The following is a 54,251-nucleotide window of genomic DNA, read 5'->3' as shown; positions in this document are numbered from 1 at the left end:
CTTCCATGTGTCTATGAAAGCGTATATCCCATCTTCGACCTCTCTGTACAGCCTGGCGTCAAAAGAGCCCTTTATGTTGCCGTCGCCCGTCAGCGACTTGGGATAGCGGACCAGGTTGATGCCCACTCGCTGGCCATAGTTGATCGTGAACTTCCCGCTCTCGAAGTCGGATTCGAAGTGGTCCAGCGGCGGGGCGCCAGATGGCCTGTAGACGTAGCTGGTAAGGTTGCTCGGGATCTTGACGTAATCCTTGCCGTTGAAGCCAACGTTGCCCTCGTAGTCGAAGGTCGTGCTGCCACCGGTGGGATAGGTGATTTTCTTGAGCGCCCCGAACTGCGCCGTAAGCGGGCTCGGGTCGCGGTTGGGCCCGCCGGGATAGATATAGTCGGGGATCATGATGTTGCCGAACGAGCCCCCTTTGTAATAGCCGTAATGGTCTACGAAGGCCTCCGTCCTGTTGGGATAGGAGCCCGTCTCCGCTATGTAGTCGAAGGTATGGACCTGTTTCTTGGTGGTGTCGAGCACTTCTCCCTCCTTCCAGCCCGGCAGTTCTTCCAGGCTCTTCAGCTTGAGGTACTTTTCCAGATAGGTACCGGTTCCGAAATAGCCATACTTAAACCTGAAGTTCTTGATGATCTCTCCCGAATTATTGTCGGTAACCGTAATGCTGCCAAGGACCGGTGGGCCGGTCAGGATGTCCTTGCGGGAAGCGCCCCCCGAAAAATCTACCGTCTGCCTCTCGGAAATGATCGTCGTCAGCCTCACTGGGTCTATATATGAGGAGAATCCGAAGTAGGGTGCATAGAGCTGCGAGGAACCTCCGCTGGACACGTCTTCTACCAGTTTGTAGGTCTGGCTGTTGGTCCCCAGTTGCGGGTAGGAAGTGTCGGTCGTATAGAGGAGCCGGATGGCCTCGGTATTGGCCGCGTTGGTAATAGAGGTGAGGTACCAGGCCGACACATGGTATGGGATATTGTAACTGCCTGGGCCGCTGTAGGTAGACTTCGGGCTTGTATGTTCCACATCGCCGAAACCATATTTGGTACCGTCTTCCGTGGTGATGGTAAAACCGGCCGCAGAACCGCTGATCTTCAGTTTCGAGTAGGGAAACAGGGTAAACACGCCGTTCACCAGCGTGAATTTGCCCGAATAGCCCCCGAAGTTGAAGCTGAAGATATCGGCCTCGCCGTCGTAGCCGCCCTCCATAACGCCTTTCAGGAAGTTCTGCATATCGGTGGATTCATAACCACCCGCAGCGACGATATTGCTCTGCACAAAGCTACTTCCGAACCGTTGGTTTTCCGTATCAACAATATCGTCCACCCTTCCCCTGATCTGGCGGGTAATAACCCCGCCGGCCTGCAGGTTCCAGCCCATTCCGGTCCAGCCGTTGGGCTGGGCGGGCTTGAAGCCGTCGTAGCTGTAGCTCAGCACGATGGGCACGCTCAGGTCGTGCCCCGTAACGGTGAATATCGGGATGGAGAGGTTCGGCGCCCCGCTCGACTGGTTGACCGAGGCATCGCCATAGCGTCCAAGGGTCGCGGCCGTGGCCGACGGGCTGACCAGGTCGGTGCGCAGGTAGTTCATTGGGTTTTCGGAAGTTTTCTGGGCCTTGAGCACTGGCAAAACGCCTAGCACAACGAGGCATAGCAAAATTGCCCTTCTTGTTGCAGAGAGGTTTTTCATAATTAAGATGAAAAGGTTAACTAAATGTTTCGGCCAAGTTAGCACCCCTTTTTCGAATAAAAAAATTTTTTGCCCAACAGTGCCTTTCGCAGGACGAACGATAGCCAGCGATGGATGAACATGCGTTTTGGAAGGATATTATGATTCTAAAAAACAGACGATTTTGTCTGTTTTTGCCTTATTCGGAAGGCGGATTCTGCGTAAAATCAAATTTTTGTTCTCGCCATTACAATTTTAGTACAATTAGGCTTCTAAAGACTATTGATTTTGTCACTCATCCCTCCTATTTGTCCATAACAATCATTATCAGCGCCATAGGCCGATTTTATTGATTACTTTTGCAGCAATTTTTAATCCGATAACCCGTTACAAAAGACTTTGAGTACACTAATCGCAGCCGAAGGCCTTGGCCATGGCTATCACCAAGAATGGCTTTTTAAAAATCTTACCCTGGGCATCAATGCGGGTCAGCGCGTAGCGTTGGTTGGCATTAACGGTGCCGGCAAAAGTACGCTCCTTAAACTGTTGGCCGAACGCTTCGAACCCCTGGAAGGAAAAATCGTAAAGAACAAATCCGTGAAGATCGGTTTCCTCGATCAAGAACCCGTTTTTCCGGAAGGCTATTCGATTAGCGACTTCATTTTCTCTATGGATAACAAGCAACAGCAGCTCATCAGAGAATATGAAGAATTAATTGAGCAAGAACATCCTAATGAAGAAAAGCTCAATCACTTATATGGTGAATTAAGCGAGCATAATGCCTGGGAATACGAACATCAAATCAAGACTATTTTAAGCAGAATGGGCATCAACCACCTGCAACAAAAAATAAATACTTTGTCTGGCGGACAGAAAAAGCGCCTGGCCTTGGCCAAATTGCTCATCGAAGATCCAGAAATCTATGTTTTAGATGAGCCAACCAACCATTTGGACATCGACACCATCGAATGGTTGGAAAAATTACTGACTACCGGAAGCAAAACCATCTTGTTGGTTACGCACGATCGTTACTTTTTGGACAATGTTTGTAATACCATTGTAGAGCTCGACAGAGGAAAAATATTCAACTACAATGGCAATTATGCTTATTTTTTAGAAAAGAAAGCGGAAAGAGAAGCTGCTGACGAAAGTACTTTTCAAAAGAATAAAAACCTATTGAAGAAAGAGCTCGAATGGATGCGTCGGATGCCAGCCGCTCGTACCACCAAATCGCGTTCAAGGATTGATGCTTTTTACGACCTGGAAGAAAAAACCAAACAGCGTTCAGACAACAAACAGGTAACTCTGAACGTAAAAATGTCGAGACAGGGAAGCAAAATTCTAGAACTGGAACATATTGCCCAATCTTTTGGCGACAAGAAAATCATCAACGATTTTTCTTACACGTTTAAAAAGGGTGATCGAATTGGTTTGGCGGGCAAGAACGGAACGGGAAAATCTACCTTGCTCAATATCATTACCAATCACCTTCAGCCCGAAAAAGGAAAAGTAGATGTTGGCGAAACCACGGTTTACGGTTATTACAAACAAGGCGGTTTGGCTTTCAATGAAAAAGAACGTGTCATTGATATTGTAAAATCGGATGCAGAATACATCAAGATGGCCGATGGACAAACCATTTCGGCATCTGCCCTACCTACCCTATTTTTATTTCCGCCCAAAAAACAACATGGCTTGGTCGAAAAATTAAGTGGTGGCGAGAAAAAGCGTTTACATTTGATGAAGGTTTTGATGCAAAATCCGAACTTTCTGATTTTGGATGAGCCGACCAACGACCTTGATATTGATACGTTGAACGTACTCGAAGAGTTCCTAGAAAACTTTCCAGGCGTATTGATTTTGGTTTCGCACGACAGGTACCTGCTCGACAAAATGAGCGAACAATTGTTTATTATGGAAGGCGATGGCGAAGTAACCATTTACAACGGAAATTATTCTGAACATCGTTTGAGCTTAGAAACCGCCAAAGACGCTGCGCCTAAAAAAGCAAAACAAGAAAGCGCTCCCGCTCCTGTTGCAGTCGCGGTTAAAAAACTAAGCTTCAAAGAGCAAAAAGAACTGGAAGATGTTGAGCAGGCCATGGCAACGAAGGAAAGCAAGATTGCTGAATTAACCAAAACACTCGACGAAATAGACAGTGCCGATTATTTAAAAATCCAGGAAGTTTCTCAAACTATAGAAAAACTAAACGAAGAACTAAACCCCTTGATGGAACGCTGGATTGAGCTTTCTGAAAAAACAAACTAAGCATGAAAACATCAGATTTAATTGCCACCATTGGCGTGAGTATTTTATTGATTGCTTTCTTTTTGCAAAGTCTGAAACTAATTAAAGCAGAAAGCTGGAGCTATGGAATATTAAATCTATTGGGTGCAGGCATTGCAGGATATGCTTCTTGGCTGATTTCCTTTATGCCTTTTGTTATTTTAGAAAGCGTTTGGAGCGCTGTCGCGCTCTATGGACTTTTTAAATTATTTGTAAAAAAGAAAAGTTCCACGTGAAACAAAGAATTTTTCTGCTTGATTTTTGATTAATTTTGTACTGTTTCACGTGAAACACAAAAATAAATAGATGTTTAAAGAATACGATGTTATTGTTGTAGGGGCTGGCCATGCCGGTTGCGAAGCCGCTGCTGCCGCTGCAAACCTAGGCTCGTCGGTGTTGCTGATTACCATGAACATGGAGACCATCGCACAGATGAGTTGCAACCCTGCTATGGGCGGTGTAGCCAAAGGACAGATTGTTAGAGAAATTGATGCCATGGGTGGCTATTCGGGTATTATTGCCGATAAAACCACCCTACAGTTCCGCATGCTCAACAAGTCGAAAGGGCCTGCCATGTGGAGCCCAAGAACCCAAAACGATAGGAAACGCTTTGCCGAAGAATGGCGTTTAGCTTTAGAAAGAACACCAAATGTAGATTTTTGGCAAGAAATGGTGGGTAGCTTATTGATTAAAAACAATACCGTTGTTGGCGTGAAAACTGCGCTCGGCGTAGAGATTTATGGCAAGGCTGTGGTACTGACCAATGGTACCTTCTTGAATGGAATTATCCATGTTGGCGAAAAGAAATTTGGAGGAGGCCGTACGGGCGAAAAAGCCGCGACCGGTTTAACCGAACAATTAACCGAATTGGGTTTTGAAGCAGGCCGCATGAAAACCGGAACTCCCCCGCGCATTGATGGAAGATCGCTCGATTATACCCGCATGGAAGAACAATGGGGCGATGAAAATCCAGGTCGTTTTTCCTATACCAACGTAACCTTGCCTAAAGACCAACGTTGCTGCTGGATTACTTATACCAACGAAAATGTACACGAAACCCTGAAAGAAGGTTTCGAAAAATCGCCGATGTTTACCGGTCGCATTAAGGGTTTAGGTCCGCGTTATTGTCCATCTATTGAAGACAAAATCAACCGTTTTGCCGAACGCGAAAGACACCAGATTTTTGTAGAGCCAGAGGGATGGAATACCTGCGAAATCTATGTCAATGGTTTCTCAACTTCCCTACCCGAAGATGTACAATACAAAGCCCTAACCCAAATTCCTGGCTTCGAAAATGCCAAGATGTTTAGGCCGGGTTATGCCATCGAATACGATTATTTTCCGCCTACCCAGCTCTCTTTAACCCTCGAAACCAAGCTGATCAGCAATTTGTTCTTTGCTGGTCAAATTAATGGAACTACAGGCTATGAAGAGGCTGCTAGTCAAGGGTTTATCGCTGGAATCAACGCCCATCAGAAAGTAAATGACGCCCACGAGCTCATTATGAAGCGTTCTGAGTCTTATATCGGTGTTTTGATCGACGATTTGGTAACCAAAGGTACGGAAGAACCTTATCGGATGTTTACTTCGAGGGCCGAACACCGCTTGTTATTGAGACAGGACAATGCCGATATCAGGCTCTCTCCTATTGCCCATAAATTGGGTCTTATCAGCGATGAACGCCTGGCCATCGTTAACCAAAAGATAGCCAACTCTGATGCCATCGTTGCCTTTACCAAAGAACAAGGTGTGCAAATGAGCGAAGCCAATAGCCTGCTCGAAAGTTTGGGTACTGCCCCACTCAATCAAAATGTAAAACTGTTTAGCGTATTGAGCAGGCCCCAGGTTGGTATCGAAGACATCAGAAAAGTAAGTTCTTCGTTTGACCAACTTTTAAATACCTTTGATCAGGAAACGGTTGAACAGGCAGAAATCAAAATCAAGTACGAAAGCTACTTTGAAAAGGAAAACGAGATTGTCAACAAAATGCAGAAGATGGAAGACAAATCCATCAATCCGGATTTCGATTACAACCAACTGGTTTCGCTATCCAAAGAGGCGCGTGAAAAATTGTTGAAAATTAAACCTCGTACTTTGGGGCAAGCTTCTCGCATTTCTGGCGTTTCTCCTTCAGATATTTCGGTTTTAATGGTACATATTTCCAAATAATCGTAAATTGATTGATAATCAACCATTTAATAATAAAATTATAGACTTCATTAAAAGCGATATAAGCGATTTTTAAATATTTTTAATGTAATCGTTCCAAAATGAGGTAAAAATCAACAGAAGCCCTATAAATGCCGAAAAACGCGAAGTACTCAAAAAATCAGATTTTATACCTAGGGGTTTTCCTGACTTCCCTTATTTTGGGCTGTGCCACCATGAGAACTCCCGAAGGCGGACCCAGAGACAAGACTCCGCCTAAGGTTTTGAAAATGGAACCAAAAAATCTGACCACCAATTTCAACGCCAAGAAAATTGTCATAGAATTTGACGAATACATCAAACTCAACAACGAGTTTAAGGAATTTTCAATTTCGCCCGAGCAGGAAAAGCCGCCGGTACTCAAAGCCAAGCTTAAGCACCTGGAAATTACGCTTCAAGACAGTTTGGAAAAAAACACAACTTATACCTTGAATTTTGGCAAGGCGATTACCGATGTAAACGAAGGAAACATCCTGAAGAATTTTACTTACGTACTCTCTACCGGCCCTACCCTCGATTCGTTGAGTATTAGCGGCAAGGTAAGAAATTCGCTTACCGGTGCGCCCGAAATAGATGCTACCGTTTTTATTTTTCCTTTAGAACGCGATAGTTTATTTGGCAAAAAGAAGCCCTCTATTTTTACCACCACCGATAGCAGCGGCAACTATAAACTAAACAACCTTAAAAAAGGATCGTATAAAATCTATGCCTTAAAGGAAAAAAGTGGCGACAGGATCTATCAGCAACTTAACGACGAAATCGGTTTTATCAAAACTCCATTGGTATTGGATAAAAGCAATTTAGATAGTGTTAACCTGCAGATATTTAAGGAACTAGCCGTTAATTTTAGGGTGTTAGATAAAAAGCTAAACAACGATGGCAGCATTAGCATGGTTTTTAATCAGCAATTGAAAAAGCCTCAGCTTACCGTAACCGAGCCTGCTAATATAGACCTCAATAAGAAGGTACAGTTTAACAAAACCAATGATTCGGTTAAAGTTTGGCTTACCGATATGGGTTTCGATTCGGTAAAGATTGCCATTAAAGACGAAGGAAAATTATTGGAAACCGAAAGATTTACTCGTGGAAAAAGAGATACCTATACTCGTAATATACAGGCTACAGACAACTTGGAATCCAATTCGCTCAATCCTTATAAGCCTTTTCAGCTTCATTTTAATCTTCCTATAGAGAATATTGATATGAGTAAGGTAACTTTATTGGAGGATTCTATTCCACGCAAAGGATTTACCCTAACCAAAGACAGCACGAATATTTTAAGCTATAATGTGGCCTATAAATGGCAGAAGAAGGAAGAATACATATTGGTACTAGCCGAAGGTGCCATTACGGGTATTTTCAATACCAAAAACAAGGAAATAAGAAAGACCTTTAAGCTTGGCAGCTCGGATGATTATGGCACCCTAACCTTAAAAGTTGAGGTTCCGGATACTGCTAAAAACTATATCTTACAGCTGGTTAACGAGAAAAAAGACCAAGTTATTTATAGCGAAAGTATCAATAAAAACAAGTCTGTGATCTTTAGTAAGTATCGACAAGGGATTTATTATGCAAGGATTGTTTATGATACCAATAAAAATGGAATTTGGGATACCGGCGATGTAGCTAAAGGATTACAGCCAGAAAAAATTTGGTATGGTCCAAAAGAACTATCTATCAGAGCCAATTTTGATAGAAACGAAGTACTTACCATTCCGAAAGAATAAAGCGGTTTACCTGAACCAGTCGGAATACATAATATAATTATCTGGTAATTTCTTTAATAAAGCCTTTTGCTCATCGGTAAGAGGCTTTATTTTTTTGGCAGGCATACCGGCATACAAAAATCCGCTCTCGCAGATGGTATTTTCCAAAACGACTGCTCCTGCTGCAATAATGCAGAATTCTTCAACCACTGCATGATCCATTACAATAGCACCCATGCCAATCAGCACGTGGTCTTTAACCTCACAGCCATGTACAATGGCATTGTGGCCCACAGAAACCCTATTGCCAATGTGTGTACTTGCTTTTAAATAGGTAGCATGGATAACAGCTCCATCCTGTATGTTGGTATCATTGCCAATGGTAATGGTATTCACATCTCCCCTAATTACCGCATTGAACCAAACCGAGCAGTTATTGCCCATGGTTACATCGCCAACTATAGTGGCATTAGGTGCAATAAAACTGTTTTCGCCCCACTTCGGGTGGATATCTTTAACGGGTAAAATAACTGGCATTTTGTTGTTGGATTTGAGATGTGATAACTAATTGCTTTATTGCTAAATTGTTAGGAAAACCAAAAGCTATGAACTGAAAATTGTTAACTGCAAACTAAATAATCGTATCAACCAATTGATCGGCATGGTGTGGATAATCGGTTGTATAATGTAAACCGCGACTTTCTTTGCGGGCTTTGGCCGATTTGATGATCATATAAGCCACCTGTATCACATTACGCAATTCGCACAGCTTAACCGATACCTTATTAGCCTTATAAAACTCCTCTGTTTCTTCGAATAAAAGATACAAACGACGCATGGCTCGGTCTAATCTAAAATCTGACCGTACAATACCTACATAATCGCTCATGATTTTTTGGGTTTCGCGCAGGTTGTGGGTTACCAAAATATCCTCGTTCGATTGTGTAACACCATGTGCATCCCAATCAGGAATATTTTCTGGAATAACATTCTTTTTATAGCTTTCAATAGCCGATACAAAAATACGATGGGCAAAAACCGTAGCTTCTAGCAAAGAATTGGAGGCCAATCTGTTAGCCCCATGCAATCCGGTAGACGACACTTCTCCACAAGCATAAAGGTTATTGATGGATGATTTTCCATATTCATCAACCATAATACCGCCACACATGTAATGCGCTGCTGGCGTAACCGGAATAAAATCTTTGGTCATGTCGATACCAATAGACAGGCATTTGGCGTAAATGTTAGGAAAATGGGTCAAAATATCTGCCTTTTTCCTCATGGTAATATCGAGGTATACAAAATCATCGCCCGATTTTTTCATTTCGGCATCTATGGCACGCGCTACGATATCACGCGATGCTAATGAACCACGTTTATCATATTCGTACATAAATTCTTCGCCATTTCTTCTTCTCAACACGCCACCAAAACCTCGAACTGCTTCAGAAATCAGAAAGGAAGGATATTCGCCAGGATTATACAAGGCAGTAGGATGGAACTGTATAAATTCCATGTTTCTGATCTTGCCTTTGGCACGATAAACCATGGCCATGCCATCGCCTGTGGCAATAACTGGGTTGGTAGTAGTCGAATACACATGGCCTGCACCTCCCGACGCCATTACGGTAACACTTGCCAATATCTTTTCCACATCGTTAAGCTCTGTATTAAAGGCATATATGCCGTAACAGTTAATATCTTCACTGCTCTTATCCACATGTACACCCAGGTGATGTTGGGTAATCAACTCTAAACAGAAGTAATGTGTTAATATCTCGATGTTCTTATTCTCATGGATCTGCTTCAATAGAACACTCTCAATTTCATAACCGGTAATGTCTTTATAGTGCAAAACACGATGTTCTGAATGGCCGCCCTCCTTGGCCAGATCGAAGAAGCCAGAAGTGTTCTTATCAAAGTTAATTCCGTAATCTATAATCTCTTGGATGCGTTGCGGACCTTCTTTGACTACAATTTCCACAATCTTTTCATCACACAATCCATCGCCCGCAATGAGGGTATCTTCTATATGTTTTTCGAACGAATCAGACTCGTCAACTACCACGGCTACACCACCTTGTGCATACTTGGTATTCGATTCGTCTTCGTTTGATTTGGTTACGATCAGTACTTTTCCATACTGCGCCGCCTTTAGGGCGAAACTCAATCCGGCTATGCCCGATCCTATCACCAAAAAATCTACTTTCTTCATTAAATTAACTTTATTCAAGCAATTGTTAACAATTTCAACATTAATGTTGGTAGCCTGTCTAAATAAAACCAACAAAATTATTTGAATGTTTAAAGCTAAGCCAAAATCGCAATTTGACACAATCTTTTGCATAATTTTTGAGCAGCTTTATACAGTTTATTAACTTTTTACACACCTGTTAAGAATACACATTTTAATATTGATAAATTTATAGGTCTAAAAATACCGCACTGAAAATCAAGCCCTAATTAAAATAAAAAAGCAGGATAAATGTTGGTAAGTATGTGATAAGTTATTTCCGATAAGATTTTAGCAGAATTTCTTCACAATACCAACATGCTAATAAATAACAAGAATCTTTTTATAAAAAGTAATTATGATTGATTGATGCGTTGAAAGCTGCGTATCTTTGAACTTAAATGATAGAAGGACGGAATGATTAAATGAAGGAATTATAAATTTTGAAGGAATGGCTTTCATTGGCAAAACCATTCGATCATTCAAAATTCAATCATTCAAAATTAAAAAACACAATGATGGATATTACAGAAGAACTGAGCATCAAGGGCTTTGTAGAAGAAGAAATAGATCCAACGCTCGATCTTTTCGACGAGATTGAGAAACTGAAAAAGGAAAAGAACGCCATTATATTGGCACATTATTACCAAGAACCTGATATACAGGATATTGCCGACTATATTGGCGATAGCTTGGGCTTGTCGCAGGAAGCCGCCAAAACCGAAGCCGATGTGATTGTATTTGCAGGGGTTCATTTTATGGCCGAAACCGCCAAGATCCTATCGCCCAACAAAAAGGTTTTATTGCCCGATTTAAAGGCAGGTTGTTCTTTGGCCGACAGCTGTCCACCGCACCTGTTTAAAAAATTCAAGGAAAAATATCCTGATCATATCGTGATTACCTACGTAAACTGTACGGCAGAATTGAAGGCGTTGAGCGATATTGTTTGTACATCGACCAATGCGGTACAGATTGTGGAAAGCCTGCCTAAAGACCAGAAGATTATTTTTGGTCCGGATAAAAACCTGGGTGCCTGGGTAGCCAAAAAAACAGGTCGCGATCTGGTATTGTGGAACGGAGCCTGTATGGTACACGAAATTTTCTCGAGGGAAAAAATTACCAAACTGAAAGAACGCCATCCTAACGCGCAATTTATTGCCCATCCTGAGTGTGAAGAAGCCGTTTTGGCCATGGCCGATTATATCGGATCGACTACTGGATTGCTTAAATATGCCATTAACAGCGATGCCAAAGAGTTTATCGTAGCTACAGAAAGCGGTATTATCCATCAAATGGAAAAAGCCTGTCCGGATAAGACTTTTATTCCGGCGCCGCCCAACAATACCTGTGCCTGCAACGACTGTGCGTACATGAAAAGAAATACGCTCGAAAAACTGTATTTGTGTATTAAAAACGGCTTGCCGGAAGTAAATGTTCCGGCTGATATTATCGTGGAGGCCCGTAAACCGATTGAAAGGATGTTGGAAATTTCAGCTAAGCTGGGATTGTAAGGGTGTAGAACCGTTAAGAAAGAAAAAATTATGTTTGAAAATAAAGAACGTACCGATATCGCTGAACTTGGCGAATTTGGACTGATTAAACACCTGACTCAAAATTTTAAGATACAACATGAAAGCAGCATTAAAGGTGTTGGCGACGATGCCGCTGTGCTCGATTTTAGCGAACAGCAGGTGTTGGTTTCTACCGATTTGTTGTTGGAAGGAATCCATTTTGACCTGGCCTATGTGCCACTCATTCATTTGGGTTACAAAGCTGTACAGGTAAACCTGAGCGATATTTATGCCATGAATGGTGTAGCAACTCAGATTACGGTTTCTATCGGTATTTCTAGCAAATTTCCGTTAGAAGCGGTAGAAGATATTTACAAAGGCATTGAACTGGCCTGCAATAAATTCAACATCGATTTGATTGGTGGCGATACTTCTTCGAGCAAGCAAGGATTGGTGATCAGCATTACCAGTATCGGGCATGCTAAAAAAGAAGACATCTGCTATAGAAACGGTGCACAGGAAGGCGATTTGCTATGTGTATCGGGCGATTTAGGCGGTGCCTATGTTGGTTTGCAGATTTTGGAGCGGGAAAAACTTATCTTTTTGGAAAATCCGCAGATACAGCCAGATTTGGAAGGCAAGGATTACATCATTGAACGCCAATTGAAACCAGAAGGCAGAAGAGATGTGGTTGATTTGTTGGCACAGCTGAAAATAAAACCGACTTCAATGATTGATGTGTCTGATGGCTTGGCCTCGGAAATTCTGCATATCTGTACCCAATCTGATAAAGGCTGTACTATTTATGAAGACAAACTGCCTATTGATCCGGTAACTTACGAAACCGCTCGCGAATTGGGCTTAGATCCAACCGTTTGTGCCTTAAATGGTGGCGAAGACTACGAGTTGTTATTCACCATTAAACAAGCTGATTACGAAAAGCTTAAAAACGATGTAGACATCAGTATCATCGGACATATTACCGATAAAAATTCGGGTTGTAGGATGATTTCAAAATCGGATGTGGTACACGAACTGAAAGCCCAAGGCTGGAATGCTTTTAAGAAATAAAATTTATGTATAAAGCACTGGCTATTTTGTTTAGCTTATTTGCTTTTGGTTCAGTGAAAGAAACGTTTAGAATAGCAACATCTTCTGCTGCTGATATTGCTAGTAATAGATCAGGTCTTTTGCCAATGGCATTAACAATGACTATTCTGTTTATTGTTTTAGCAGTTATATTTTGGAAAAAAGCATTGGTAAAAAAATTGTAATGCGAGATTAACTTGGTATAGTGCACATTTAGAACTGTCTACAAAAATTGACAGAAACTATAAAACGTGCATAGGTTTTTCAAATTGCATTTGAGAGATGATTTTCATTTTAACCGGCCTTTTATGGCTTGGATGAAAGAAAATGTAGGCAAGACTTTGTAGAAATTTAAAAATCGTGAAAAAAGAAAAAAGTAAACCTACTGTTTCAGGTCGGTTGATAATAATCAGTATTATTTTTCTGGTGCCCATAGCAATCCTGTTTTATTGGGTAATTATAAGAAATGAAGATTTTGGGTTTATGAGAGCCCAGGTATCTGGCTATATTGTTTTTATTATTTTTTTATTGATTTACATAGCCTTGATCAGGTTAATTACTTGGATTTTATCTTTGATGGGCATAAAGTGGAAATAACTATTTGAAAATTAAAAAGGTAAATCTAAATCATTGAAAAAGTTAATCATCATTAGTTGCTTACTGTTAACTGTAAGTTTTGCTTGGGCTCAACAGCCCTTTGTGTTAGGTAAAGTTGAAAAAATCAAATCTACTTTACTCAAGGAGGAAAGAACCTTGAATATTTATTTGCCTGAGGGTTACCGCGAAAAATCGACAGAAAAATATCCTGTAATCTATCTTTTAGATGGTTCGGCTAACGAAGATTTTATTCATACAGTTGGTGTAGTTCAGTTTCTAGGCATGATCGAATTTATACCTAAAGCTATTGTAGTGGGTATTGCCAATGTAGACAGAAAAAGGGATTTTACTTTTCCTACCACGGTAAGCGAAGACAAAAAAGATTTTCCTACTACAGGTAGTTCGGCTAAGTTTATCGATTTTTTAGCGAAGGAGCTGCAACCTTTTATCGAAAAAAAATACCACGTGGGTAACAAAACCATTGTTGGCCAATCGCTGGGTGGCTTATTGGCTACCGAAATTTTCTTGAAAAAACCGGATTTATTCGACAATTACCTCATTGTGAGTCCGAGTTTGTGGTGGGATAACGAATCGTTGTTAAACCAGGCATCTGGCTTATTGGCTAAACAGGTTAATCGCAAACAGGTTTATTTGGCTGTAGGCAACGAGCATAAACAAATGGTAGCCGAGGCCGAAAAGTTTGGAAAATTGCTTCAGGAATCAAAAGTGATTCAATCAAAGTTTGAATACTTTGAAAAGGAAGATCATTTAACCATTCTGCATCATGCAGTTTACAATGGTTTACAAGTTTTATTTCCAAAAAAGACCAAATAGTTTAGTCTTCTTCTATAGGATCATTGCCTAAAAATTTGGAATTGATTTGTTTGCTCGATTTGGTTTTGGCACCCAATTTTTTGATTTTTTCGGCTTTTCCAATCAGGTTTCCACTGCCATATTGCAGTTTTTTAAAAGCATCTTCATGGGCTTTCTGGGTAAGGTCTAAATGTTTGCCTATTTTTTCCATGTCGGCCAAAAAGCCCACAAATTTATCGTAAAGTGCACCGGCTTCTTCGGCAATTTCGAAAACGTTTTTGTTCTGGCGATCTACTTTCCAAATGCTGGCAATGGTACGCAAAGTAGCCAAAAGCGTAGTGGGACTCACAATAACCACCTTCCTGTCCCAGGCATAATTGAACAACTCGGTATCGGCTTGTATGGTTACGCTAAATGATGATTCGATCGGCATAAAGAGCAATACAAAATCTGGAGAATTGATTTGATAGAGATTTTGGTAGTTTTTGCCGGCCAATCCATCGATGTGGTTTTTGATGGAAAGCAAGTGTTGCTTAAGGTTGCTCAATTTTTCTTCTTCGCTTTCGGCATTCATTAAACGCTCGTAGGCAACCAACGAAATTTTAGCGTCTACAATCAAATGTTTTTCGTCGGGCAGGTCAATGACCACATCGGGTTGCAAACGCGCGCCTTCGACGCTATTTAGGCTTGCCTGGACGCGATATTCCCTATCCTTGATGAGCCCAGAACGCTCCAGAATCCTTTCGAGGATAACTTCGCCCCAGTTTCCCTGTTTTTTATTATCGCCTTTGAGAGCCTTGGTTAGGTTATTGGCATCGCTTTGGATTTGTTTGCTTTGATCCATGAGCTGAAAAATAACGCCTTTTAAATGGTTTCTTTCGGCTGCCTCGGCTTGGTAAACCTTATCTACCTTTTCTTCGAAGGATTTGATGTTGGCCTTGAGCGGATTTAAAATCGTATCGAGGTTGGTCTGGTTCTGGGCGGTGAACTTGGCTGTTTTTTCGTCGAGGATTTTGTTGGCGAGGTTCGCAAATTCCGAGCTGAATTTTTGTTGCAGTTCTTCCAGGTTTTTGCCTTGTTCGGCCAGTTTGTCGCGGTAGGAATGAGCTAAGGCTTCGGCTTTGATAAAATTGGCTTTTTCTTCGCTGAGGCGTTCGCGCAGGTCGTTGCCCTCATCTTGCAGGCGCTGGTTTTCTGTTTTGAAAAAATTAAGGGTTTCATTGGCTTGTGTACTTGGTTTTCTGAACAGAATGACCAATAACACGATTAAAATCACGACCAATAAAGCTATACCTACGATTTCCATTGCTAATATTTTTATCAAAAATAAGAAATAAATTAGGGGTTTGCTAACGGTTTCCCTTTTATGTTAGCCACGGATTAATATATTGGCTTTTGTGTTTTTTACCACCTAAGGCATTTAAGAGCATGTGAGAACAACAGGACGATTAAAAATCTGTTAAGAGGTAGCTATATTAAATATAACCGAATTAAAGACTGTTCAATACCATTTCGGCAGCATCCTGTCCGGTTTGGGTGCCTATGGCAATGCCCATGCCGTTGCATCGTACAGCACAAAATACGTGGGGTTTTACTTCTTCAACAATAGGCGATAGCGCCGGACCAAAAGCCATAATGCCACTCCATTTGTATTCGATTTCTACATCGGTTTCTGGCAAAATAACAGCTCTTAACAACTGGATTAAATGATCTTGAACCAGTTTGGTTTCGCCAAAATCGGTGGTTTCTTCGGCTTTGAAATCGAGGTTGCGCCCACCACCCAGTAATACCCTGTTGTCTATGTTTCGGAAGTAGTAAAAACCCTTGTCGTAATGGAAGGTTCCCTTAAGTTTGAGGTTTGGAATGGGCTTGGTTACCACAACCTGCCCGCGACCGGGTACGAGGGCTAAATCTGGCAAAAGCGCTTTGGCAAAGGCATTGGTACAGAGCAGTACCTTTTTGCTTTTAAACAAGCCTTGATTGGTTTGCAATACTACTTGGCTGGCTTCGTGTTCGATGGCATTAACGGCACAATTATTCAGTACGGATATTCCTAAGGAGCTGGCCAGGGCCAACAAGGATTTTATCATCATGCCTGGATTAAGTTGCCCTTCGAGCTTGTTTTCGATCAGTAGGTCTACATCCTTCAAACCGAATGTGCCAATTTTACCATTGTTAAGGCCAAATACGTCACTTTCTAGGACAATATCTTTAATTAAAGCATTGAAATGGCTTATTTTTGATACACAGTTGTTGGCCAGTTCTTGTTGGCTTGGCACAAATAATTCGTAACCCCCAAAGTTGTAAAAAGAAAGGCTTTTGTCGCCCAATAATTTACGAAGTTTCGAGAGGCCTTGCCACCTTTTTGTAATGAGTTGGTGCAAGCCATCGGTACCACTTGCCTTTTCTTGCTCAATAAGCTCAGAAATGCTTCCAAAACAGGCAAAACCGGCATTTTTGGTGCTTGCTCCACTAGGCAAAAAACCACGTTCTAAAACCAGTACACTAAGTAGGGGTTGTGTAGTTTTTATGGCAATGGCAGCGTTTAAACCCACTATGCCACTACCGACTATCACCACATCGGCATGGAAAAAACTTTGCTGTTCCCAGTATGATAAGCCCTGTTGCACCCTTAAATGTAATGTAAATTTTTCATGATGCTTAAATATGGGAACGCTTTTTGTTTTAAGCAAGCCGAAAACATACATATAGCGATATGGGAACCTATTTAATTTTAATCATCCCGGTACTGTTATTGAGCATGTTTGTGCAGTGGCGATTTAGAAATAAATTTTCAAAATATGCCGAGATGCAACTCAATTCGGGTTTATCGGGAAAGGAAGTGGCTGAGAAGATGCTGGCAGATAACGGCATCTACAATGTGAAAGTGATGAGTTTGGAGGGACAGTTAACAGACCATTATAATCCTGCAAGTTATACCGTAAATTTAAGCACCGACGTTTATTACGGACGGAGCGTAGCGGCAGCTGCTGTTGCGGCCCACGAGTGCGGACATGCGGTACAACATGCCAAATCATACCACTGGCTACAGTTGCGCTCTAATATGGTGCCTGTAGTGAGTATTTCATCAAACCTTTTGCAATGGGTATTATTGATCGGTGTTTTGCTGATCGGTTTTACCGGAAATCCGATTGTACTGGGTATTGGGGTAGCCGGATTGGCTATTGTAACGCTGTTTAGCATTATTACCCTGCCTGTAGAATTTGATGCCAGCAACAGGGCATTGGTGTGGCTAAAAAACAACAGCAGCGTGATGTACACCGACGAGGAAAACGTACAGGCAAAAGATGCGCTTTGGTGGGCCGCCATGACCTACGTGGTTGCGGCGCTGGGTGCACTGGCCAATCTTTTGTATTACGCATCGATGTTGTTTGGCAGAAGTAGAGAATAGCATTCAAGCACAATGAAACTGAGGAAGGATGGTAATTTGCCGTCCTTTTTTTGTGCCGGTTTTTTTAAAATTTATGAACAAAAGATGGATCTTTAGCTAACAATTTGTCGGCAAGAAACTATCTTAGTCATCAATCTACACCAACGAAACAAAAAAGAGCATGCAGCATATCATTACCCAGGTATTTGAAATAGAAAACAAGATCAAAGAGGCCGACAAAGCGCTGTTTACCCGTAATTTTGAGCGGCTTTATCACGAGTTTGAACAAGAAGGATTTATTGTAATCAATCCCTTAGGGCAACGCTACGACGAAAGAGATGTAGCTATAGAAGCCAATATCCTGAACGAAAACGGCAATGACCTCAAAATAACCAAAGTGCTTAAACCAACGATCTATAAACAGGAAGGCGAGCATAGGGTATTGATTCAGAAAGCAATCGTAATTGTAGAATAAGGCTATGGAAAACATCAATTTTGGCATTGATCTGGGAACAACCAATTCGGGAATCGGAAAATTCGAAGCAGGCAAGGTAAATATCTATAAAAACCCGGTCGGATTTAGAGAAGTGCTACCCTCTGTAGTTGCCTATAGAAACGGGAGGATTTTGGTGGGCGACAAGGCCAGAGAGCTGACCACCATGCAGCCCGAACACGTTTTTTCGAGCTTTAAGCGGAAAATGGGCAGCGAACACAACTATTTTGTGTCGGCTACCAACGAAAATAAAACAGCCATCGATTTTTCGGTACTGGTACTGAAAGAACTGCTCAGCTTTGTAGGCACGCCAAAACCAACGGCTGCGGTTATCACCATACCCGCCTCTTTCGGAACGGTACAATCTAACGCTACCAAAACGGCAGGCTATCAGGCCGGCCTTGAAGAGGTGGTGCTGTTGCAAGAACCCATCGCGGCCTGTTTGGCCTATGCCAATACCCAAAACCTATCGTTGGATCAAGAAAAAAAATGGCTGGTGTACGATTTTGGCGGCGGTACCTTTGATGTGGCCCTGGTTAGGATAAACCATCGCGAGCTCCGGGTGCTAGATCATGAAGGGAATAACTTTTTGGGAGGCCTAGACATAGACAACCTCATGCTCGAGCATTTGTTTTGCCCGGTACTGGAGCAGCAAATGGGCATCACAAATTTATGGAAACAGATGGTTGGAGCCGATGCGCCTTATTACAAACTGTTTGTAGAACTGCTTTACAAGGCCGAAGAAGCCAAGAAGGAATTGTCGCTAAAAGAAGAGGTTTATGTAGAGCTCGACATGCCTGAGGGATTTATCGAATTTCCGATCAGTCGCCAGGCATTTAACCAACTGATCGAACAAAAGGTAGAAGAAACGATTAAGCTCACCAAAAGCCTGTTAAACAAGAACCAAATTGAAGACGGCGCCATTGAGCGCATTGTGTTGGTGGGTGGTACGACCTACATTCCCTATGTGCGGGAAACCCTGCAGCAGCAGTTCAACACCATTGTCGATTCGAGCATCGATCCCTCTACGGCCATTATGGTGGGTGCCAGTTACTATGCAGGCACTAAAAACAGGCAACCGAAGGAAATTAAGATTGAAGCGGCAACAGCTCCAGCAGCTACCCCGACCGTTCCTGCACAAGAAATAAAGCTGGTTTACGAAGTGAATTCGCAAGATGCAGAAGAACTTATTACAGGCGTACTAGCCAACAACTTTTCGGGCTACTACCGGCTAACGCGTACCGATGGTGGCTTTGATACCGGACTGATTGCCTTCCATTCGAAATTCAACGAGTTTGTGAAGCTGGTTCCCAAAGCCATCAATCAGTTTCAGTTGCGGGTTTTTGATAAATTCCAACAAATGGTGTTGGAAAAAACCGATATCAGCATCAACCATGGCCTCTATAATATTTCGGGTCAGCCTTTGCCCAATGATATCTGCCTCGAAATAGACGATACCATTGGCACGACCTACCTCGAGCGCATCTTCAAAAAGAACGACATCTTGCCTCTTTCCAAAAAAATATACAAAACCGCGTCTAAAACCATCATGAAAGGATCGGGAGAGCAATTGGTGATCAACGTGGTGGAGGGTTTGGCGGCCGCATCGCCGGCCAGTAATGTGTGTATTGGCTATATCGAGATCTCTGCTGAAGAACTGCCGGCCAACCTGCTCAAGGGTACCGACATCGAAATCAGCTTTAAGGTCAGCGAATCGAGAGATTTGATCATTGATATTTTTATCAGTTCTATTGGTCTTGAAATCAACCAGGTTTTCAATGCCACCAGCAGACAGGTTTCGGTGCGTAAAATTCAGGCCGAACTGGAAAATGCCCTGCAAAAAATAGAACGCGATGGACCAGACCTGATCGATACCGATTCGATGGCCCAAACGCTCGAAGAATTGCGCATCACCATTATCGAATTGCTGGAGGAACTGATCCACCTGGAAGACGATTTTATAACCGATAAGATCTATAACCTGGATGAGCGCAAAATCAAATTGCTGCAACAGGTAGACGGCTTGCTCAGAAACAAGGAGCTTTATGTGGAAATAGAGGAATACCAAGGATTGAAAACCTATATCAGAGAGCACTTGCTGCTGAACCCAGATTTAAAAATAGATCAGGTTTTTCAAACGACCATTAAAAACGAAGCCCAGTTTTTAAACTCCGGACAGCTTTCGCTGATCAAGGCCAAAATCAGGGATTTGCATCGCTTGGTAAGAGAAATATACTACCAAAACGACGATTCTTACATCGAGCTGTTTTATCAATATTCCTATATCGACGCAGACAGCTACCAAGACCCCGACAAGCTGAAAGTGCTTATTGAAAGAGGCCAAATAGCTTGCACCAAGAAAGATTATACCGAAGTAAAAGCCATTATTTCGCAAATGTATAACCTGTTGAAGGTTAAACCGGAAGATTCGCTTAGGGACCAGAACGGTACGCTTGGCCTTAAATAAGCTAGCGCGAGTTTCTGCTGGCCAAACGGGCAATGGCAATCACAACTGGTATGAATATGCCCACACCGCCTACACCTGCGGCCATCAAAATGATGATAAAGATGGCTGCTGCGACATAAGAAACGATGATCATGGTATGGTTATCGCTGCTACTGCTGGTGCTTTGGCCCAACGACGACCATTTGAGTGCCACGGGCTGATTATTGGCCAGGGTAGCCTGTAAATCCTCCGAGTGGGCATTATAGTAGGTCAAGGCATAAAGCACCTCGCCCAACAGCTTGAGCCTTTCTACCGTGGTTTCCTGGTTTTGGTAGATGGCATTGTTGATTTCGAGGATATCCTGGTCGAAATAGGAAGGATCTACGATGCTCAGTATGCCATAATAGCCCGCATCCCTACAAAAGCGATTAAAATCTATAAAAGAAACAAATTGATGGGTGTAAATGGCTTGAATGATCGATTTGTTTTTAAGCGTTAAAAGCTGTCGGATGTTTTCGCGGGTCGAATCCTGCACCAAAAAAGAATAGTTGATAAATAGGCTCTTCAGGCTAAACCAGGCACCTGCCCTTATGCACTCCCTAAGATAGGCCTCCACGTTGGATGCAAATATTTCGGCAAAGCTATTCAGGGTTTCATCGCTAAGCCCACGACGGTCGAAAGGCGCAAAGTTGATCGTTTCGCCCTTGGCATTCAGAATGGTACGAATGGTTTTATTTTGGAAAAAAACAGCAAATCTTCCGCCGTCCTTTCTCAAAAAGTCCAGCAGCTGTTCTACATCGTTGATGTTGATGCTGTTGTTGAGCTTGATTTCGGCCTTTAGTATTTTCTCTAGCCTAATCACATCGCTTTCTTGGTTCAGGTCCAAGTTGGGCAGCTGTTTTCGGGCAAGATCTAGGAGTTCGAACTGGATCACGTTAATGGGCAAATGGTTGGCCTAAAGGTATCAAAAAAGAGGCTAACCAAAAGGGTTAAAGGAAAATAAGGATTTAGTTGAGCTTGTAGGGAACGATAAGCTGAAACTCTGGAATATCAACGTTAAAGCTGGTATCGTCAAACAGGCGGTTCATTACATAGTGGCCGCGCATGCTTCCCATGTCGGTTTTCAGGTTGCAGCCCGATACGTAGGCATAGCTTTGGCCAGGCTCTATAACAGGCTGAACGCCCACTACGCCTTCGCCCTCTACCTCGCGCAAGGTGCCGTTCGAATCGAAGATGATCCATTGGCGACTCATCAACTGGATGCCATAGTCAGACAAGTTCTCTATCTCGATGCGGTAGGCGAACATGTAATGCTCGTTGGCCGGATTAGAGTGCTCATCTTGATAAATGGTATCTACCGAGATTTTTACGCCTTGTGTGATTGCTGTAACCATGACTAAAATTAAGAAATGCAATTCAATAATCAAGCCATTTCTACAAAAGGCATATCATTTGCATATTTTTCTGACACTTCGTCCAAAATGGCATGTATTGTGTCAATATTTTCCTCTTTGACCAGCTGCATGCGGTAAGGTTTAAAATCGGGCAGGCCTTTAAAATAATTGGCATAGTGGCGCCTCATTTCGAATACGCCTACTTTTGGTCCTTTCCATTCGATAGACTTGTTGAGGTGGGTTCGGCAGGCCAGCATCCTTTCTTCGAGGGTTGGGCCCGGCAAAAGCTGGCCGGTTTTGAAAAAGTGCTTTACTTCCCTGAAAATCCACGGATAGCCAATAGCGGCACGGCCAATCATGATGCCGTCTACCTCGTATTCTAAGCGCCAGTTGGCGGCCTTTTGCGGACTGTCTACATCGCCGTTGCCAAAAATAGGGATTTTGATGCGCGGGTTGCGCTTAATTTCCCTAATCAGGGTCCAGTCAGCTTCGCCTTTGTACAGTTGCGCACGGGTACGTCCGTGTATGGTGAGGGCCTGGATGCCCACATCCTGCAGACGTTCTGCCACTTCGTAAACATTTTTGGTATTATCGTCCCAGCCCAGGCGGGTTTTAACGGTAACGGGCAAATGGGTTGCCTTTACTACAGCGGCTGTCATTTTTACCATTTTGTCTACATCTTGCAGCAAGCTGGCACCTGCACCACGGCAGGCTACGTTTTTAACAGGGCAGCCATAGTTGATGTCCATCAGGTCGGGTTTGGCCAGCGTGGCAATTTCGGTAGCTTCGCGCATGCTTTCGATGTCGCTGCCAAAAATCTGGATGCCAATAGGCCTTTCGTATTCGAAAATATCGAGTTTCTGACGGCTTTTGGCCGCATCGCGGATGAGCCCTTCAGACGAGATGAATTCGGTGTACATTAAATCGGCACCACCCTGTTTGCACACGTAACGGAAAGGCGGATCGCTCACATCTTCCATAGGCGCCAACAACAAGGGGAACTCTCCTAAATCTATATTTCCTATCTTTACCGACATTTGTCTATCTTCAACTAATTTTTGCAAAGGTACAAACTTTGTTTTTAATGCGCTTTTAACAGCCAAATACTTGAGCATCTTTACATTAAAATGGATTTTATAAAAGAAACGGCCGGCGAAAAGCACCCATTTGTACAATTGGTATTTTTAGGGCTGCTGGTAGGACTGGGTTTTATAGCTTGCATCCTGGTGAGCGTGCTTGTTATTTATTTGAGCTACGGCACTGAGTCGATGATGGCTATATTTAGTGGCCAGTTAGATTTAAAAGGAGGTGCAGGGGCAACTAAAATATTGCTTACCGTGCAGCAGCTTTTTTTCTTTTTGGCGCCGGCACTGCTATTGGGCGTAACTGAAGGCAAAAATCCCAACCGGTTTTATGGTACCGCTGGCCCAAGGATAAATTGGTTGAGCCTTGTTTTTTTAATCATGTTGGTTGCGGTGCCTTTTATGGGCTGGACAACCGAACTGAACCAAAAGATGCACCTTCCGATAGCGCTGAAAAAGGTTGAAGAATGGATGCGTTATTTGGAAAGCCAAGGCGAAGAAACGACCAAGGCAATCTTAAAAATGTCGACAGTTGGCGGACTTTTGGTCAACATTACCGTAGTGGCCCTGATACCAGCCATTTGCGAGGAATTTATTTTTAGGGGCGCTTTACAGCGATGCTTTTTGCGCTGGATGAAAAATCCGCACGTAGCCATTTGGGTTTCGGCCGCCATTTTCAGTACCATCCATTTCCAGTTCTTCGGCTTTTTTCCGAGGATGTTTTTGGGCGCGATGTTCGGCTATATTTACTTTTGGACCAAAAATATCTGGTATACGGTTTTTGCGCATTTTTTAAACAATGCCTATGCCGTTTGCGTGGCTTTTTACATGCAGAAGCACAATTTGCCCATCGATAAAGACGATACTGCCGGACTGCCCTGGTATGTTGCTTTAATTAGTTTGGCATTAACCGTAGCTTTGTTCGGCTCTTTAAAACAGCAAACCAAACCCAAAGAATCGATAGCAGGCATTGAGCCACACCCTAACCCTTAACTTATACCGCTTTAACCTTTATGAAAACCCGGGCTATTACCGCATTTTTCTTTACCATTGTGATGTTGGGCTCCATTTTTTTGGGCGCCTACACGTTTACCTTCTTCTATTTGGCGCTGAGCGTGGTAGCCTTGCTCGAGTTTTACAAGCTGGTTAAGATAGGAGGGATCAGGCCCCACCGAAACATAGGCGTAGTGGCTGCGGTTGTTATTTTTGGCCTTACGGCGGGCTATCATTTTTTTCAGTACGAACTGAAGTATCTTTTGCTCATTGTGCCGCTCCTGTTTTCGATTTTTATTCTGGAGCTTTACAAAAAGAACAAAATCCCCTTTGCCAATATTTCCTACACCTTTATTGGCTTTGTTTATGTAACCATACCCTTCTGCTTCTTTTATTCGCTGGGGTTTATGAACGATTTTAACCGTTACAATTTTCATCTTCCCCTGGCCTTTTTGCTGATGCTTTGGGCAAGTGATACTGGCGCCTACCTGTTTGGGATGAAGTTTGGCAAGCACAGGCTGTTTGAACGCCATTCGCCCAAAAAATCGTGGGAAGGTTTTTTCGGAGGCTTGTTTACCAGTGTGCTGGTTTCCTATATCATCTCTACCCAGTTTACCGAACTGGCTACCTGGATTTGGGCAGGCATGGCGGTGCTCATCGTATGTTTTGGCACTTTAGGCGACTTAGTCGAATCGATGCTGAAAAGAAGTTTGGATGCGAAAGATTCGGGTAGTTTTTTACCGGGTCACGGAGGCTTTTTAGACCGTTTTGATGGCCTTTTGATTGCTGCGCCAGTGGTTTATGTGTATCTGTACCTTATTTTGCACTAATCGCAAATACTAGCTAAATGTGTAAGTTAATATTTAGACGAAAGAAATTTAAACCTTTAAAATGATAAGACTTACTGCTGCGCTGTTTTTAATGCTCCTGACCACAGGTAATAGCAAGAGTCCTGTGTCGAGGGCATGGGCCGACGAAAACGTATCCCATAAACGGGAGATTATGACGGGGGCCGACCAGACCGAAAAATACTTGTCTTACCTCAAAGGAAAACGAATTGGACTGGTTGCCAACCAAAGTTCGATAATTGGCCGAAAAAGCAGTGTAGACAGTCTGCTGAGCCTCGGGATTAAAATTGTAAAGGTTTTCGGGCCCGAGCATGGTTTTAGAGGCAATGCGAGCAACGGCGCGGCGGTGGGCAACGAGAAAGATGCCAAAACCGGGCTTCCGATCATTTCTCTATATGGCCGCAACGAGAAGCCAACCAAAGAACAGTTGGCCGACATTGACTTGATGGTGTTCGATATTCAGGATGTGGGCTGTCGCTACTATACCAATATCAATACATTGCAGTATGTAATGGAGGCCTGTGCAGAAAATGGTAAGGAACTGCTTATTTTGGATCGGCCCAATCCCAATGCCTATGTGGTTGATGGACCGGTAATGACCGAAGATAAATATAAATCCGCCATCGGCATACACTATATCCCCATGACCCATGGAATGACCATTGGAGAATTTGCCCAGTACCTTAACGGCGAAGGCTATTTGAAGAAGCCCTGCAAAATAAAGGTTATAAAAGTGGCCAATTACAATCACCAAATGTCTTATGTGTTGCCGATAAATCCCTCACCCAATTTGAATACGCAACAAGCCGTGATGCTTTTCCCGAGCCTGTGCATGTTCGAGGGAACGGCTATTAACGAGGGCCGTGGAACTTATATGCCATTTACTATTTTGGGGGCACCAGCACTGAAAGACAGCTATTCTTTTTCGTACAAACCGGTAAGTATTGCCGGCATGAGCGAAAGGCCAAACCATAAAGACACGGTTTGCTATGGTATCGACCTCCGTAAATATGATATCGGCAACTTAAGAAAGAGCCGTCAAATTAATTTAGCCTGGTTGATAGAGCTTTATAAGGCCTATCCCGACAAAGCCAATTTCTTTGGTAAGGAAAGAGCCAATGGCGTATCGCCTTTCGACTTGCGCATCGGTACGGATCAGCTCAGAAAACAGCTTATAGCAGGGGTATCTGAAGCTGAAATCAGAAAAAGCTGGGAACCTGGCTTGCAAAAATTCAAGGCTATTCGAGCAAAATATCTTTTGTATCCAGATTAATTGGCAATCGTTGCGCGCAACATTCTTGTAACAAATCCATAACAGAACACGTTCAAAGCCAAAGCGGGTTATATTTGATATAACTAACAAAACTAATTTTATGGCAAAATTTTACCCGCGTAGCCTGTGGCTGTTGGCCTTGCTTTTTAGCGTGCAAACCGTCTGGGCACAAACTGTTCCTACGCCGAAATCGCATTTTGGCTTTGACATTGGCGACGATTACCAGCTGGCCAATTACACCCAAACCGAAGCTTATTTTAAAAAACTGGCCGCCAGTTCCAACCGTGTAAAACTGGTTGAGATTGGCAAAACCGAAGAAGGCAGAAGCCAGTACATGCTCATCGTTACCTCGCCAGAGAACCAAAAAAACCTGGAGAAGTACAAAGAAATTTCGCAAAAACTGGCGCATGCCGAAGACCTGACCAAAGAGCAGGCAAAAGCCTTGGCAGCCGAAGGCAAAGCCGTGGTGTGGATTGATGGCGGTTTGCATGCCAACGAAGTGGTTGGCGCACATCAGCTCATCCAAATGGCCTATAACCTGGCCAGTCGCACCGATGCCGAAACCACCAAGATATTGGATAAGGTAATTATATTGATGACCCACGCCAATCCCGATGGACAAGAACTGGTGAGCGATTGGTACATGCGCGAAAAAGACCCTAAAAAACGTTCGATTAACGGTTTGCCCCGCTTGTACGAAAAATATGCCGGTCACGATAATAACCGCGATTTTTTCATGCTGAACCTGAAAGAAACGCAAAACATGGGTCGTCAGTTGTTTGTAGAGTGGATTCCGCAAATCATGTATAATCACCATCAGGCAGGTCCAGCAGGTACCGTGGTGGCGGGCCCCCCTTACCGCGATCCTTATAATTATGTGTTCGACCCGATTATTTTAACCAGTATCGATGCCGTTGGCGCGGCCATGCACAACCGCATGAACGTAGAAGCCAAACCGGGCTATACCCAACGTGGCGGTTCGGTGTTTTCTACGTGGTATAATGGCGGTTTGCGTACCACCACCTATTTCCACAACATGATTGGCTTGCTTACCGAAATTGTAGGTAGTCCAACCCCGTCAGATATTCCTTTGGTGCCTTCGCGCCTCTTGCCAAACGGCGATTCGCCAAACCCAGTGTTGCCACAAAAATGGTATTTCAAAAACTCGATTGACTATTCGATTTCTTTGAACTATGCCGTATTGAACTATGCGCAGCGCTACAGCGACGAATTGTTGTACAACATTTACCAAATGGGCCGCAACTCTATTGAGCGTGGCAGCAAAGACACCTGGTCGTTCTCGCCTAAAAAGATCGATGCCATTAACGAAGCCTATCAAAAGGATAAAAAAGCAACAACTGCTGGTCCTGGAGGCGATTTCAATCGTGGAGGCATGCCGGTTAAATATTTGGATACGATTATGAAGGCTCCCAAAAACAGGGATGCCCGCGGCTATATCCTTTCGGCCGACCAACAGGATTTCACTACAGCCATTCGTTTTTTAAATGCACTGATCAGAACCGGTATTCGCGTGCAAAAAGCCACGGCTCCTTTTACGGTGGCAGGCAAATCGTACCCGGCAGGTTCTTATGTGGTAAAAACCGATCAGGCTTTCCGTCCGCATGTTTTAGACATGTTTGAGCCACAAGACCACCCTAACGATTTTAAATACGAAGGAGGCCCTCCAATTGCGCCTTACGATGCGGCAGGCTGGACCTTGGCTTACCTCATGAATGTGAAATTTGATCGCATCTTAGAGCCTTTTGATGGCCCATTTGAAAAACTTCCTTATGGCGAGTTGATCAAAGCTACGCCTAAAGCATTGCCAAGTGGCAGCGGTTACGTGTTGAGCGCTAAGGCCAACGAAAGTTTCTTGGCCGTAAACGAGCTGTTAAAAGGCGGTGCCGAAGTGTACAGAAACACAGCTGACGGCTCTTTCTACGTACCGGCATCGGCTAAGGCGAAAAGTATTTTAGACAAAGCAGAACATGGCTTTGGCATGCGCGTAATGGCAGCCCAAAAACCCGCCAAGGCAGTAAAAATTGCCCCAGCCCGTATTGCCCTTTGGGACACTTACGGAGGTTCGATGGATTCAGGTTGGATCCGTTTCATTATGGAACAATACCATTTCGATGCAACGGTTATTTACGCACCAGACATTGATGCGGGCAACCTGAAAGACAAATATGATGTCATTGTTTTTGTAGATGGTTCTATCCCGGCCTTCAATCCAAATCCGGCTAATGCTGGCGGAAGAGGCTTTGGTGGTCCGGCGCCAGAAACCGTTCCTGAACAATACAGGGCAAGAATTGGACGCATGAGCCAAGAAAAATCAATTCCGCAACTGAAAAAATTCTTGGAAGCAGGTGGCGAGATTGTAGCCATTGGTAGCGCAACCAACTTGGCGGCCCACCTTGATCTGCCGGTTCGCAATGCGATCGTAGAATTGGTTGGTGGGGTTGAAAAACGACTGCCTGCCGAGAAATATTATGTGCCAGGAAGTGTATTGAATGTGGCTTTAGATAGCAAGCAGCCGGCCAACTGGGGCATGGACAGTACTGCCGATGTTTATTTTGACAACAGTCCGGTGTTTAAATTAAGTGCCGACGCGGTTTCGAGCGGAAAAATCAAGCCTTTGGCCTGGTTTGCCAACGCCACCCCGTTGCGCAGTGGCTGGGCTTGGGGACAAAGCTACCTGCAAGATGGCGTAACCGCTTTCGAAGCTGACTATGGCAAGGGAAAACTATTTGCCTTCGGACCAGAAATCACCTTCAGGGCCCAAACCCATGGAACATTTAAATGGATGTTTAACCAGTTGTATAAATAAATTCAACAGTAAGCAAACAAAAAAGCTCCCGATTATGTCGGGAGCTTTTTTGCTATTTGGCGTAAGGAAAGTTCCTAGAAACTTTACGCATCATATGCTCTACCAAGTCATCGGTAGAAGTGGTAATGTTGTCGTTCATGGTTTTGAAGAAGCGCCATAGCAAATCGCCGTTGCCGTCATTAAGCGTTAAGGTTAAAGTACCGGTTCCTGTTTTGCCACCAAAACCGCCAAAAAGTACGGCCGAGGCAATAGCACCAGCTTCCGATTTGGTTTGCTCGGTGATAAAATCGCCGCCAAGTACGGCATCAACGCCTAAAGCTTTCGCTACTTCGTCCTTCGTAAACTCATCCATTTTGTCGAGCATTCCAGCTTTTTTGAGCAAAATATTGGTTTTTTCTACATCCTGAAAAGTAACACTGTAATTGCTCGCTTTTCTCAACAAAAAAGTAAACAAGCTCGACTGTATAGATTTCGACATCGTTTTTTCTTGTTCGCGATTGGCTTCCTGGCTAAAATTCTTAGGCTGTTTTTTGTAGGTGATTTTGGTGTTGAAAGGAAGAATGGCAATTACCTTGTGCTTGGCAGTTTCAGCCTTTAGTTGCGGACTTTCGAAAATTTGCTTTGAACCTTCAATTTGTGCGCTTGCCACAAGGCATGACCCAGAGATGAAGAGCATTAATAAGATTTTTTTCATTTTTTTAAATAGTTTGTTTGAGTCGCAAAGATATATTTTTTGTGCAGATCTCCATTTACGGGAACCCAACTCATGTTATTCAGAACAAATTGTCATCTTGAACACAGCGAAGCAATCTTAAAGAAAGGGATTGCTTCATCACTCCGTTCTTTGCAATGACGATTTTTGTTTGGTGATTTTTACCCCCTGCTTACCATTTCAAAAAAAGCCTGCCGTACCTTTGTACCATGAAAGTAGAAATCTGGTCAGATGTAATGTGCCCGTTTTGCTATATCGGCAAGAGGCATTTTGAAGAAGCAATGCAAAGCCTGCCTTTTCAAAAAGAAATTGAAGTAGAATGGAAAAGCTTTCAGCTTAATCCCGAATATCAAAATACCAATAACGAAGACTTGTACAGTTACCTGGCTCGAAGCAAAGGTATGAGTCGCGAACAAGCGCAAGGCCTAACCGTTCAGGTAGCTCAAATGGCCAAAAATGCCGGACTGGATATAGACTTCGGGACCAATATCCCTGCAAACTCGTTTAAAGCCCACAGGTTGATCCATTTTGCGGCCAGCCAGGGTTTACAAGACCAAGCCGAAGAAGCGCTGTTTAAGGCCCATTTTATCGATGGACAGGATGTATCAAAAGACGAGGTGTTGTTGGCCATCGGTCAGGAACTGGGTTTGGACGAAACTTTGGTAAAAGGCGTTTTAACAAGCGACCAATATGCCGAAGCCGTTCGCTACGATATTTACGAAAGTCAGCAACTGGGCGTTCGGGGCGTTCCGTATTTTGTATTAGACCGCAAATACGCGCTTTCTGGTGCACAGCCTGTACCTACCTTTAAAGAAGCGCTAACCCAAAGCTTTAATGAATGGAAAGCCACCCAGCCACAAACTCAACTTACCTCCCTGAATAAAAACAATGATGCCGTTTGTGATGAGGATGGCTGTGAAATAAAATAGCAAGTATATTCTTTGAGCCGAAGCCTAAATTTTTGCGCCAACTGCTCCAAACAAGCAACACAAAAAGATAATAAAGCCTATCCAAAATAGGATTTTCATATAGTTTTTGTCTTTTTGGCTCCCCGCTTTTCCTTCGGTTTGACTACGGTAGCGATAATAGTGTCCTCTTGCTATTTCAAAAGGAATAAATTCTCTGTTATAATTCGTCCAAAAGGCCATTCTTACGATATGGTAAAGCAGGAAGCTGGCCAAGGGAAAGTAAACCAGCGAACTGTTGTTGGTAAAGGCAAATACCAGGACGAGCAACAGCCAGATTAGTGAAAACCATACATTTCTAAAACGTAGGCCGAAGGGTGTGCTGATGGTTAAAATCCCCGGTAGAAAAGATAAAAAGACCAAGGTCGTGAGGCGGTACTTAGGCAGCTCTTTGAAGAACAAAATATTCGCCAAAAGAATAAGCAAAAAGGAGGAAAGGTATAAGGTATCAGTCGCTGATAGGCTACGGAATTCTAGTTCTCCAATAGTGAACTTTCTGGCTTTCTGTTCCATGGCTTATTGTTTCTTCAACGGCTGCAATAAATACTCCAATCCGTTGGCTTTGATTTCGTACATGGTGGCCAACAGCTGGCCCAGTTTTCCGGCAGGGAAGCCTTTTTCCCGGTACCAAACCAAATAGGGCTCGGGCAAGGAGCAGATTAACCAGTCCTTGTATTTTCCGTAAGGCATTTTAACACGGACGAGGTCTAGTAAGATTTGAGAATCCATATTTGGTTGGGTTGATTACGCTTACGAAGTTTTTAAAGCTTCGTAAACGTGTGCTACAAAATCATTTCCAACATTTCAATCGCCTCATCAACATTGTTGATGTTGTCAAAAGAAATGCGCAAGGTATCTTTTACTTCTTTGAGGTTGCACAGGCGCGGATGCAGCTGCGCAAAGGCCAAAATCTTATTGAATATTTCCGAATCGAAAAACGGCGATTGTTTGTCGCTTACAAAATAGCCACGCAAAATACCTTTTTTGTAGCTCAGCTTTTCGAAGCCCAGCTTTTTGCCCACCCATTGCAGTCGCAACACTTTGGTCATGCCTTTTACAGGCGCTGGCACTGGTCCAAATCTATCGTGCAGCTCTTGTTCAAAAGCATAGAGTTGGGCATCGGTTTCGAGTTTGGAAAGCTCGGTATACAGGTTGTAGCGTTCGGTGATGTTGGTTACGTAATCATCAGGAATGTGCAGCTCCAAATCGGTATCAACTTGGGTAAAGCTGACGAAAGGACGTTGCGGTTCGTCTTTAAACAAATCCTTAAACTCGGCATCTTTCAGCTCCTGAATGGCTTCATCTAAAATCTTGTTGTACATTTCGAAACCGATTTCGGCAATAAAGCCGCTCTGTTCGCCACCCAGCAAATTGCCGCTGCCCCTGATGTCTAAATCCCTCATGGCAATGTTAAAACCGCTGCCCAAATCAGAAAACTCTTCAATGGCGCTTAGGCGTTTACGGGCCTCGTTGGTTAGCGTCGACATGGGCAGGGTCAGCAAATAACAGAAAGCCTTTTTGTTCGATCGGCCTACGCGTCCGCGCATCTGGTGCAAGTCGCTGAGGCCAAACATGTGCGCATGGTTGATGATGATGGTGTTGGCATTCGGAATGTCCAAGCCCGCCTCGATAATCGTAGTAGCCACCAACACGTCTTTTTCACCATTGATGAAATCGAGCATCACGTCTTCCAAGGCGTCGCCGTCTAGCTGTCCGTGCGCAATGCCGATACGCGCTTTAGGCACTAATTTTTGGATCAGGCCACCCAATTGCCTCAAATCGTCGACACGGTTGTGGATAAAGAAAACCTGTCCACCCCGATCCAATTCGTATTGAACGGCATCTTGAATCAGCTTATCGTTAAACACATGCAATTCGGTGTTAACGGGTTGTCTGTTGGGTGGCGGCGTGCTCATGATCGACAAATCCCTGGCGCCCATCAGCGAAAAATGCAAGGTGCGCGGAATAGGCGTTGCGGTTAGGGTAAGTGTGTCTACATTAACGCGTAGCGACTTCAGCTTTTCTTTGGCAGCTACGCCAAATTTCTGCTCTTCGTCTATCACCATTAAGCCCAAGTCTTTAAATTTCACATCCTTGCTCAGCAAGCGGTGCGTACCAATTACGATATCTACCTTGCCTTCGGCCACGCGGGCCAAAGTATCTTTAATCTGTTTGCTGGTTTTAAAACGATTGATGTAGTCGACCGTGCAAGGAAATTCCTTTAACCTCGACGAAAATGTTTTGAAATGCTGCAAGGCCAAAATGGTGGTAGGCACCAACACAGCCACCTGCTTGCCGTTGGCCACAGCCTTAAAGGCCGCACGTACCGCAATTTCGGTTTTGCCAAAGCCCACGTCGCCACAAACCAAGCGGTCCATAGGGTGCGGGGCTTCCATATCTTTTTTAACATCGCTGGTGGCTTTTACCTGATCGGGAGTGTCTTCATAAATAAACGAAGCCTCCAATTCGGTTTCCAAAAAGCCATCGGGCGCAAATGCCGTACCCGACTGGGCCTTGCGCATGGCGTAAAGCTTAATCAGGTCGCGGGCAATGTCTTTAACTTTTTTTTTTGTGGTTTTCTTGAGCTTATCCCAGGCCTCGGTTCCCAACTTGTTCATTTTGGGATGTGTCCCGTCTTTGCCACTAAACTTGGCAATACGGTTAAGCGAGTTGATGTTCACATAGAGCAGGTCGTTGTCGGCATACACCAAGCGGATCATCTCCTGTATCTTGCCGTTAACCTCTACTTTTTCCAAGCCGGCGTATTTGCCGATGCCATGGTCTATATGGGTTACAAAATCGCCAGGTTTCAGCTCGCGCAGGTCTTTGAGGGTAATGGCTTGGCTGCGCTGGTAGCCCTTGCGGAGCTGGTATTTGTAAAAACGATCAAAAATCTGATGATCGGTATAAAAAGCCATTTGCTGCCCCTGGTCTACAAAGCCTTCGCGCAATGGGATATTAACCGGCGTGAATTTGGCCGTTTTGTCGATATCGTCTAAAATGGCATACAAGCGCTCGGTTTGCTTGGTAGAATTGGTGAAGATAAAATTGTGGATATGCGCCTTCTCGTTCTCCTTCAGGTTGTGGATCAAGAGGTTAAAATCCTTGTTAAAAGAGGGCTGGGGCTTGGTATCGAACTGAAAAACAGAATCGGTTTGGTAAAAGAACTGCTTGCCAAATTCGACCAGCGAAAAATCCTGGAACAAGTCGGCCAGCATTTTCTCGTCAGAAAAAGAAAACTTGGGATCGAGCCAGTTCGGGTTTTGCTGTTTTTCGGGCATCGAAAGGGCTTTCCAAAGCTCATTGGCTTTTTTGTAGCCACTTTTCACCACGTCTAAGGTCAAATCAACGTCCTTAAACCAAAGCTGGGTGTCTTTTTCAATGTAGTCGAGCAGGCTGATGTTGCTTTCGGTTAAGAACTTGGCCTGTACATTGGGTACAATGGTGAGCGTTTTGACATCGCCTACCGAAAGCTGGCTGTCTATTTCGAAGGTGCGGATGCTTTCGATATCATCGCCAAAAAATTCGATGCGGTAAGGCAGTTCGTGTGAGAAGGAGAAAATATCTACAATGCCCCCACGGATGGAAAACTGTCCAGGTTCGTATACAAAATCGGATCTTTCAAAATCGTATTCGATCAAAAACTCGTTAATGAAATCGATGCTGAGCTTGGCGCCAAGGCTGATTTCCAGGGTGTTTTTTTCGAGAATGGAGCGGTCAATTACCTTTTCGGCCAGAGCCTCCGGATAAGTGACTACAATTTTGCCATATTCAGATTGGTGGTTCAGCTCGTTCAGCACTTCGGCCCTGGCCAATACGTTGGCCGTATCAATCTGGGTAAATTCGAAAGGCTTGCGAAAAGACGAAGGGAAAAGCAGCACATCTATGCCCAGAATGCCCTCTAAATCGGAAAGGAAATAAGCCGCTTCTTCGCGGTTGGGCATGATAAAAAGCTGGGGTTTGTGTAGCAAAAAATAGGTGGCAACGGCAATTACGGCATCGGCAGAGCCCACCAATCCCTTGAGTTGGGTTTTGCTGCCCTTACCTTTGTTGAGCGATTGCGCCACAGCTTGCACACGCTCGTCGGTTTTGTATCTGTTGATCAGGTCGCGGATGTTCACTATACAAAGATAAGCATTTGCAAGTGGCGGCCTGCTAAATTCTACCGAAATGACAATTGGTACAACTGGAGGCTTAGCGCTTTTGGGAATAAGGCCTCCAATGTTTCAGTCGAATGGGTTAAATAGCCAAAATAGCTCTGGTCCAAATCGTTTCTTAGCCTGCTTTTGCCAGTTTGTCGGGTAATTTTTAGCGTTGGTCGAAATCAAAATGGGCATAAGTAACAAACCTAGTACCTTTATATCTAATTATTAAAACAAGGAAACATGAAGTATATTCGCAGCTTTCCGGTAGAACTGGTCTTTTGGGTGTTGGCTTTAGTCCTGCTAGCAACGGCTAATCCTCACGAGCACCATTTCAGCCTTTGCCCACTGGCAAATTTAGGCATAACCTGGTGTCCGGGTTGTGGCTTAGGAAGGTCGATAACCGCATTGTTCCATGGAGATGTGAATGCAAGCTTAGCCCAACACTGGTTTGGCATACCCGCCCTGCTCTTGATCGGCTACCGCATTTATCAGCTCAGCAAACAATTATTGAAAAAGGAATTTAAATTAAAATATTAGGAGGAAAAGCTATGTTCGACGCACAATTTATGGCATTACCGGGTATCACCCCTCAAGAATACTCGTATCTGCAAACTGCAACCAACGGTCTTGACGAACAACAATTGCGCACATTTTTAATGATCTACTCTGGCAAAAGGAAAAACCCGAGCGATATGTTACTTTTCTGCGTAATCGGTCTCTTCTTGGTGCCAGGCTTGCAACGCTTCATCATCAACCAAATAGGCATGGGTATTTTGTACCTGGTAACCGGAGGTTTATGTTTTATCGGTTCAATCGTAGATATCATCAACCACAAAAGCCTGGCCTTTGAGCACAACCAGCGCATGGTATTCGAAAGCCTGCAAATGGTAAGAATGGGCGGCTTTAAACAATACTAGATACACAAAAACCGCATAAAAATCCTTGTAGGTGCAAAACCTGCAGGGATTTGCTATTTTTATACCATGAAGTTAGCCTTAATTACCAACTACCTCGAAAGCCTGGCCCCGCTTAATTATCAGGAAGATTATGATAATTCGGGCCTTATTGTAGGCCACCCCAACGACGAAATACACGCTGCGCTGGTGGCGCTCGACTGTACCGAACAGATTGTAGACGAGGCCATTGCCAAAAGCTGCAACCTGATCATTACACACCATCCCATTGTATTTAAAGGCCTTAAAAAGCTGAATGGCAAAACCTATGTAGAACGCGTGGTGCTCAAGGCCATCAGACACAACATCGCCCTGTATGCCATCCATACCAATTTAGACCACATGGCCAATGGCGTTAATGCCCGGATTTGTAGGCAGTTGGGCATCCAACAGGCAAAAATCTTGTCGCCCAAAGGAAACCTGCTTAAAAAACTGGTAACCTTTTGTCCGGAGGCACAAACTGGTCAGGTACGCGATGCTTTATTTGCTGCGGGTGCAGGCCATATTGGCAATTACAGCGAATGCAGCTTTAACGGTGCCGGAACCGGAACTTTCAAGGCCGGCGAGGGAAGCGATCCCTTTGTAGGCGAAAGAGGCACGCAGCACCACGAAGCCGAAATCAGGATCGAAACGGTTTTTAAAGGACAAGACGAACGCAAAGTGTTGCTGGCCTTGCTCGAAAGCCACCCCTACGAAGAGGTAGCCTACGATATTTATGCCCTAGCTAACAAGCTCGAAACCGTGGGCGCGGGCATGGTGGGCTGGCTGCCACAAGAAATGGATGGACATGATTTTTTAAGCTTGGTTAAAGACCGCATGCAGGCCAAAGTAATCAGGCATACCGCCCTGTTGCCTAAAAAAATAAAAAAAGTGGCCGTGTGTGGCGGATCTGGCAGTTTTTTGCTGAAAGAGGCCATAGCCGCTGGCGCTGATGCCTTTATCACCGCCGATTTTAAATACCACGAGTTTTTCGACGCCGAGCAGCACCTGGTTATTGCCGATATCGGACACTATGAAAGTGAGCAATTTACATCTAATTTGTTGATAGAGAATATTCAAGAAAAATTTCCTAACTTTGCAATCCGTTTAACGGAGCATAACACAAACCCCATAAATTATTTCATTTAATGGAACAAACAGTAGAGCAAAAGCTAAAAGCTTTATACGAATTACAAAATCTTCACACCAAGATTGATAAAATCCGTCAGATTAGAGGCGAGTTGCCTATGGAAGTAGCTGATTTAGAGGATGAAGTAGCCGGATTAGAAACACGTATACAAAAAATCAAAGCTGAATTAGACGATACTGAAGATGCAATCGTAACCCGTAAAAACATGATCAAAGAAGCGCAAAGCTTGATCAAAAAATACGAAACACAATTAAAAGACGTAAAAAACAACAGAGAATACGACGCTTTAACCAAGGAAGTAGAAATCCAAAACTTGGAGATACAGGTTTGCGAGAAGAAAATCAAGGAGCATGGCTTCGAAATTACTTCTAAAACCGAAGTTTATGAGCAAGCCTTGGCTAATATCGAAGCTAGAAAAGGCGACTTAGACGTAAAGAAAACAGAGTTGGAAACCATTACTGCCGAAACTGAAAAAGAAGAGCAGGCTTTGTTGAAAAAAGCAGAAAAAGCAGAAACCCAAATCGAAGAGCGTTTGCTAACCGCTTACCACAGGTTGAGAAACAATGCGGTTAACGGCCTGGCTGTAGTAACCATCGACAGGGATTCGTGTTCAGGTTGTTTTAACCAAATTCCGCCTCAGCGCCAATTGGACATCCGTCAGCGCAAAAAAGTAATCGTTTGCGAGCACTGTGGCCGTATCTTGGTTGATGAAGCATTGACCCACGAGCTTAGCGAAACAGAAGCATAACAAAATAGAGAAAGGCCGGACGAAAATCTGGCCTTTTTTGCAACTCAAAGTTTTGCCTGTACCTAGCCAGATTGAAGTTTGGTTTTGTTCATAAAAACATCGGCGGTTTTTTAACGTTATATAAAATCAGTAACTTAAATTCTTAAAGACCAACGGCAATCTATGCTTAAACCCTTACGTATTAAACGCTATACCAAATACCTGTTTCTTTGCTGCTGTTTGGCAGTCCCAAACCTGGCCCTGGCCAACTTCGATTTTAATGCCAACTGCCTCAAGGCCTACCAAAATATTTTCGAGCTTAAACTGGCCACTGCCCGCCAGCTGATTGCCAATGAGAAAAAGGTACACCCCAACAACTCCATTGTGCCCTTGCTCGAAAACTACGTAGATTATTTTTACCTCATCACTACCGAGAGCAAGACCGAATTTGATCGGCTCGAAGCCAATAAAAGTGCCCGTATAGACCAGATCAGCGATGACGATAAAACATCGCCTTATTACTTGTACGCCCAGGCCGAAATCAATTTGCAATGGGCGCTCATCAGGGGCCGGTACGGCGCTTATTTAACGGCCGCGCGGGAAATTAACCGGGCCAACAACATGTTGCAGGATAACAGCAAGAAGTTTCCGGGCTTTCACCTCAATGGCAAAGGATTGGGGCTAATCAATGCCGTAATTGGAGCCTTGCCCGATGGTTTTCTGAAATCGACACTTTCTACCTTTGGTTTGAGAGGCAATTTGCAACAGGGATTAAACATGCTCGATAAACTGGCTGAAAACCTGCCTAAATCCTCGTATGAGCCCTTTTACGAAGAAACCGTGTTCTACTACGCCTATGTGCTTTCTGATGTGGCTAAAAGTCCGCAGGCCTATGCCAAAACCATGAAATATACGGCACGCATTGCCGACAGCAGCCTGCTCAAATCTTACCTGCAGGCTTACGTATGTACTCGCAACGGCCATAACGACGAGGCCATCGAAATATTGACCAACAGACCTAGCGGAGCTTATTACCAGGCTTTTCCTTATCTGGATTACCTGATGGGCATTGCCAAGCTCAACAAACTCGATTATAGCGCCTCGGCTTCTTTCGATCGTTTTTTGCAGACCAATAAAGGCGTAAATTACATCAAGGATGCCAACCTGCATTTGGGTTGGATTGCGCTGTTAAAAGGCGACGATGCTGGTTACAATGCCTATGCGGCCAAAGCCAAATCAAGTGGCTATACTTATCAGGAAAGGGACAAGCAGGCCCTGAATGATGCCAATGCTCCGGTTCCGAACAAAAACCTGCTTAAGGCTCGCCTGTTGTTTGACGGCGCCTATTTGAGCAAGGCCGCCGAACTATTGAATGGCACCAATGCCGACGATTATACCTCGCCAAAAGATAAAGCAGAGTATTACTACCGCCTGGGCCGTATCAACGACGATTTGGGCAAGGATGAATTGGCGCTCGCCAATTACCAAAACGCCATTAATGTAGGTAAAAACCTAAAATATTATTATGCGGCCAAGGCGGCCATCCAAATGGGAAAGATATACGAAAAAAGCAATCCCGCTAAAGCCAAGGCCAGCTTTAATACGGCCATCGGCATGAAAAATCACGAGTACGAAAGCAGCATTGAAGCAGAAGCCAAACAAGGTTTGAAAAGATTGGGAAACTAAAAAGCACTTGCGAAGGTTTCAAAACTTCGCAAGTGTTTTCGAGAATTGAGCTTCGCAGGTATTTTAGAAACGGTACACTACCGCATTGATGTGCATTCCTGCCCCAACCGAGGCAAATACGGCGTATTCTCCAGCTCTGGCCTGATAGCCTTCTACCTTTCCGTTCACCACCAAATCGATAAGTGTTGGGATGGTGGCTACAGAACTGTTGCCTAGCCACGAAATCGTCATGGGAACGAGGTTTTCGGGCACTTCGTCTAATCCATAGAGCTTAAACAGCCTTTTCATAATGGCATTGTCCATTTTGCCGTTGGCCTGGTGAATAAATACCGTTTTAATGGCTGATAAATCTATGCCAGCCTTGTCTATCGCTATTTTAACCACTTGGGGCACGTTGATTACCGCAAATTCGTAGAGCTTGCGCCCGTTCATTTTAAGATAGGTATTGCCGTTTTTTTCATCGGGATTATTGCTGCAGCCCATGGTAAGCAGCGAAGCATAATTGGCAAAGGTTTGGCTTTTATGGGCAATAACGCCTAGCGGTTCATCAGAATCGCGGGCTTCGAAAATAACGGCGCCAGAACCATCAGAAAAAATCATGCTGTCCCTATCATGCGGATCGATGATTCTCGAAAGCATTTCCGAACCGATAACCATTACTTTTTTGGCATCGCCACTCCTGATCAGGTAATCGGCCTGTATAACGCCTTGTACCCAACCCGGACAACCAAAAATAAGATCATAGGCTACGCAATCCGGATTTTCGATCTGTAGCTCCAGTTTCACCTTGGCCGCCAAAGCCGGCAGCATGTCCATACGGTTAGAGGCCAATTTCACATCGCCAAAGTTGTGTGCAAAAATGATATGGTCTAACGATTCCTTGTCGATGCCCGCAGCCGCAATGGCGCGTTTGGCGGCCACCGTGGCAATATTGCTGTTCAACAGGTGCGGATCGGCATACCTGCGCTCAACAATCTCTGTAATTTCGCTAAACTTGTTAATGATTTCGGTATTTTCCTTGTCCAGCTTTATTCCTTTGTCGAAAAAAGAGGATTCCATGAAGTGATCACCTGAGATGATATTGTCTGGAATATAGCTACCTGTGCCGGTGATTACCGAATATGTTTTATTCATCTTGCCCGTTTTGTACTCTATACCGCTTCGGTATTCAGTATAAAAATAGTATTATTTATTGAAAATAAAAATTTTTCAGGAAAAATCGTCAATCAAAAATACAAATAGCTCTTTTGGGCCGTGCGCACCAAGTACCAATGTTTTTTCAATATCTGCCGTGCGGCTCGGTCCCGTAACGTTGCTGACCATGGAAGGAATTTGGGTGCCGTATTTGTCTTTCAGCAGTTTGAAAGCATCTTTAAGGTCTAAGACCAGCTGACCGGTTCTGGCAATTACAATATGGTGGTGTGGGAAAATGCTCAGGCGTCGTCCGGCGGCCTGTTGGTTGCTCAGCATTACCGAGCCGTTTCGGGCTACCAGGGCTTCGCAAAGGGTAATGCCTACCTCAGCCAGTTCAAAGTCTTTGTCGGTTTCGTAGAAAGGGAATTCGTAATGTTTTAACAAGGCTTGTAGTTCGGGCTCCCAGCAATAGATTTTGCGCCAGTTGAAACGTTCGGCCAGTTCGAGGATGTTCTCGATAAAATCGACCCCATTTTCGCAAAAAACAAAATTACCGGACACGGCAGTGAGCTGCTCGGCAAACAGGATTTCGAGTTCTTCGGTATTGGGTTTGTAAAGAGGATTTTCTTCTAAATTAGGGTAAGGATTATCCCGCTTTTCGAGCAGGGCCTTTCTAATTTTTTTCAGCATCAATTCCTTCGGCGTAATATTCTCTTTCATATCAGACATTCCAAATGTAATTAACTTTTCTTATAAACAAAGAAGCAACCTTAAACTATAAGGTTGCTTCTCTGCTGTATGACTGAATAATTGTTTATTCTTCTGTTTTTGAGCTGGGCTCGAGTGGCGTAACGTTGCCTTGCACCAAGCCTTCAGAAACGGGTAACGGATTGTCGGTACCGTTTACAAACTCGTCGTAAGTCGTTCTGCTATCGAACGGACGTTTGCCTAAAAGCTCTTCCAAATCGGCTTGGAAAAGGATTTCTTTTTCCAATAGTTTTTGAGCCAGTTTTTCCAAACCTTCTCTCTTTTCGAGCAAGAGGTTTTTGGTGCGCTCGTAAACTTCGTTAGAAAGGGCACGAACCTCATTGTCGATCATTTCGGCCGTTTTATCAGAGTATGGCTTATCGAAATTGTATTCGTTATGTGGATCGTAGAACGAGATATTACCCACGTTTTTGTTCATGCCATAGATTTTAACCATGCCATAGGCAATTCGGGTAATGTGTTCCAAATCGCTCAGCGCACCGGTCGAAATCTTGCCAAAAGTAATGTCTTCGGCTACACGGCCACCCATGGTCATGCACATATCGTCCATCAATTGCTCGGTGGTGTACAAGAACTGCTCTTTAGGCAGGTACTGTGCGTAGCCCAAGGCCGCGACTCCACGTGGAACAATAGAAACCTTTACCAATGGGTTGGCATGCTCTAGGAACCAGCCTGCAATGGCGTGGCCGGCTTCGTGGTAGGCCACAATTTTTTTCTCTTCTGGAGAGATGATTTTGTTTTTCTTTTCTAAACCACCAATTACACGGTCAATTGCATCCTGGAAATCCTGCATATCCACCATTTCCTTGTTTCGGCGTGCTGCAATTAAAGCGGCCTCGTTACAAACGTTGGCAATTTCTGCACCCGCAAAACCAGGCGTTTGTGCCGATAGTTTTTTGGCATCAACCTCTTGTGCGGTTTTAATTGGTTTTAAGTGTACCCTGAAAATCTGCTCGCGACCCACCAAATCTGGCTTGTCGATAGAAATTTGCCTGTCGAACCTTCCCGGACGCATTAAAGCCGAGTCTAATACATCAGGACGGTTGGTTGCGGCCAAGATGATAATTCCAGAGTCGGTACCAAAACCATCCATTTCTACCAGCAACTGGTTCAAGGTGTTTTCGCGCTCGTCGTTACCACCCATCATGCTGTTTTTGCCACGGGCACGACCAATAGCATCCACCTCATCGATAAAGATGATACATGGCGCCTTGTCTTTGGCCTGTTTAAACAAATCGCGCACACGCGAAGCGCCTACGCCCACAAACATTTCTACGAAGTCGGAACCCGAAAGCGAGAAGAAAGGAACCTGGGCTTCGCCGGCAACGGCTTTGGCCAATAAGGTTTTACCGGTACCTGGCGAGCCTACCAATAGCGCGCCTTTCGGGATTTTACCACCCAAATTGGTGTATTTTTTAGGGTTTTTCAAGAAATCTACGATTTCCATTACCTCTTGTTTCGCTTCTTCCAAACCGGCTACATCGTTAAAGGTAATGTTAACCTGGCTTTCTTTGTCGAACAGCGTGGCTTTCGATTTTCCGATGTTGAAGATCTGGCCACCGCCGCCACCTCCGCCACCGCCCATGCGGCGCATCATGAAAATCCAAAGTCCGGCAAAAAACAGCAAAGGCAAAATGATATTGAGAAAAATAGTGCCCCACGGATTTGATTTAGAAGTAGCCGTAATGGTAATCTGATCATCAGGAGGCAGGCTTTTTTGCGATTCTTTCAAAGCATCGGTCATTGTTTTCGAATCGGTCATCACCACTTTGGCAATCGGTCCGCCTTTAGAAAGCTGCAGCGCGTTGTTATTGAGGTATTTTTTATACTTCGGATCTTTGTCTTTGTCTTGCTTGAGGTAGATTTCGCCGGTATAGGTTTCTCCATCCGACGATTTATAGCCGACAATCTGTTTTACATCGCCCGGAATGAGCATGTTTTGTTCGAATTCTTTGTAAGGGATGGTTTTTACATCGCTAGAAGAGAACAGGAAATTAACAACAACAAGACCGATAATAATGGCGGCATAAACCCAAAAGATATTGAATTTGGAGCCTTTTTGTGGTTTCTTCGGAATATTAGGAACTCGCTTAATCTGTTTTGGATTGTCTGTATTTTGGTTTTCTTTCATCTTTACATTGGTGTTAAGTTAACGGCTATGCGCTCTTGTAAGAGGTGGTTTCTGCATCGCCCCATAAGTCTTCGATACCGTAGAAATCGCGCTTTTCTGTCCTGAAAATGTGCACTACGACATCAAAATAATCGAGGATAATCCATTCGGCATTATCCAAACCCTCTTTGCGCCAAGGGTTCAACTGCGTTTGTTTATAGATTTCATCCTCAACGCTATCGGCAATGGCTTTTACCTGGGTCGAAGAATCGGCATTGCAAACAATAAAATAATCGGAAACCGAACTGTTCAGTTCTCTAAGATCCAAGCGCACAATATCGTTCCCCTTTTTTTCCTGGATGCCATGGATAGCTATTTCTGAGAGGTATGTAGAAAGATTTGCGGTTTTCTTTTTTACCATTAAAAATTTTTACTTTTGATTAGCAACAAATATAACATCAACACTTGCAAAATAACACTTTTTCAACATTATTTGTTGGTCAAAATCTTATCAAATTATCGGCGGTTGATTCTACCAATAATTTTCTGAAAAATCTAGTGTCAAATTCCGAGCCATTAGCAGAAGGTACTGTAATTATGGCAGAGAATCAATATGCCGGACGGGGCCAGCAGCAGAATACCTGGCATGCCGAGCCTGGCAAAAACCTAACTTTCAGTGTTTTATTGCGTCCCGGATTTTTGCCATTGGATAAGCAGTTTTTGCTCAATATGGTGGTTAGCGTAGCTGTAAACAGGGTTTTGTCGGCTTATGTGCCCTCAGGCATGCGCATTAAGTGGCCCAATGATGTTTACTATTTTGACCAAAAAATGGGTGGCATACTGATCGAGAATACCATTGTGGGCAGCACGATTAAAACTGCCGTTATTGGCATAGGCCTCAATGTAAACCAACAGGTTTTTGCGCCAGAATTGAAACAGCGCGCTACTTCTTTGGGGCAAATTTTACAACAAGATGTGAATTTGGACAAATTATTGTCTGAAATTTGTACCGAACTGGAAAGACTATATTTGCAACTTAGGGCAGGCCATTATACCGAATTGAGGCAAAGCTACGTTGATAGGCTATACAGGTTTGACCAGCCGGCTAACTACCGCCAAAATGGCGAGGTTTTTGAAGGAACGATTAAAGGCATCAGCGACCTAGGTTTGCTATGTTTGGAAAAAGAAGGCCAAATGGTAGAGTATAATTTTAAGGAGATCGAATTTTTAACCCATATATAAACAAATGAAAAGAATAACTTTAGTATTAACATTATTATTTTTTAGCGTTGCCGGAGCATTTGCGCAACTAGAAAACCCTGTAAGCTGGTCGTACGTGGCCAAAAAAACCAGTAAAACCGAAGCCACAGTTTACTTGAAAGCAACCATCGACGAAGGATGGCACATTTATTCGCAAAACGTAAAAGCGGGCGGACCTACCAAAACCGTTTTCACCTTTAGCCCATCAAAAGACTATACCTTGGTTGGCAAAACCATGGAGCCAAAACCGATTAGCACTTATGAAAAAACCTTCAAAATGAACGTGTCTTATTTTGAGAACGAAGTGATTTTTCAGCAAAAGGTAAAACTGAACAAAGGCGAAACCGTGGTAAAAGGAAAACTGGAGTTTGGCGTATGTAACGACAAGCAATGTTTGCCTCCTGCCGAAGTTACCTTTAGCATACCGGTAAAATAAACCCGTAAAAAGAAATTAAAAAGCCTTGAAGTTTTTCAGGGCTTTTTTGTTTGATACAAATCCAATGAAGAAACTGATTTTAGGATTGATTTTAACTCTTGGTGCCAGCTCGAGCGTATTGGCACAACTTGAAAGACCTATAAGCTGGTCGTACCGGGCCAAAAAAACCGGCGCCAATGAGGCCACGCTTTACTTGAAAGCCAGCCTGCAGCCTAAGTGGCATGTTTATGCGCTCCATCCGAAACCGAGTCCAACCCGTACCTTTTTTACTTTTGTGCCGTCTAAAGATTATAAGTTGATTGGGGCTACCCAACAGCCCAAGCCAACGGTTAAATACGATCAATTTTTAAAGGCTAATCTTGCTTATTTTGAAAAAGAGGTTGTTTTTGAACAAAAAATCAGGCTCAATAAAAAACAAACGACTATTAAAGGCAAGGTAGAATTTATGGTGTGCAGCGACAAGTCCTGCCTGCCTAGTGATGAGCTTGTGTTTAGTATCCCAGTTAATTGATAGTATTTATTGAAAGTAAAATAAAGGCGTTTATGGTAGGAACCCAAGGTGTCAAATAAAAAAATATCATTAACTTCACGCCTTTTAAAAACAAACCAAAGCACACTAACCTTTGAGAATTTAATCGATATCACAATGAAAAAAATAAGCTTGTTGCTGTTCCTGATGGCATCTTTTTTACTCGTTAGCCCTAACCTTGGTTATGCGCTCAAACCGCAAACAGACACAACGGCCAACAGTGCGCCCGACGATTTGCAGTTTACCACGATCGGATCTAAGGAAGACAGCGTAAAGAATAACATTAAAGCAGATACCGTTAAAAAGGATACGGCAAGCACAGCAAAAGCTCCAGCCGCTTCAGTTAAAAAAGAGGCAAAGCCTAAAACACTTTGGCAAACCTTTATCGAGGGTTTGTTTGGCGGATTTCTGGCGTTTTTAATGCCCTGTATCTTTCCAATGGTGCCACTCACCGTTAGTTATTTTACGAAAAAAGCGGGAAGCAAGAAAAAAGGTGTTGGTTTGGCGATTATTTATGGCCTATCGATTATCGTTATTTATGTGGCTTTTGGCTTGTTGATTACCATTTTGTTTGGTTCGGCCAAATTGAATGAATTGAGCAGCAGCGGCCTATTCAATATCCTGTTTTTTATATTGTTGGTTGTTTTTGCCATCTCCTTTTTTGGCGCATTCGAGATTACCTTGCCTAGCTCTTTCGTTAATAAGATTGATGCAAAGGCCGATAGCAGCAAAGGTTTGGGCGGTATATTCTTTATGGCTGCTTCTTTGGCTTTGGTTTCGTTCTCTTGTACCGGGCCAATTATCGGTACGCTATTGGTGCAAGCGAGTTCAAAAGGCGAAATCTTGGCGCCTGCCATTGGTATGTTTGGCTTTGCTTTGGCTTTGGCCCTTCCGTTTACCTTATCGGCTATATTCCCGGGCTTTTTAAACAGTATGCCAAAATCTGGTGGCTGGCTGAACAGCGTAAAGGTTTGTTTGGGCTTCTTAGAACTGGCTTTGGCCTTGAAGTTCTTGTCGGCCGCTGATTTGGTTTGGCATTGGGAATGGTTCGATAGAGAAATTTTCTTGGTATTGTGGATCGTGATTTTTGCCATGATGGGTTTTTACCTCTTGGGCAAACTCAAGTTTTCGCATGATAGTGATTTACCTTATGTTAGTGTACCGAGGCTGTTGCTATCGCTAGTTTCAATTGCTTTCGCTATTTATCTGATACCGGGCCTTTGGGGTGCTCCAGTAAAGATTTTGAGTGGATTGGCGCCTCCGATGAATACCCAGGATTTTATATTGACTGCGGGAAGCTCCGGCCCTGCTAGTACGGCATCACTAGATTTCCCTAAAAAAGTAAAATACGATGAGGTATTGCATCCGCCACATGGCTTTAATGTGTTTTTTGACCTGGATGAAGGAGTTGCCTACGCTAAACAAGTAAATAAGCCAATTATGCTAGATTTTACAGGCCATACCTGTGTAAACTGTCGTAAAATGGAGGATGATGTTTGGGTTGATCCGGCAGTTGCAACATTGATTAAAGAAAAATATGTGCTCATTCAGCTTTATGTAGATGAGCGGAAAATAAAAATGCCGGCAGAAAAAATTCATTATTCAAATTATCTGAAAGGAAATACGGATGATTTGGGTAGATGGAACCAAGATCTTCAGGCAACTAAATATAATGCCAATGCGCAGCCTTTTTATGTATTGGCCGACCACGATTTAAATCCATTGGTTGAGCCACAAGGAGCTATTCTAAATGATAATGCAAAATATATTGCATTTCTCCAAAGCGGCTTAGACAATTATAAGCCGAGCAAATAAGAATTAAATGAGTACCATCAAAAATATAGGAATACTAACCTCCGGAGGAGATTCGCCCGGAATGAATGCTGCCATTAGGGCGGTTGTAAGAGCAAGCTTATACCATAATTTAAAAGTTACCGGCGTAATGCGAGGCTACGAAGGCCTTATCCAAGCCGATTTTATGCCGATGGATGGCAAGTCGGTAGCCAATATTATCCAACGTGGCGGTACCATTTTAAAGACCGCTCGTAGCGATGCCTTTAGAACCAAAGAAGGCCGAGAGTTGGCCTATAAAAATTTGGTGGCAAGCGATATCGATGCGTTGGTGGTAATCGGTGGCGACGGAACTTTTACCGGTGCCGATCTTTTTTCGAGGGAGTTCAGTTTTCCGGTAATTGGTTTACCAGGTACCATCGACAACGATTTGGCCGGAACCGATTTTACCATCGGCTACGATACAGCCATTAACACCGTGGTCAATGCGGTTGACAAGATCAGAGATACCGCCGAATCGCATGACCGTTTGTTTATTGTTGAGGTAATGGGTCGCGATTCTGGATTAATCGCCTTGCGCAGCGGCATTGGCGTAGGTGCCGAAGCCATCCTCATTCCAGAAGCTAAAATTGGGGTAGAAGACCTGATGAAAAGGCTGGAGCATGGCCGTAAAGACAAGGCTTCGAAAATTATTATTGTTGCCGAGGGCGATGAAGCCGGAGGCGCTTACAACGTTGGCGAGGCCCTGAAAACTAAATTTCCAAAATATGATATCCGCGTTTCGGTGTTGGGCCATATTCAGCGTGGTGGCAAGCCGAGCTGCATGGATCGAGTATTGGCAAGTCGCCTGGGCGTGGCTGCGGTTGAAGGCTTGCTAGAAGGCAAGACCGATGTAATGGCTGGCCAGGTTAATAAAGAAATCGTGTTTACCCCTTTTTCGCACGCCATCAAACATATCGATGCAGAAAAAATAACGCCAACTTGGTTAAAGCTGGCCGAAATCCTTTCGCTATAATTGAGTAGTAATGGCGGTAAGAGCTAAGCGTTGAGTTTTTTCGATGCGTAACGCCAGACGCTAATCGCCAAACTAGGGTGTCATATAAGCCACAGCTTAACAGATTAGATAATAACTCGGAAATCTGTTAAGCTGTGGCTATAAATCGCGTAACGCTTAACGCCAAACACTTAATCTTCGAGCACAACTGCGGTGCCGCTGGCCGTAACCATCAGCATGCTTCCCCCGCTTCCAACAGTTTCGTAATCGAGGTCTACGCCAATAATGGCATTGGCACCCATAGCTGCCGCATATTGTTGCATTTCGTTTACGGCTGTGTTTTTGCCCTCGCGAAGTACCTGCTCATAGGAACCCGAACGGCCACCAACAATATCGCGGATACCCGCAAACAAATCTTTAAAAATATTGGCGCCAATAATGGTTTCGCCACTTACAAGACCAATGTACTTTACAATTTTCTTGCCTTCAATGGTATTTGTGGTTGTGATTAACATTTTCTTTTAGGTTTTATATTTCGATGCCTAAGGCGCTGAAATGTTACAAAATAGGAGGTGTAAAGCACGGGGTTTGGTCACCATCCGAAAAAAGATTTATGCAAATTGATTTGGTTTTGCATCCATACTTAAAAATGCAAAGCCATGAAACTATTTAAACTCTTTCTTCCCCTCGCGCTGCTCACTTTGCCCATTTGGGCACTGGCTCAAATGCCAATTTTGAAAACAGGAACAACAACCGAACAGCCGGTTACGCTAAAAAAATTGGACATAAACGTACAGCTGGTGGGCAATATTGCCACAACCACCATGACGATGACCTTTTACAACAGCAGCAATCGCGTTTTAGAGGGAGAACTGACCTTTCCGATGCCCGAAGGCGTAACGATTAGTCGCTATGCGCTCGACATTAACGGCAAGATGCGCGAAGCCGTACCGGTAGAAAAGGCCAAGGCCACCGAGGTGTTCGAAAGCATTGTACGCCGGAGAGTTGACCCAGGCCTGCTCGAAAAGGTGGAAGGGAATAATTTCAGGACAAAGATCTATCCTATTCCGGCAAATGGGTCAAGAACCATCGCCTTGGCTTATGAAGAAGAGCTCAAGCTTGGCGCCAACAGCACCTTGCGCTATCACCTGCCTTTGGCTTATCCAGAAAAAATCGCCGAGTTCTCGCTAAATGCAACCATTTTCGAAAGCGTTGCCAAGCCCGAGTTTGTTGAACAGCCTGATGGTAGCCTCGACATCAAAAACATGGATAATACCTATATCGCTTCGCTAAAGAAAACCGATTTTATTTCGAAGCAAGGCTTAAGCATCAACCTGCCCAAAAAAGCAAACCTACCCGAGGTGCAAATGCAAAAAGCCAGCAGCGGCTATTATTTCTTGGTCAATGTTTTTCCGAAATCGGCCAGCAGGCCACACCAGTGGAGCAACGAAATCGGCCTGATTTGGGATTGCTCGTTAAGCGGTTTGCAACGCGATTTGAAAAAGGAAATGGAGCTTTTAGATTTGATTGTCAAACAAAGAAGAAACCTCGTTATCCGTTTGGGCCTGCTGAACAATACCTTTAATGAGGCAGGAACCTTTACCATTACCAACGGGAATTGGGACGCACTAAAAGACCGGCTGAACAAAATCGTATATGATGGTGGCACCGATTTTAGCCGCATCAATGGCAAGGTTTTGCCGGCCGGCGAGTACCTGTTTTTTACCGATGGACTTTCAACTTTCGGAAAAAATACGGTTGCGCTTCAGCAACCCGTTCATGTGGTTAACTCGAGCCTAAAAGCCGATTACAGCACGCAGAAATATATCGCCTTGAAAAGTGGCGGCAAGTTTGTTAACCTCAACGCCACCAATGCAAAAGAAGCCTTTGAGCAGCTGAACGAAGACCAGTTGCAATACTTAGGCATCAAAAACAACACAGAAGTACGCCAAACCTATCCTTCGTTGCCGGTAAGCGCTGGCGGACATTTGGCCGTAGCCGGAATATTAAGCGAATACAGCACCAAGATCATCCTGCAGTTTGGTTATGGCAATACGGTTGTAAGCGAACAAGAAGTGCGCCTCGATCCCAATACGCAGCCCTTAAGCCGTGTAGAAGTAAGCAGAATTTGGGCGCAGAAAAAGATTGCCGAAATGGATATCCAATATGAAACCAACAAAGACGAAATCAGCAGCCTAAGCAAACAATTTGGCATTGTAACCCGGAATACCAGCCTCCTGGTGTTAGAAACCTTAGACGATTACCTGAGGTATGACATTACGCCACCTGCCGAACTGCGCAAAGAATTTGATTTGGCCATCAAACAAAGAGGGCAATCGATTTTAGAACGAAGAACAGACCTGATTAACGCCGCGATAGCCATGAGCAAAACGCTTAAGGAATGGTGGAATACAGATTTTACCCCAAAAAGCAAACAAGAGCAGTTCAAATTTCCGCAACCGGTAGTGGTAGTGGCCGAAGAAAGAGTGAGAGAGGCGGCCGCCAATCCGCCAAGTCCGGCTCGAAACGAAAGGCAAAGAGCTGAGTCTGCACAATCGTCAGAGCGATTGCAAAGCGCCAACAGCCTCCAAGAAGTGGTGATAGTGGCAGGAGGCAATGCCCAAGCCAAACGATCTACTACTTACGCGGCATCTTCTGTAACGATTCCGGCAAATGCCGCCTTACAGGGCAAAGTGGCAGGCTTGGAAGTAACAAAAGATAAATCGCAAGCATTTGAGCAGCAACCCATCATTACGGTCAAAGAATTTAAAAGCGATAAAGATTACATGAAATCTTTAACAGGCAAGCCCGAAGAAGCCTATCAGAAATATTTGGTGCTTAGGGAGCAGTACCTGCACACGCCAACTTTTTATTTTGACGTGGCCAACTGGTTTTATCAACAGGCTGACAGTGTGAGGGCACTGAAGATATTGAGCAATATGGCAGAACTGGAGCTCGAAAATGCCGATTTGTACAAGGTAATGGCTTATAAACTTAAACAGACCCATAACTATGCGGCTTCGCTTTTCATTGCCGAAAAGGTGTTGCAATGGCGACCAATGGATGCGCAGAGCTACCGCGATTATGCATTGGCATTAGAAGATATGGGCCGTTATCAGGAGGCGCTCAACAACCTGTACAAAGTGCTTACCCAAAGCTACAACACACAATCGGCTAGTAGGGATAGAGGCATTGAAGAGATCATCATTGCCGAAATCAACCACCTGATTACAAAATACGGCAAGCGCTTAGACACCAAACAAATTGATAAAAAACTGATCCAGCCTTTGCCGGTAGACATTCGGGTGGTGCTGAACTGGAACAAGAACGATACGGATATCGATTTGTGGGTTACCGATCCCGATGGAGAAAAATGCTATTACAGTCACCCCAAAACCGAAATCGGAGGCAGAATGAGCAACGACTTTACGAGTGGCTACGGTCCGGAGCAGTTTATGCTCAAAAAAGCCATCAAAGGAAAATACAAAATAGAGGTAAACTACTTTGGCGACAGGCAGGTTAGCATCAGCGGACCAACCACGGTGAGCGCCGAAATCTATATCCGTTATGCCACAGGCAAGGAAGAACGAAAAATGATGGTATTGCCCCTAGAGGCCAGGAACAGAGGCGGAAACTTGGTTGGAGAATTTAGTTTTTAAGGTAAGGTGAATGGCCAGAGGGTTATTTCTGGCCATTGTATAAAAATGACTAATCAGCCAATGAACTAATGAACCAGCAACTTGTCTAACACCTGTTGCCAGTTGTCCACCCGCTCGTAGTCGGTTATTAAAAGGTTGTGTGGCGAAGTGAACAAAAGTGGCCGGCCTTTAAAATCGATAAAATTCTTGATGCGGTCGTCGATCATTACGTCTACGTTGACAATCTTGTCGCCACAAAAAATAATGTTTCTCCAGCTGATGAACGGAAAATGTTCGTTGAGCCAATCGAGTTTGTCTTCTAAGGAATTGCGAAACTCCATCGCCGCCGAAACAATGTAGACCTCGTGCTGTTCTTGCAGTTTTTTGACAGCTTCTACACTCCCCTCGATAACAGGCAAATTCCTGAAAAAGCCTTTTTCGTTAATGTAGTCGAACCATTTGTTGTTGATTTGCTCGGGTACGTGATGGTAGATTTCGTTGCCGGCATCCAGTTTCAGGTCGAGCGGAATGCCGTAGTCGCGGTTGTAGAGTTCTATAAATTTGTGGATGGGGTCGGCTAAGACTTCGTCCATGTCTATGGCTATCTTCATGCCTCAAAGATGCCTAAAACCCATTAGAGTATTGTTAGCTGAATTTAAAATTTGCATCGTGCGTATGGTGATGTGCGTACAGCGTATTGCGTTTGGCGATCATGGCGCCCGATAACAATGGACCATCAGCTATGGACTATCGACTGCACACTCAAGACTAATTGACTAAAAGCTTGCGAGTTATTGGTATTATGCTTACCTTTGCCTCCCCGCAAGCACGGTGCTTCCGGGAACTATGTTGAATACATAAACTTAAAAGAATGGCAACCAAAATCAGATTGCAAAGATTCGGTAAAAAAGGGAAACCTTTTTTCCACGTGGTAGTAGCGGATTCTCGCTCACCAAGAGATGGTAAATTTATTGATCGTTTAGGTTCTTACAACCCGAACACCAATCCAGCCACCATCGAAATCAATTTCGAAAAATCATTAGACTGGGTAAACAAAGGTGCACAACCTACTGATACTGCCCGCGCTATCCTTTCTTACAAAGGTGTTTTGTACAAAAAACATTTAGAAGGTGGTGTTAAAAAAGGCGCTTTAACCCAAGAGCAGGCAGATGCTAAATTTGCAGCTTGGTTAGAGGCTAAAGGTGGTAAAATCGAAAGCAAAAAAGAAAACTTGAGCAACAGCAAAAACGAAGCTAAAAAAGCAGCTTTAGCTGCCGAGGCTAAGAAAAATGCTGACCGTGCTGCCGCTATCGCATTGAAAAATGCACCAGTAGCAGAAGAAGTTGTTGAAGAAGAAGTAACAGAAGAAGCTCCTGTAGCTGAAACTGCAACCGAAGAAACTCCAGCAGCTGAGGCCACTCAAGAAGAAACAAAAGAAGAAGACAACGCATAAGCCTTGTTCTATTCTGATAGATAGCGAAGAACTGCAAAGTCCTTCGCTATTTTTTTAACCCCCTATACCATTCGCTATGTTAAAAGAAGAGGCGTTTTATATCGGCTACATCACCAAAACCAAAGGTTTAAAAGGCGAAGTGCAGCTTTATTTCGAGTTTGAAGATTACGAGCAGCTGGATCTTGATGTGCTGTTTGTGGAAATGAACGGCAAGCTGGTGCCCTATTTTGTGGCTACCCATAAGCTGCAGACCAACCAAACCGGAACGTTTTATTTTGACGACATAGACCATATAGACAAAGCCCAGCCTTTGGTAAAGAAAAAAGTTTACCTGCCCCTGAGCAAAAAACCAGAGCGCGAAGACGACGAGTTTTACTACACCGACCTGAAAGGCTTTATCGCTATTGACGAAACACTTGGCGAATTGGGCGAGATTATCGAGGTAAACGAATATCCGCAACAGTTTGTGGCTACCGTACACTACAAAAACCGCGATGTACTGTTTCCGCTCAACGAAGATTTCATTATAGAAATAGACGACGAGGAAAATACTTTGCATCTCGACCTGCCAGAAGGATTGCTGGATATTTATTTGGGTAATTAAAACCCTTCGGCTATCTTTAAGCATGATGAGATGTTTAATCGCATTTGCTTTGGTGGCCGTTTTTTGTTGGGGTTGCGGCGGCAACGAGAACGTGAAGCGCATTACCTTAGATTCGCTGGTTGAAGATAAGCCTGCCCCCAAGCCCGCGCCGCCCAAAGACAGCGTGGCTGTGCAGCAACAGCCGGGTTCGCCGGCAAGAGATTCGGTGATGCTGGTGGCAAGCCGGGTATTGCAAAGCCTCAAAAACAAGGATTACCGTTCGTTTGCCAGCTACTTCCATCCCAAAGATCCTGTACTCTTTTCACCCTATGGCAATATTAATGTAGCCAACAGCAAAAAACTGCTGGCGAAAGACTTTC

General features: G+C 43.9%; 49 protein-coding genes (1 of these 49 only partly in view). 31 read left to right on the top strand and 18 right to left on the bottom strand.

The features are described 5' to 3' along the window. On the bottom strand, window positions 1–1,686 hold a 1,686-nt coding region (locus VRU48_RS19580), incomplete at its 3' end, for a hypothetical protein (protein WP_330109619.1). A 378-nt stretch (window positions 1,687–2,064) separates the two neighbouring features. Here VRU48_RS19580 and VRU48_RS19575 point away from each other — a divergent pair. The 4 genes from VRU48_RS19575 to VRU48_RS19560 all read left to right on the top strand — a co-directional run bounded on the left by VRU48_RS19575 (window position 2,065) and on the right by VRU48_RS19560 (window position 7,886). Continuing rightward, window positions 2,065–3,933: an ABC-F family ATP-binding cassette domain-containing protein gene (locus VRU48_RS19575; protein ID WP_330109618.1), complete on the top strand. Its 1,869-nt coding sequence runs from the start codon at window positions 2,065–2,067 to the stop codon at window positions 3,931–3,933. Window positions 3,934–3,935: 2 nt separating this feature from the next. Continuing rightward, window positions 3,936–4,187, top strand: coding sequence for a CBU_0592 family membrane protein (locus tag VRU48_RS19570; RefSeq protein ID WP_330109617.1), 252 nt, complete (start codon window positions 3,936–3,938; stop codon window positions 4,185–4,187). A gap of 70 nt (window positions 4,188–4,257) precedes the next feature. Beyond that, a complete protein-coding gene (gene mnmG / locus VRU48_RS19565) occupies window positions 4,258–6,120 on the top strand; it encodes a tRNA uridine-5-carboxymethylaminomethyl(34) synthesis enzyme MnmG (protein ID WP_330109616.1) in 1,863 nt (620 codons plus the stop codon). A 131-nt stretch (window positions 6,121–6,251) separates the two neighbouring features. Further along, on the top strand, window positions 6,252–7,886 hold the full coding sequence (locus VRU48_RS19560) for an Ig-like domain-containing protein (RefSeq protein WP_330109615.1): 1,635 nt from the start codon (window positions 6,252–6,254) through the stop codon (window positions 7,884–7,886). Window positions 7,887–7,892: 6 nt separating this feature from the next. On the opposite strand, the gene VRU48_RS19555 is transcribed toward VRU48_RS19560, so the two are convergent. Both VRU48_RS19555 and nadB read right to left on the bottom strand, forming a co-directional pair. Beyond that, window positions 7,893–8,402: a gamma carbonic anhydrase family protein gene (locus VRU48_RS19555; protein WP_330109614.1), complete on the bottom strand. Its 510-nt coding sequence runs from the start codon at window positions 8,400–8,402 to the stop codon at window positions 7,893–7,895. Window positions 8,403–8,496: 94 nt separating this feature from the next. Then, window positions 8,497–10,083 (bottom strand): L-aspartate oxidase, encoded by a 1,587-nt coding sequence (gene nadB / locus VRU48_RS19550; RefSeq protein WP_330109613.1) that lies wholly within the window; start codon window positions 10,081–10,083, stop codon window positions 8,497–8,499. A gap of 536 nt (window positions 10,084–10,619) precedes the next feature. Here nadB and nadA point away from each other — a divergent pair. The 5 genes from nadA (at window position 10,620) to VRU48_RS19530 (ending at window position 14,132) form a co-directional block, all read left to right on the top strand. Further along, a complete protein-coding gene (gene nadA, locus VRU48_RS19545) occupies window positions 10,620–11,612 on the top strand; it encodes a quinolinate synthase NadA (RefSeq protein ID WP_330109622.1) in 993 nt (330 codons plus the stop codon). A 30-nt stretch (window positions 11,613–11,642) separates the two neighbouring features. After that, window positions 11,643–12,683, top strand: a complete 1,041-nt coding sequence (gene thiL, locus VRU48_RS19540) for a thiamine-phosphate kinase (protein ID WP_330109612.1) — start codon at window positions 11,643–11,645, stop codon at window positions 12,681–12,683. A 5-nt stretch (window positions 12,684–12,688) separates the two neighbouring features. Beyond that, window positions 12,689–12,886 carry a hypothetical protein gene (locus tag VRU48_RS19535; RefSeq protein WP_330109611.1) on the top strand — a complete coding sequence of 66 codons (198 nt, stop codon included), beginning with the start codon at window positions 12,689–12,691 and terminating at the stop codon, window positions 12,884–12,886. Window positions 12,887–12,952: 66 nt separating this feature from the next. After that, window positions 12,953–13,048, top strand: coding sequence for a DUF6434 domain-containing protein (locus VRU48_RS19680; protein ID WP_431311643.1), 96 nt, complete (start codon window positions 12,953–12,955; stop codon window positions 13,046–13,048). A 352-nt stretch (window positions 13,049–13,400) separates the two neighbouring features. Continuing rightward, window positions 13,401–14,132, top strand: coding sequence for an alpha/beta hydrolase (locus tag VRU48_RS19530; RefSeq protein WP_330109610.1), 732 nt, complete (start codon window positions 13,401–13,403; stop codon window positions 14,130–14,132). Between the two features lies 1 nt (window position 14,133). Here the strand turns inward: VRU48_RS19530 and VRU48_RS19525 are convergent, their stop codons facing one another. Together VRU48_RS19525 and VRU48_RS19520 are read right to left on the bottom strand one after the other, a co-directional pair. Beyond that, the gene (locus tag VRU48_RS19525) at window positions 14,134–15,417 is read right to left on the bottom strand and encodes a DNA recombination protein RmuC (protein ID WP_330109609.1); all 1,284 of its coding nucleotides are present in this window, start codon (window positions 15,415–15,417) and stop codon (window positions 14,134–14,136) included. 184 nt (window positions 15,418–15,601) lie between these two features. Further along, window positions 15,602–16,741, bottom strand: coding sequence for an NAD(P)/FAD-dependent oxidoreductase (locus VRU48_RS19520; protein ID WP_330109608.1), 1,140 nt, complete (start codon window positions 16,739–16,741; stop codon window positions 15,602–15,604). Between the two features lie 86 nt (window positions 16,742–16,827). Here VRU48_RS19520 and VRU48_RS19515 point away from each other — a divergent pair, with 86 nt between their 5' ends. The 3 genes from VRU48_RS19515 to VRU48_RS19505 all read left to right on the top strand — a co-directional run bounded on the left by VRU48_RS19515 (window position 16,828) and on the right by VRU48_RS19505 (window position 20,462). After that, window positions 16,828–17,523 (top strand): zinc metallopeptidase, encoded by a 696-nt coding sequence (locus tag VRU48_RS19515; RefSeq protein ID WP_199137942.1) that lies wholly within the window; start codon window positions 16,828–16,830, stop codon window positions 17,521–17,523. 160 nt (window positions 17,524–17,683) lie between these two features. Beyond that, window positions 17,684–17,977, top strand: coding sequence for a hypothetical protein (locus tag VRU48_RS19510; RefSeq protein ID WP_330109607.1), 294 nt, complete (start codon window positions 17,684–17,686; stop codon window positions 17,975–17,977). A gap of 4 nt (window positions 17,978–17,981) precedes the next feature. After that, the gene (locus VRU48_RS19505) at window positions 17,982–20,462 is read left to right on the top strand and encodes an Hsp70 family protein (protein WP_330109606.1); all 2,481 of its coding nucleotides are present in this window, start codon (window positions 17,982–17,984) and stop codon (window positions 20,460–20,462) included. Between the two features lies 1 nt (window position 20,463). On the opposite strand, the gene VRU48_RS19500 is transcribed toward VRU48_RS19505, so the two are convergent. From VRU48_RS19500 to dusB, 3 genes are all read right to left on the bottom strand, one after another. Beyond that, on the bottom strand, window positions 20,464–21,375 hold the full coding sequence (locus VRU48_RS19500) for a hypothetical protein (protein ID WP_330109605.1): 912 nt from the start codon (window positions 21,373–21,375) through the stop codon (window positions 20,464–20,466). A gap of 73 nt (window positions 21,376–21,448) precedes the next feature. Continuing rightward, the gene (gene apaG / locus VRU48_RS19495) at window positions 21,449–21,835 is read right to left on the bottom strand and encodes a Co2+/Mg2+ efflux protein ApaG (protein WP_330109604.1); all 387 of its coding nucleotides are present in this window, start codon (window positions 21,833–21,835) and stop codon (window positions 21,449–21,451) included. Window positions 21,836–21,864: 29 nt separating this feature from the next. Then, window positions 21,865–22,872 (bottom strand): tRNA dihydrouridine synthase DusB, encoded by a 1,008-nt coding sequence (gene dusB, locus VRU48_RS19490; RefSeq protein WP_330109621.1) that lies wholly within the window; start codon window positions 22,870–22,872, stop codon window positions 21,865–21,867. A gap of 90 nt (window positions 22,873–22,962) precedes the next feature. On the opposite strand from dusB, the gene VRU48_RS19485 reads away from it, so the two are divergent. From VRU48_RS19485 to VRU48_RS19470, 4 genes are all read left to right on the top strand, one after another. Further along, on the top strand, window positions 22,963–23,910 hold the full coding sequence (locus tag VRU48_RS19485; RefSeq protein WP_330109603.1) for a CPBP family intramembrane glutamic endopeptidase: 948 nt from the start codon (window positions 22,963–22,965) through the stop codon (window positions 23,908–23,910). 20 nt (window positions 23,911–23,930) lie between these two features. Beyond that, entirely contained in the window at window positions 23,931–24,740 is an 810-nt protein-coding gene (locus VRU48_RS19480) for a phosphatidate cytidylyltransferase (RefSeq protein ID WP_330109602.1), read from the top strand. Between the two features lie 61 nt (window positions 24,741–24,801). Beyond that, on the top strand, window positions 24,802–26,031 hold the full coding sequence (locus VRU48_RS19475; RefSeq protein WP_330109601.1) for an exo-beta-N-acetylmuramidase NamZ family protein: 1,230 nt from the start codon (window positions 24,802–24,804) through the stop codon (window positions 26,029–26,031). Between the two features lie 100 nt (window positions 26,032–26,131). Then, window positions 26,132–28,858, top strand: a complete 2,727-nt coding sequence (locus VRU48_RS19470; RefSeq protein WP_330109600.1) for a M14 family metallopeptidase — start codon at window positions 26,132–26,134, stop codon at window positions 28,856–28,858. A gap of 52 nt (window positions 28,859–28,910) precedes the next feature. Here VRU48_RS19470 and VRU48_RS19465 read toward each other — a convergent pair whose 3' ends face one another. Continuing rightward, entirely contained in the window at window positions 28,911–29,552 is a 642-nt protein-coding gene (locus VRU48_RS19465) for a hypothetical protein (protein ID WP_330109599.1), read from the bottom strand. A 227-nt stretch (window positions 29,553–29,779) separates the two neighbouring features. Between VRU48_RS19465 and VRU48_RS19460 the strand changes: the two genes are divergently transcribed. Further along, window positions 29,780–30,499 (top strand): DsbA family oxidoreductase, encoded by a 720-nt coding sequence (locus VRU48_RS19460; RefSeq protein ID WP_330109598.1) that lies wholly within the window; start codon window positions 29,780–29,782, stop codon window positions 30,497–30,499. Between the two features lie 24 nt (window positions 30,500–30,523). On the opposite strand, the gene VRU48_RS19455 is transcribed toward VRU48_RS19460, so the two are convergent. The 3 genes from VRU48_RS19455 to mfd are packed head-to-tail and all read right to left on the bottom strand — an operon-like array spanning window position 30,524 to window position 34,656. Next, the gene (locus VRU48_RS19455) at window positions 30,524–31,048 is read right to left on the bottom strand and encodes a hypothetical protein (protein WP_330109597.1); all 525 of its coding nucleotides are present in this window, start codon (window positions 31,046–31,048) and stop codon (window positions 30,524–30,526) included. Window positions 31,049–31,051: 3 nt separating this feature from the next. Further along, complete coding sequence (locus VRU48_RS19450) at window positions 31,052–31,264, bottom strand: DUF3820 family protein (RefSeq protein ID WP_330109596.1); 213 nt, start codon at window positions 31,262–31,264, stop codon at window positions 31,052–31,054. Window positions 31,265–31,317: 53 nt separating this feature from the next. Beyond that, window positions 31,318–34,656, bottom strand: a complete 3,339-nt coding sequence (gene mfd / locus VRU48_RS19445; protein WP_330109595.1) for a transcription-repair coupling factor — start codon at window positions 34,654–34,656, stop codon at window positions 31,318–31,320. 264 nt (window positions 34,657–34,920) lie between these two features. Between mfd and VRU48_RS19440 the strand changes: the two genes are divergently transcribed. The 5 genes from VRU48_RS19440 to VRU48_RS19420 all read left to right on the top strand — a co-directional run bounded on the left by VRU48_RS19440 (window position 34,921) and on the right by VRU48_RS19420 (window position 39,175). Continuing rightward, complete coding sequence (locus tag VRU48_RS19440; protein WP_330109594.1) at window positions 34,921–35,217, top strand: DUF2752 domain-containing protein; 297 nt, start codon at window positions 34,921–34,923, stop codon at window positions 35,215–35,217. Window positions 35,218–35,228: 11 nt separating this feature from the next. Further along, window positions 35,229–35,597: a TM2 domain-containing protein gene (locus VRU48_RS19435; protein WP_330109593.1), complete on the top strand. Its 369-nt coding sequence runs from the start codon at window positions 35,229–35,231 to the stop codon at window positions 35,595–35,597. 66 nt (window positions 35,598–35,663) lie between these two features. Then, on the top strand, window positions 35,664–36,761 hold the full coding sequence (locus VRU48_RS19430) for a Nif3-like dinuclear metal center hexameric protein (RefSeq protein ID WP_330109592.1): 1,098 nt from the start codon (window positions 35,664–35,666) through the stop codon (window positions 36,759–36,761). After that, window positions 36,761–37,510 (top strand): zinc ribbon domain-containing protein, encoded by a 750-nt coding sequence (locus VRU48_RS19425; protein ID WP_330109591.1) that lies wholly within the window; start codon window positions 36,761–36,763, stop codon window positions 37,508–37,510. Before VRU48_RS19430 ends, VRU48_RS19425 begins: the two co-directional genes overlap by 1 nt. Before the next feature lie 162 nt (window positions 37,511–37,672). Next, complete coding sequence (locus VRU48_RS19420; protein WP_330109590.1) at window positions 37,673–39,175, top strand: tetratricopeptide repeat protein; 1,503 nt, start codon at window positions 37,673–37,675, stop codon at window positions 39,173–39,175. 63 nt (window positions 39,176–39,238) lie between these two features. On the opposite strand, the gene VRU48_RS19415 is transcribed toward VRU48_RS19420, so the two are convergent. The 4 genes from VRU48_RS19415 to rsfS all read right to left on the bottom strand — a co-directional run bounded on the left by VRU48_RS19415 (window position 39,239) and on the right by rsfS (window position 43,608). After that, entirely contained in the window at window positions 39,239–40,309 is a 1,071-nt protein-coding gene (locus VRU48_RS19415; RefSeq protein WP_330109589.1) for a 3-oxoacyl-ACP synthase III family protein, read from the bottom strand. A gap of 75 nt (window positions 40,310–40,384) precedes the next feature. After that, on the bottom strand, window positions 40,385–41,029 hold the full coding sequence (locus VRU48_RS19410) for a LutC/YkgG family protein (protein WP_330109620.1): 645 nt from the start codon (window positions 41,027–41,029) through the stop codon (window positions 40,385–40,387). 94 nt (window positions 41,030–41,123) lie between these two features. Beyond that, window positions 41,124–43,208: an ATP-dependent zinc metalloprotease FtsH gene (gene ftsH, locus VRU48_RS19405; protein WP_330109588.1), complete on the bottom strand. Its 2,085-nt coding sequence runs from the start codon at window positions 43,206–43,208 to the stop codon at window positions 41,124–41,126. A 25-nt stretch (window positions 43,209–43,233) separates the two neighbouring features. Beyond that, window positions 43,234–43,608, bottom strand: a complete 375-nt coding sequence (gene rsfS / locus VRU48_RS19400) for a ribosome silencing factor (RefSeq protein ID WP_199137898.1) — start codon at window positions 43,606–43,608, stop codon at window positions 43,234–43,236. Window positions 43,609–43,652: 44 nt separating this feature from the next. On the opposite strand from rsfS, the gene VRU48_RS19395 reads away from it, so the two are divergent. The 5 genes from VRU48_RS19395 to pfkA all read left to right on the top strand — a co-directional run bounded on the left by VRU48_RS19395 (window position 43,653) and on the right by pfkA (window position 48,218). Further along, on the top strand, window positions 43,653–44,429 hold the full coding sequence (locus VRU48_RS19395; RefSeq protein ID WP_330109587.1) for a biotin--[acetyl-CoA-carboxylase] ligase: 777 nt from the start codon (window positions 43,653–43,655) through the stop codon (window positions 44,427–44,429). A gap of 4 nt (window positions 44,430–44,433) precedes the next feature. Then, the gene (locus tag VRU48_RS19390) at window positions 44,434–44,883 is read left to right on the top strand and encodes a protein-disulfide reductase DsbD N-terminal domain-containing protein (protein WP_330109586.1); all 450 of its coding nucleotides are present in this window, start codon (window positions 44,434–44,436) and stop codon (window positions 44,881–44,883) included. Between the two features lie 64 nt (window positions 44,884–44,947). Beyond that, window positions 44,948–45,394 (top strand): protein-disulfide reductase DsbD domain-containing protein, encoded by a 447-nt coding sequence (locus VRU48_RS19385; protein WP_330109585.1) that lies wholly within the window; start codon window positions 44,948–44,950, stop codon window positions 45,392–45,394. Between the two features lie 135 nt (window positions 45,395–45,529). Further along, window positions 45,530–47,227 carry a protein-disulfide reductase DsbD family protein gene (locus VRU48_RS19380; protein ID WP_330109584.1) on the top strand — a complete coding sequence of 566 codons (1,698 nt, stop codon included), beginning with the start codon at window positions 45,530–45,532 and terminating at the stop codon, window positions 47,225–47,227. A gap of 7 nt (window positions 47,228–47,234) precedes the next feature. Then, on the top strand, window positions 47,235–48,218 hold the full coding sequence (gene pfkA, locus VRU48_RS19375) for a 6-phosphofructokinase (RefSeq protein WP_330109583.1): 984 nt from the start codon (window positions 47,235–47,237) through the stop codon (window positions 48,216–48,218). A gap of 170 nt (window positions 48,219–48,388) precedes the next feature. Here pfkA and VRU48_RS19370 read toward each other — a convergent pair whose 3' ends face one another. Further along, window positions 48,389–48,712, bottom strand: a complete 324-nt coding sequence (locus VRU48_RS19370) for a heavy metal-binding domain-containing protein (RefSeq protein ID WP_330109582.1) — start codon at window positions 48,710–48,712, stop codon at window positions 48,389–48,391. A gap of 144 nt (window positions 48,713–48,856) precedes the next feature. Here VRU48_RS19370 and VRU48_RS19365 point away from each other — a divergent pair, with 144 nt between their 5' ends. Next, entirely contained in the window at window positions 48,857–51,856 is a 3,000-nt protein-coding gene (locus tag VRU48_RS19365) for a DUF2135 domain-containing protein (RefSeq protein WP_330109581.1), read from the top strand. Between the two features lie 65 nt (window positions 51,857–51,921). Here VRU48_RS19365 and VRU48_RS19360 read toward each other — a convergent pair whose 3' ends face one another. Next, a complete protein-coding gene (locus VRU48_RS19360; RefSeq protein WP_330109580.1) occupies window positions 51,922–52,446 on the bottom strand; it encodes a 5' nucleotidase, NT5C type in 525 nt (174 codons plus the stop codon). Window positions 52,447–52,706: 260 nt separating this feature from the next. Here VRU48_RS19360 and VRU48_RS19355 point away from each other — a divergent pair, with 260 nt between their 5' ends. From VRU48_RS19355 to VRU48_RS19345, 3 genes are all read left to right on the top strand, one after another. Next, window positions 52,707–53,288, top strand: a complete 582-nt coding sequence (locus VRU48_RS19355; RefSeq protein WP_330109579.1) for a 30S ribosomal protein S16 — start codon at window positions 52,707–52,709, stop codon at window positions 53,286–53,288. Window positions 53,289–53,364: 76 nt separating this feature from the next. After that, window positions 53,365–53,892: a ribosome maturation factor RimM gene (gene rimM, locus VRU48_RS19350; RefSeq protein ID WP_330109578.1), complete on the top strand. Its 528-nt coding sequence runs from the start codon at window positions 53,365–53,367 to the stop codon at window positions 53,890–53,892. Between the two features lie 22 nt (window positions 53,893–53,914). Beyond that, on the top strand, window positions 53,915–54,251 hold the beginning of the coding sequence (locus VRU48_RS19345) for a hypothetical protein (RefSeq protein WP_330109577.1). It continues 338 nt past the right edge of the window; only the first 337 of its 675 coding nucleotides appear in the window; its start codon is at window positions 53,915–53,917; its stop codon lies beyond the right edge, outside the window.

Origin of the sequence: Pedobacter albus (assembly GCF_036324255.1) — a bacterium.
GTDB lineage: Bacteria > Bacteroidota > Bacteroidia > Sphingobacteriales > Sphingobacteriaceae > Pedobacter > Pedobacter albus.
The sequence above is the reverse complement of the archived record's forward strand: the minus strand, read 5'-3'. Positions and strand labels throughout refer to the sequence as shown.

Bases quoted from the DNA above. Each gene is read 5' to 3' on its own strand.
- VRU48_RS19430 (WP_330109592.1), top strand. From the start codon at position 35,664: ATGAAGTTAGCCTTAATTACCAACTACCTCGAAAGCCTGGCCCCGCTT.
- VRU48_RS19385 (WP_330109585.1), top strand. From the start codon at position 44,948: ATGAAGAAACTGATTTTAGGATTGATTTTAACTCTTGGTGCCAGCTCG.
- apaG (WP_330109604.1), bottom strand. From the start codon at position 21,835: ATGGTTACAGCAATCACACAAGGCGTAAAAATCTCGGTAGATACCATT.
- VRU48_RS19420 (WP_330109590.1), top strand. From the start codon at position 37,673: ATGCTTAAACCCTTACGTATTAAACGCTATACCAAATACCTGTTTCTT.
- VRU48_RS19535 (WP_330109611.1), top strand. From the start codon at position 12,689: ATGTATAAAGCACTGGCTATTTTGTTTAGCTTATTTGCTTTTGGTTCA.
- VRU48_RS19505 (WP_330109606.1), top strand. From the start codon at position 17,982: ATGGAAAACATCAATTTTGGCATTGATCTGGGAACAACCAATTCGGGA.
- VRU48_RS19465 (WP_330109599.1), bottom strand. From the start codon at position 29,552: ATGAAAAAAATCTTATTAATGCTCTTCATCTCTGGGTCATGCCTTGTG.
- VRU48_RS19485 (WP_330109603.1), top strand. From the start codon at position 22,963: ATGGATTTTATAAAAGAAACGGCCGGCGAAAAGCACCCATTTGTACAA.
- VRU48_RS19560 (WP_330109615.1), top strand. From the start codon at position 6,252: ATGCCGAAAAACGCGAAGTACTCAAAAAATCAGATTTTATACCTAGGG.
- dusB (WP_330109621.1), bottom strand. From the start codon at position 22,872: ATGTCGGTAAAGATAGGAAATATAGATTTAGGAGAGTTCCCCTTGTTG.
- mnmG (WP_330109616.1), top strand. From the start codon at position 4,258: ATGTTTAAAGAATACGATGTTATTGTTGTAGGGGCTGGCCATGCCGGT.
- rsfS (WP_199137898.1), bottom strand. From the start codon at position 43,608: ATGGTAAAAAAGAAAACCGCAAATCTTTCTACATACCTCTCAGAAATA.
- VRU48_RS19515 (WP_199137942.1), top strand. From the start codon at position 16,828: ATGGGAACCTATTTAATTTTAATCATCCCGGTACTGTTATTGAGCATG.
- VRU48_RS19380 (WP_330109584.1), top strand. From the start codon at position 45,530: ATGAAAAAAATAAGCTTGTTGCTGTTCCTGATGGCATCTTTTTTACTC.
- nadB (WP_330109613.1), bottom strand. From the start codon at position 10,083: ATGAAGAAAGTAGATTTTTTGGTGATAGGATCGGGCATAGCCGGATTG.
- VRU48_RS19480 (WP_330109602.1), top strand. From the start codon at position 23,931: ATGAAAACCCGGGCTATTACCGCATTTTTCTTTACCATTGTGATGTTG.
- pfkA (WP_330109583.1), top strand. From the start codon at position 47,235: ATGAGTACCATCAAAAATATAGGAATACTAACCTCCGGAGGAGATTCG.
- VRU48_RS19415 (WP_330109589.1), bottom strand. From the start codon at position 40,309: ATGAATAAAACATATTCGGTAATCACCGGCACAGGTAGCTATATTCCA.
- VRU48_RS19360 (WP_330109580.1), bottom strand. From the start codon at position 52,446: ATGAAGATAGCCATAGACATGGACGAAGTCTTAGCCGACCCCATCCAC.
- VRU48_RS19460 (WP_330109598.1), top strand. From the start codon at position 29,780: ATGAAAGTAGAAATCTGGTCAGATGTAATGTGCCCGTTTTGCTATATC.
- VRU48_RS19510 (WP_330109607.1), top strand. From the start codon at position 17,684: ATGCAGCATATCATTACCCAGGTATTTGAAATAGAAAACAAGATCAAA.
- VRU48_RS19410 (WP_330109620.1), bottom strand. From the start codon at position 41,029: ATGAAAGAGAATATTACGCCGAAGGAATTGATGCTGAAAAAAATTAGA.
- VRU48_RS19425 (WP_330109591.1), top strand. From the start codon at position 36,761: ATGGAACAAACAGTAGAGCAAAAGCTAAAAGCTTTATACGAATTACAA.
- VRU48_RS19555 (WP_330109614.1), bottom strand. From the start codon at position 8,402: ATGCCAGTTATTTTACCCGTTAAAGATATCCACCCGAAGTGGGGCGAA.
- VRU48_RS19570 (WP_330109617.1), top strand. From the start codon at position 3,936: ATGAAAACATCAGATTTAATTGCCACCATTGGCGTGAGTATTTTATTG.
- VRU48_RS19390 (WP_330109586.1), top strand. From the start codon at position 44,434: ATGAAAAGAATAACTTTAGTATTAACATTATTATTTTTTAGCGTTGCC.
- VRU48_RS19475 (WP_330109601.1), top strand. From the start codon at position 24,802: ATGATAAGACTTACTGCTGCGCTGTTTTTAATGCTCCTGACCACAGGT.
- nadA (WP_330109622.1), top strand. From the start codon at position 10,620: ATGGATATTACAGAAGAACTGAGCATCAAGGGCTTTGTAGAAGAAGAA.
- rimM (WP_330109578.1), top strand. From the start codon at position 53,365: ATGTTAAAAGAAGAGGCGTTTTATATCGGCTACATCACCAAAACCAAA.
- VRU48_RS19435 (WP_330109593.1), top strand. From the start codon at position 35,229: ATGTTCGACGCACAATTTATGGCATTACCGGGTATCACCCCTCAAGAA.
- VRU48_RS19440 (WP_330109594.1), top strand. From the start codon at position 34,921: ATGAAGTATATTCGCAGCTTTCCGGTAGAACTGGTCTTTTGGGTGTTG.
- VRU48_RS19450 (WP_330109596.1), bottom strand. From the start codon at position 31,264: ATGGATTCTCAAATCTTACTAGACCTCGTCCGTGTTAAAATGCCTTAC.
- ftsH (WP_330109588.1), bottom strand. From the start codon at position 43,208: ATGAAAGAAAACCAAAATACAGACAATCCAAAACAGATTAAGCGAGTT.
- thiL (WP_330109612.1), top strand. From the start codon at position 11,643: ATGTTTGAAAATAAAGAACGTACCGATATCGCTGAACTTGGCGAATTT.
- VRU48_RS19355 (WP_330109579.1), top strand. From the start codon at position 52,707: ATGGCAACCAAAATCAGATTGCAAAGATTCGGTAAAAAAGGGAAACCT.
- VRU48_RS19370 (WP_330109582.1), bottom strand. From the start codon at position 48,712: ATGTTAATCACAACCACAAATACCATTGAAGGCAAGAAAATTGTAAAG.
- VRU48_RS19525 (WP_330109609.1), bottom strand. From the start codon at position 15,417: ATGGAAATCGTAGGTATAGCTTTATTGGTCGTGATTTTAATCGTGTTA.
- VRU48_RS19470 (WP_330109600.1), top strand. From the start codon at position 26,132: ATGGCAAAATTTTACCCGCGTAGCCTGTGGCTGTTGGCCTTGCTTTTT.
- VRU48_RS19455 (WP_330109597.1), bottom strand. From the start codon at position 31,048: ATGGAACAGAAAGCCAGAAAGTTCACTATTGGAGAACTAGAATTCCGT.
- VRU48_RS19365 (WP_330109581.1), top strand. From the start codon at position 48,857: ATGAAACTATTTAAACTCTTTCTTCCCCTCGCGCTGCTCACTTTGCCC.